The organism is Actinomycetospora lutea (genome assembly GCF_028737205.1).
In the GTDB taxonomy this organism is placed as follows: domain Bacteria; phylum Actinomycetota; class Actinomycetes; order Mycobacteriales; family Pseudonocardiaceae; genus Actinomycetospora; species Actinomycetospora lutea.
This window is the reverse complement of record NZ_JAQZAL010000025.1, coordinates 1-55,157: the sequence shown is the minus strand read 5'-3', so window position 1 is coordinate 55,157 and position 55,157 is coordinate 1. Positions and strand designations below refer to the sequence as shown.

Annotated in this window: 56 protein-coding genes, 1 tRNA gene, 1 pseudogene and 1 riboswitch; of the genes and pseudogenes, 27 read left to right on the top strand and 31 right to left on the bottom strand. The window is 75.7% G+C overall.

Going from position 1 to position 55,157, the window contains the following annotated elements; all coding sequences use genetic code 11:
- Window positions 1–280: 280 nt before the first annotated feature.
- The 4 genes from PHK61_RS24075 to PHK61_RS24060 all read right to left on the bottom strand — a co-directional run bounded on the left by PHK61_RS24075 (window position 281) and on the right by PHK61_RS24060 (window position 4,064).
- Window positions 281–2,029, bottom strand: a complete 1,749-nt coding sequence (locus tag PHK61_RS24075) for an ATP-dependent DNA ligase (protein ID WP_274283556.1) — start codon at window positions 2,027–2,029, stop codon at window positions 281–283.
- Window positions 2,030–2,212: 183 nt separating this feature from the next.
- A complete protein-coding gene (locus PHK61_RS24070) occupies window positions 2,213–3,043 on the bottom strand; it encodes an anti-sigma factor (RefSeq protein WP_274283555.1) in 831 nt (276 codons plus the stop codon).
- Window positions 3,040–3,720 (bottom strand): RNA polymerase sigma factor, encoded by a 681-nt coding sequence (locus tag PHK61_RS24065; RefSeq protein ID WP_337993999.1) that lies wholly within the window; start codon window positions 3,718–3,720, stop codon window positions 3,040–3,042. The genes PHK61_RS24070 and PHK61_RS24065 overlap by 4 nt, the downstream gene beginning before the upstream one ends.
- An 86-nt stretch (window positions 3,721–3,806) precedes the next feature.
- The gene (locus PHK61_RS24060) at window positions 3,807–4,064 is read right to left on the bottom strand and encodes a hypothetical protein (protein WP_274283554.1); all 258 of its coding nucleotides are present in this window, start codon (window positions 4,062–4,064) and stop codon (window positions 3,807–3,809) included.
- Window positions 4,065–4,192: 128 nt separating this feature from the next.
- On the opposite strand from PHK61_RS24060, the gene PHK61_RS24055 reads away from it, so the two are divergent.
- Window positions 4,193–5,263: a LacI family DNA-binding transcriptional regulator gene (locus PHK61_RS24055; protein ID WP_274283553.1), complete on the top strand. Its 1,071-nt coding sequence runs from the start codon at window positions 4,193–4,195 to the stop codon at window positions 5,261–5,263.
- 104 nt (window positions 5,264–5,367) lie between these two features.
- Window positions 5,368–6,540 (top strand): pre-mycofactocin synthase MftD, encoded by a 1,173-nt coding sequence (gene mftD, locus PHK61_RS24050; RefSeq protein WP_274283552.1) that lies wholly within the window; start codon window positions 5,368–5,370, stop codon window positions 6,538–6,540.
- 93 nt (window positions 6,541–6,633) lie between these two features.
- Here mftD and PHK61_RS24045 read toward each other — a convergent pair.
- The 3 genes from PHK61_RS24045 to PHK61_RS24035 all read right to left on the bottom strand — a co-directional run bounded on the left by PHK61_RS24045 (window position 6,634) and on the right by PHK61_RS24035 (window position 7,780).
- Window positions 6,634–6,719 (bottom strand) — tRNA-Ser (locus PHK61_RS24045).
- 10 nt (window positions 6,720–6,729) lie between these two features.
- Complete coding sequence (locus PHK61_RS24040; protein ID WP_274283590.1) at window positions 6,730–7,176, bottom strand: nucleoside deaminase; 447 nt, start codon at window positions 7,174–7,176, stop codon at window positions 6,730–6,732.
- A gap of 64 nt (window positions 7,177–7,240) precedes the next feature.
- Entirely contained in the window at window positions 7,241–7,780 is a 540-nt protein-coding gene (locus tag PHK61_RS24035) for a tRNA adenosine deaminase-associated protein (RefSeq protein ID WP_274283551.1), read from the bottom strand.
- A 165-nt stretch (window positions 7,781–7,945) separates the two neighbouring features.
- On the opposite strand from PHK61_RS24035, the gene PHK61_RS24030 reads away from it, so the two are divergent.
- The 3 genes from PHK61_RS24030 to PHK61_RS24020 all read left to right on the top strand — a co-directional run bounded on the left by PHK61_RS24030 (window position 7,946) and on the right by PHK61_RS24020 (window position 12,152).
- Complete coding sequence (locus PHK61_RS24030) at window positions 7,946–9,199, top strand: M20 metallopeptidase family protein (protein ID WP_420791434.1); 1,254 nt, start codon at window positions 7,946–7,948, stop codon at window positions 9,197–9,199.
- 66 nt (window positions 9,200–9,265) lie between these two features.
- Window positions 9,266–10,288 carry a prephenate dehydrogenase gene (locus PHK61_RS24025; RefSeq protein WP_274283550.1) on the top strand — a complete coding sequence of 341 codons (1,023 nt, stop codon included), beginning with the start codon at window positions 9,266–9,268 and terminating at the stop codon, window positions 10,286–10,288.
- An 82-nt stretch (window positions 10,289–10,370) separates the two neighbouring features.
- Window positions 10,371–12,152 (top strand): HNH endonuclease signature motif containing protein, encoded by a 1,782-nt coding sequence (locus PHK61_RS24020; protein WP_274283549.1) that lies wholly within the window; start codon window positions 10,371–10,373, stop codon window positions 12,150–12,152.
- Between the two features lie 28 nt (window positions 12,153–12,180).
- On the opposite strand, the gene PHK61_RS24015 is transcribed toward PHK61_RS24020, so the two are convergent.
- Window positions 12,181–12,897, bottom strand: coding sequence for an ATP-dependent DNA ligase (locus PHK61_RS24015; protein WP_274283588.1), 717 nt, complete (start codon window positions 12,895–12,897; stop codon window positions 12,181–12,183).
- Between the two features lie 164 nt (window positions 12,898–13,061).
- Here PHK61_RS24015 and ku point away from each other — a divergent pair, with 164 nt between their 5' ends.
- Entirely contained in the window at window positions 13,062–14,132 is a 1,071-nt protein-coding gene (gene ku, locus PHK61_RS24010; RefSeq protein WP_274283548.1) for a non-homologous end joining protein Ku, read from the top strand.
- 8 nt (window positions 14,133–14,140) lie between these two features.
- Here the strand turns inward: ku and PHK61_RS24005 are convergent, their stop codons facing one another.
- Window positions 14,141–14,365: a copper ion binding protein gene (locus PHK61_RS24005; RefSeq protein WP_274283547.1), complete on the bottom strand. Its 225-nt coding sequence runs from the start codon at window positions 14,363–14,365 to the stop codon at window positions 14,141–14,143.
- Between the two features lie 123 nt (window positions 14,366–14,488).
- Between PHK61_RS24005 and PHK61_RS24000 the strand changes: the two genes are divergently transcribed.
- Together PHK61_RS24000 and PHK61_RS23995 are read left to right on the top strand one after the other, a co-directional pair.
- Window positions 14,489–15,079, top strand: coding sequence for a type 1 glutamine amidotransferase domain-containing protein (locus tag PHK61_RS24000; RefSeq protein WP_274283546.1), 591 nt, complete (start codon window positions 14,489–14,491; stop codon window positions 15,077–15,079).
- Between the two features lie 83 nt (window positions 15,080–15,162).
- Window positions 15,163–16,272, top strand: coding sequence for a YncE family protein (locus PHK61_RS23995; RefSeq protein ID WP_274283545.1), 1,110 nt, complete (start codon window positions 15,163–15,165; stop codon window positions 16,270–16,272).
- Here PHK61_RS23995 and PHK61_RS23990 read toward each other — a convergent pair whose 3' ends face one another.
- Together PHK61_RS23990 and PHK61_RS23985 are read right to left on the bottom strand one after the other, a co-directional pair.
- Entirely contained in the window at window positions 16,273–17,487 is a 1,215-nt protein-coding gene (locus tag PHK61_RS23990; protein ID WP_274283544.1) for an LCP family protein, read from the bottom strand. It abuts the gene before it with no gap.
- 348 nt (window positions 17,488–17,835) lie between these two features.
- Window positions 17,836–18,525 carry a TetR/AcrR family transcriptional regulator gene (locus PHK61_RS23985; RefSeq protein WP_274283543.1) on the bottom strand — a complete coding sequence of 230 codons (690 nt, stop codon included), beginning with the start codon at window positions 18,523–18,525 and terminating at the stop codon, window positions 17,836–17,838.
- Window positions 18,526–18,648: 123 nt separating this feature from the next.
- On the opposite strand from PHK61_RS23985, the gene PHK61_RS23980 reads away from it, so the two are divergent.
- From PHK61_RS23980 to PHK61_RS23960, 5 genes are all read left to right on the top strand, one after another.
- Window positions 18,649–20,190 carry a flavin-containing monooxygenase gene (locus tag PHK61_RS23980; protein WP_274283542.1) on the top strand — a complete coding sequence of 514 codons (1,542 nt, stop codon included), beginning with the start codon at window positions 18,649–18,651 and terminating at the stop codon, window positions 20,188–20,190.
- Between the two features lie 26 nt (window positions 20,191–20,216).
- Window positions 20,217–21,113 carry an SDR family oxidoreductase gene (locus PHK61_RS23975; RefSeq protein ID WP_274283541.1) on the top strand — a complete coding sequence of 299 codons (897 nt, stop codon included), beginning with the start codon at window positions 20,217–20,219 and terminating at the stop codon, window positions 21,111–21,113.
- A 133-nt stretch (window positions 21,114–21,246) separates the two neighbouring features.
- Complete coding sequence (locus PHK61_RS23970; protein ID WP_274283540.1) at window positions 21,247–22,476, top strand: cytochrome P450 family protein; 1,230 nt, start codon at window positions 21,247–21,249, stop codon at window positions 22,474–22,476.
- Window positions 22,477–22,506: 30 nt separating this feature from the next.
- Window positions 22,507–23,652, top strand: coding sequence for an Hsp70 family protein (locus PHK61_RS23965; RefSeq protein WP_274283539.1), 1,146 nt, complete (start codon window positions 22,507–22,509; stop codon window positions 23,650–23,652).
- A gap of 12 nt (window positions 23,653–23,664) precedes the next feature.
- Window positions 23,665–24,486: a DNA-formamidopyrimidine glycosylase family protein gene (locus PHK61_RS23960; protein WP_274283538.1), complete on the top strand. Its 822-nt coding sequence runs from the start codon at window positions 23,665–23,667 to the stop codon at window positions 24,484–24,486.
- 21 nt (window positions 24,487–24,507) lie between these two features.
- Here the strand turns inward: PHK61_RS23960 and cobA are convergent, their stop codons facing one another.
- The 8 genes from cobA to PHK61_RS23920 all read right to left on the bottom strand — a co-directional run bounded on the left by cobA (window position 24,508) and on the right by PHK61_RS23920 (window position 33,010).
- Window positions 24,508–25,725, bottom strand: a complete 1,218-nt coding sequence (gene cobA / locus PHK61_RS23955; protein WP_274283537.1) for a uroporphyrinogen-III C-methyltransferase — start codon at window positions 25,723–25,725, stop codon at window positions 24,508–24,510.
- Window positions 25,722–27,464, bottom strand: a complete 1,743-nt coding sequence (cobT, locus tag PHK61_RS23950; protein ID WP_274283536.1) for a nicotinate-nucleotide--dimethylbenzimidazole phosphoribosyltransferase — start codon at window positions 27,462–27,464, stop codon at window positions 25,722–25,724. Before cobT ends, cobA begins: the two co-directional genes overlap by 4 nt.
- On the bottom strand, window positions 27,461–28,483 hold the full coding sequence (gene cobC / locus PHK61_RS23945) for an Rv2231c family histidinol phosphate aminotransferase CobC (RefSeq protein WP_274283535.1): 1,023 nt from the start codon (window positions 28,481–28,483) through the stop codon (window positions 27,461–27,463). The genes cobT and cobC overlap by 4 nt, the downstream gene beginning before the upstream one ends.
- On the bottom strand, window positions 28,480–28,764 hold the full coding sequence (locus PHK61_RS23940) for a hypothetical protein (protein WP_274283534.1): 285 nt from the start codon (window positions 28,762–28,764) through the stop codon (window positions 28,480–28,482). The genes cobC and PHK61_RS23940 overlap by 4 nt, the downstream gene beginning before the upstream one ends.
- Window positions 28,765–28,861: 97 nt before the next feature.
- Window positions 28,862–28,986: riboswitch (cobalamin riboswitch) on the bottom strand.
- A 119-nt stretch (window positions 28,987–29,105) separates the two neighbouring features.
- A complete protein-coding gene (locus PHK61_RS31950) occupies window positions 29,106–29,732 on the bottom strand; it encodes a helix-turn-helix transcriptional regulator (RefSeq protein ID WP_337993998.1) in 627 nt (208 codons plus the stop codon).
- Between the two features lie 10 nt (window positions 29,733–29,742).
- Window positions 29,743–30,750 (bottom strand): asparaginase, encoded by a 1,008-nt coding sequence (locus PHK61_RS23930; RefSeq protein WP_274283533.1) that lies wholly within the window; start codon window positions 30,748–30,750, stop codon window positions 29,743–29,745.
- Window positions 30,747–31,271 carry a cyclodeaminase/cyclohydrolase family protein gene (locus PHK61_RS23925; protein WP_274283587.1) on the bottom strand — a complete coding sequence of 175 codons (525 nt, stop codon included), beginning with the start codon at window positions 31,269–31,271 and terminating at the stop codon, window positions 30,747–30,749. Before PHK61_RS23925 ends, PHK61_RS23930 begins: the two co-directional genes overlap by 4 nt.
- 41 nt (window positions 31,272–31,312) lie before the next feature.
- Window positions 31,313–33,010: a formate--tetrahydrofolate ligase gene (locus PHK61_RS23920; RefSeq protein ID WP_274283532.1), complete on the bottom strand. Its 1,698-nt coding sequence runs from the start codon at window positions 33,008–33,010 to the stop codon at window positions 31,313–31,315.
- 169 nt (window positions 33,011–33,179) lie between these two features.
- Between PHK61_RS23920 and PHK61_RS23915 the strand changes: the two genes are divergently transcribed.
- Both PHK61_RS23915 and PHK61_RS23910 read left to right on the top strand, forming a co-directional pair.
- The gene (locus tag PHK61_RS23915; protein WP_274283531.1) at window positions 33,180–33,965 is read left to right on the top strand and encodes a cutinase family protein; all 786 of its coding nucleotides are present in this window, start codon (window positions 33,180–33,182) and stop codon (window positions 33,963–33,965) included.
- 67 nt (window positions 33,966–34,032) lie between these two features.
- Window positions 34,033–34,980 (top strand): AEC family transporter, encoded by a 948-nt coding sequence (locus PHK61_RS23910; protein ID WP_274283530.1) that lies wholly within the window; start codon window positions 34,033–34,035, stop codon window positions 34,978–34,980.
- 5 nt (window positions 34,981–34,985) lie between these two features.
- Here the strand turns inward: PHK61_RS23910 and PHK61_RS23905 are convergent, their stop codons facing one another.
- On the bottom strand, window positions 34,986–35,219 hold the full coding sequence (locus tag PHK61_RS23905) for a hypothetical protein (protein WP_274283529.1): 234 nt from the start codon (window positions 35,217–35,219) through the stop codon (window positions 34,986–34,988).
- Window positions 35,220–35,317: 98 nt separating this feature from the next.
- Between PHK61_RS23905 and mobA the strand changes: the two genes are divergently transcribed.
- Genes mobA through PHK61_RS23890 form a run of 3 tightly spaced genes read left to right on the top strand, consistent with a single transcriptional unit; the run spans window position 35,318 to window position 36,852 of the window.
- Entirely contained in the window at window positions 35,318–35,974 is a 657-nt protein-coding gene (mobA, locus tag PHK61_RS23900; protein ID WP_274283528.1) for a molybdenum cofactor guanylyltransferase, read from the top strand.
- 9 nt (window positions 35,975–35,983) lie between these two features.
- Window positions 35,984–36,412: a PPOX class F420-dependent oxidoreductase gene (locus PHK61_RS23895; protein WP_274283527.1), complete on the top strand. Its 429-nt coding sequence runs from the start codon at window positions 35,984–35,986 to the stop codon at window positions 36,410–36,412.
- Window positions 36,409–36,852: a cupin domain-containing protein gene (locus PHK61_RS23890; protein WP_274283526.1), complete on the top strand. Its 444-nt coding sequence runs from the start codon at window positions 36,409–36,411 to the stop codon at window positions 36,850–36,852. Before PHK61_RS23895 ends, PHK61_RS23890 begins: the two co-directional genes overlap by 4 nt.
- On the opposite strand, the gene PHK61_RS23885 is transcribed toward PHK61_RS23890, so the two are convergent.
- Window positions 36,849–39,440, bottom strand: coding sequence for a transglycosylase domain-containing protein (locus PHK61_RS23885; RefSeq protein WP_274283525.1), 2,592 nt, complete (start codon window positions 39,438–39,440; stop codon window positions 36,849–36,851). The genes PHK61_RS23890 and PHK61_RS23885 overlap by 4 nt on opposite strands.
- A 7-nt stretch (window positions 39,441–39,447) precedes the next feature.
- Between PHK61_RS23885 and PHK61_RS23880 the strand changes: the two genes are divergently transcribed.
- Window positions 39,448–40,296 carry a hypothetical protein gene (locus PHK61_RS23880; protein WP_274283524.1) on the top strand — a complete coding sequence of 283 codons (849 nt, stop codon included), beginning with the start codon at window positions 39,448–39,450 and terminating at the stop codon, window positions 40,294–40,296.
- Window positions 40,297–40,755: 459 nt separating this feature from the next.
- Window positions 40,756–41,085, top strand: coding sequence for a hypothetical protein (locus PHK61_RS23875; RefSeq protein WP_274283523.1), 330 nt, complete (start codon window positions 40,756–40,758; stop codon window positions 41,083–41,085).
- Window positions 41,086–41,092: 7 nt separating this feature from the next.
- Here PHK61_RS23875 and PHK61_RS23870 read toward each other — a convergent pair whose 3' ends face one another.
- From PHK61_RS23870 to PHK61_RS23850, 5 genes are all read right to left on the bottom strand, one after another.
- Window positions 41,093–41,851: an SDR family NAD(P)-dependent oxidoreductase gene (locus PHK61_RS23870; RefSeq protein WP_274283522.1), complete on the bottom strand. Its 759-nt coding sequence runs from the start codon at window positions 41,849–41,851 to the stop codon at window positions 41,093–41,095.
- A gap of 13 nt (window positions 41,852–41,864) precedes the next feature.
- Window positions 41,865–42,875 carry an acetamidase/formamidase family protein gene (locus PHK61_RS23865; RefSeq protein ID WP_274283521.1) on the bottom strand — a complete coding sequence of 337 codons (1,011 nt, stop codon included), beginning with the start codon at window positions 42,873–42,875 and terminating at the stop codon, window positions 41,865–41,867.
- 10 nt (window positions 42,876–42,885) lie between these two features.
- On the bottom strand, window positions 42,886–43,275 hold the full coding sequence (locus PHK61_RS23860; RefSeq protein ID WP_274283520.1) for a hypothetical protein: 390 nt from the start codon (window positions 43,273–43,275) through the stop codon (window positions 42,886–42,888).
- Between the two features lie 122 nt (window positions 43,276–43,397).
- Window positions 43,398–45,206 (bottom strand): serine/threonine-protein kinase, encoded by a 1,809-nt coding sequence (locus PHK61_RS23855; RefSeq protein ID WP_274283519.1) that lies wholly within the window; start codon window positions 45,204–45,206, stop codon window positions 43,398–43,400.
- Between the two features lie 57 nt (window positions 45,207–45,263).
- Window positions 45,264–45,914, bottom strand: a complete 651-nt coding sequence (locus PHK61_RS23850; RefSeq protein WP_274283518.1) for a DUF1707 SHOCT-like domain-containing protein — start codon at window positions 45,912–45,914, stop codon at window positions 45,264–45,266.
- Between the two features lie 55 nt (window positions 45,915–45,969).
- Between PHK61_RS23850 and PHK61_RS23845 the strand changes: the two genes are divergently transcribed.
- Both PHK61_RS23845 and PHK61_RS23840 read left to right on the top strand, forming a co-directional pair.
- Window positions 45,970–46,902: a DUF3048 domain-containing protein gene (locus tag PHK61_RS23845; RefSeq protein WP_274283517.1), complete on the top strand. Its 933-nt coding sequence runs from the start codon at window positions 45,970–45,972 to the stop codon at window positions 46,900–46,902.
- A gap of 30 nt (window positions 46,903–46,932) precedes the next feature.
- A complete protein-coding gene (locus PHK61_RS23840) occupies window positions 46,933–47,109 on the top strand; it encodes a CsbD family protein (protein WP_274283516.1) in 177 nt (58 codons plus the stop codon).
- A gap of 56 nt (window positions 47,110–47,165) precedes the next feature.
- On the opposite strand, the gene PHK61_RS23835 is transcribed toward PHK61_RS23840, so the two are convergent.
- A complete protein-coding gene (locus PHK61_RS23835; protein ID WP_274283515.1) occupies window positions 47,166–47,411 on the bottom strand; it encodes a hypothetical protein in 246 nt (81 codons plus the stop codon).
- A gap of 262 nt (window positions 47,412–47,673) precedes the next feature.
- Between PHK61_RS23835 and PHK61_RS23830 the strand changes: the two genes are divergently transcribed.
- On the top strand, window positions 47,674–48,024 hold the full coding sequence (locus tag PHK61_RS23830; RefSeq protein ID WP_274283514.1) for a hypothetical protein: 351 nt from the start codon (window positions 47,674–47,676) through the stop codon (window positions 48,022–48,024).
- A gap of 8 nt (window positions 48,025–48,032) precedes the next feature.
- Here the strand turns inward: PHK61_RS23830 and PHK61_RS23825 are convergent, their stop codons facing one another.
- Genes PHK61_RS23825 through PHK61_RS23810 form a run of 4 tightly spaced genes read right to left on the bottom strand, consistent with a single transcriptional unit; the run spans window position 48,033 to window position 50,987 of the window.
- Window positions 48,033–48,818, bottom strand: a complete 786-nt coding sequence (locus tag PHK61_RS23825; RefSeq protein WP_274283513.1) for a glycoside hydrolase family 16 protein — start codon at window positions 48,816–48,818, stop codon at window positions 48,033–48,035.
- Between the two features lie 7 nt (window positions 48,819–48,825).
- The gene (locus PHK61_RS23820) at window positions 48,826–49,608 is read right to left on the bottom strand and encodes a polysaccharide deacetylase family protein (protein WP_274283512.1); all 783 of its coding nucleotides are present in this window, start codon (window positions 49,606–49,608) and stop codon (window positions 48,826–48,828) included.
- Window positions 49,595–49,816, bottom strand: a complete 222-nt coding sequence (locus PHK61_RS23815; RefSeq protein WP_274283511.1) for a hypothetical protein — start codon at window positions 49,814–49,816, stop codon at window positions 49,595–49,597. Before PHK61_RS23815 ends, PHK61_RS23820 begins: the two co-directional genes overlap by 14 nt.
- A 16-nt stretch (window positions 49,817–49,832) precedes the next feature.
- Window positions 49,833–50,987 (bottom strand): glycosyltransferase family 2 protein, encoded by a 1,155-nt coding sequence (locus PHK61_RS23810; protein ID WP_274283510.1) that lies wholly within the window; start codon window positions 50,985–50,987, stop codon window positions 49,833–49,835.
- 1,282 nt (window positions 50,988–52,269) lie between these two features.
- On the opposite strand from PHK61_RS23810, the gene PHK61_RS23805 reads away from it, so the two are divergent.
- The 4 genes and pseudogenes from PHK61_RS23805 to PHK61_RS23790 form a co-directional block, all read left to right on the top strand.
- Window positions 52,270–52,629: a hypothetical protein gene (locus PHK61_RS23805; protein WP_274283509.1), complete on the top strand. Its 360-nt coding sequence runs from the start codon at window positions 52,270–52,272 to the stop codon at window positions 52,627–52,629.
- Between the two features lie 366 nt (window positions 52,630–52,995).
- Window positions 52,996–53,574, top strand: a complete 579-nt coding sequence (locus PHK61_RS23800; protein ID WP_274283508.1) for an RNA polymerase sigma factor — start codon at window positions 52,996–52,998, stop codon at window positions 53,572–53,574.
- Complete coding sequence (locus tag PHK61_RS23795) at window positions 53,571–54,476, top strand: hypothetical protein (RefSeq protein WP_274283507.1); 906 nt, start codon at window positions 53,571–53,573, stop codon at window positions 54,474–54,476. Before PHK61_RS23800 ends, PHK61_RS23795 begins: the two co-directional genes overlap by 4 nt.
- 365 nt (window positions 54,477–54,841) lie before the next feature.
- Window positions 54,842–55,157: pseudogene (locus tag PHK61_RS23790) on the top strand (MFS transporter); the annotation flags it as partial.

Sequence of the window (55,157 nt, the reverse complement as noted above, 5' to 3'; positions counted from 1 at the left end):
CCGCCACGCTTTCCGGTGGCCCTTCGTCGCACCGATTGCCGGCCCCCGGAGAGCGGGGTTCATCGCAGCTGCAGATGTGCCGAACGGTCTCTTTCGTTCACCCATCGCGAGGAGACCCCTCATGTTCCGACGCTCTGCCTCGATCGTCGCGTTCTGCGGCGCCGGGCTGCTCGCCGCCGCGCCGTTCGCGGCGGCCGACCCCGTGGTCGTGGACGACGACGACTGACGGCCCGCGGCGGACCGGGCGGCACGAGCCGTCCGGCCCGGCCCGGGGCGGGTGCTAGCCGACCAGGACCCGGCTCGGCTCGGCCGCCGACGCCGTGATCGCCGGGAGCCGCAGGCGCACCGCCGTGCCGACGCCGGGTCGCGTGTCGACGTGGACGTCGCACTGCGAGCCGAACGTGGCGTGCAGCCGGCGGGACACCTCGGCGATGCCGCCGTGGCGGCGGTCGACCTGCGAGGCGGTGCGCGTCGCCTCCGGGCCCATGCCGGCGCCGTCGTCGGACACCGTGATCACGCAGTCGGACCCGGAGCCGGAGGCGAAGACGCTGACCGAGCCGCCGCCCGGGACCGGCTCGATGCCGTGGCGCACGGCGTTCTCCACCAGCGGGGCCACGACGAACGGCGGCACGAGCACGTGGCGCACCTCGGGCGCCACCGCGACCTCGGCGCGGAGCCGCTGCCCGAAGCGGGCCTGCTCGAGGGTGAGGTAGCGCTCGGCGTTGTGGAGCTCGTCGCCGACGGTGGTGAGCTCGCCGCCCGAGCGGAACGAGTAGCGCGTGAAGTCGGCGAACTCGGTGAGCAGCTCGCGCGCCCGGCCCGGGTCGGTGCGCACGTACGAGGCGATCGCCGTGAGCGTGTTGTGCACGAAGTGCGCCGAGAACCGCGAGCGCAGCGCCGACTCCACGTCCTCGGCGGACGGCACGGCGACGACGTCGGCGGGCGTCGCGGGGGTGCGGCGGGTGGGCACCTCGGCGGTCTCCAGGTCGTCCAGCTCCAGGTCGGTGTCGACCACGGGCGCGGAGAGCACCGGCGCGGCGACGGTGGCGGGATGGGCCGCGCGCAGGCCCTGCCAGGTGGGCCGCTCGAGCAGGCCGGTGGCGGTCCAGCGGCGGTGCTCGACCTGCCCGACCAGGCGGGGCGCGAGCCAGTGCACCGCGCCGCCCTCACCTTCGGGCAGCGCGGTGGCGAACGGGCTGACCTCGCGCTCGAGCGGCGTGAGGATCCCGTCGAGCTCGCGGCGCGCGGCCGCGGTGACGCCGGTGACGACCCGGCCGGAGTAGCTCAGCCCCGACTCGCCGGGCACGCCGACCAGCAGGGCGCCCACGGTGCCGGGGCGGTCACGGGCGGGGATCCAGCCGCCGACGACGACGTCCTGGGTGCGCCGCACGGGCGCCTCGATCCAGCTGCGCGAGCGCCGGCCGACCTGATAGGTCGACTCCAGCCGTTTCGCCACCACACCGTCGAGCCCGTAGCGCCGCGCGGTGCTCACGACCGCGTCGGCGTCGACACCGGTGAAGGACGGCGGGATCACGACACGGCTCCCGGAGAGGTCGAGCTCGGCGAGCAGCTCGCGACGTTGGCGGTAGGGCAGCCGACGGGTCGAGGCGCCGGCCACCTCGAGCACGTCGAAGACGTAGAAGGACACGGGCACCCGGGCCTGCAGGATCTCCGAGGGGTGCGCGACCCGGGCGCGGCGGCGCAGCTTGCCCGCGCTCGGGCGCCCGACCCCGTCGAGGGCCACGACGACCCCGTCGAGCACCAGACCCTCCGTGCTCGTCCAGGGCGCCGACACCCCGAGCTCCGGGAAATGCGAGGTGACGTCGCGGCCCGCCTCGGTGACGAGGACCAGACCGTCGGCGCCCGTGCGGGCCAGGCAGCGCAGCCCGTCCCACACGAACTCGAACGCCCAGCCGGCGCCGCGCGGGATGTCGCCGGCGCTCGCGAGCATGGGTCGCCCGGGCGAGGCCTCGCCGGCGGTCGTGCCGAGGGCGGCGCCCGAGAACCCGAGGGTCGCCACGTCCGTCATCGGCGCCTCCTCCCCGACCCGTCGCGCTGCCCGCCGACGACGTGATCGGCGGCCTGTTCCACGGTAGTCGCGCGGTCCGACGCTGACACCGTCGTCGCGGACGCGGCACGCGCGGACTGCGACCGGGGACCACCGAGCAGCGACGAACGGTGGAACGAGGGGTGGCGTGCGGATGAGGACCCGTCAGCCGGCCACCAGGCCGATCGCGACGACCGTCGACGGCCGCGCGGGCACCGGCCCGGTCGGCTCGATCGACACGGCCCAGCCGCGCGGTCCGGGGTCACCCGGGAAGGCGGGCCCGTCCGGTGCGGCGAGCGGGCGTGTCATCCCGTCGTCCGGGTCCATCACCGCCACCGCCTCGGGCGTGTTGCCGGGCCGCCCGGTCGCCCAGACCACGTAGTCGCGGGCGTTGCCCGTGGGCGGCAGATCCAGGGCGACCAGGCGGACCGGCGTGCTCGCGTCCCCCGGGTCGACGAGGACCGCCGCGGGCGTGCCCGTCTCGGAGCGCAGGATCGTGGTGCGGGCGCCGGGGTCGCGGGAGCGGGCGTCGCCGACCACGCGGTCGGCCTGGTCGGCCAGCGCCGTCACCGGGTCGTCCGCGGGCGTCGACCGAGTCGGCAGGACCCCCTGGGCGACGATCAGGCCGACCCCCAGCACGACGGCGGCGACCAGCCCGCCCACCGCGGTGAGGACCCGGCGCCGGCGGGGCTCCGGGGCCGCGACGGGGTCGGGCGCGGGGGGCGCGGGGGGCACGGGGGGCGCGGGGACCGCGGGCCGCGGACGGCGTCCCGGCTCCGCGCGGGCCGCGTCGAGGACCCGCCGGCGCAGGTCGTCCGGCGGCTCGAGCGGCGGCACCGCCCGGCCGAGCGCGGCCACGACGTCCAGGGCCTCGTCGCGGGCCCGCCGGCAGACCGGGCAGTGCGGCAGGTGGGCCTCGAGCGCGCGGTCCTCGTCGGGCTCGAGGGCGGAGAAGGCGTGGCCGACGGCGTCGTCACGCCGAGCGCAGGTGGTCACGCGAAGTCCCCGAGGGCGTCGGCGGCCGAGGCCCCCAGCACCGGGCCGAGCAGCACCCGCAGGCGCGCGACACCGGCGAACATGCGGGACTTGACGGTGCCGATGGGCACGCCGGTCAGGCTGGCGACCTCGCGCTGCGAGTAGCCGCCGTAGTAGGCGAGCCCGAGGGCCGTGCGCTGCTCGGTGGGCAGCCGGTGCAGCGCGGCGCGCACCTGCTCGCCGATCACCGAGCCGAGCGCCTGGCGCGCCGCCGACGGTCCGGCCGCCGGCACGCCCTCGTCGGGCTCCCCGGTCGTGGGGTGGTGGCGCCGGCGGGTGGCCTCGCGACGCACCGCGTCGACGGCCTTGTGGTGCACGAGGGTCATGAGCCAGCTCGCCACCGTGCCGCGCCCGGGGTCGAACCGGCCCGGGTCACGCCACAGCGCGAGGAAGACCTCCTGCACGACGTCCTCCGCGAGGCCCTCGTCGCCGCAGATCCGGCGCGCGAGCGAGTACGCGGGCCGCCCGTAGCGCTGGTACAGCTCGTCGAGCGCGGCCTTCTCGCGCTCGCCGAGCCGCAGGACGAGCGCGGCGTCGGCCGCCGCCGCGCCACCCTCGGCGACCGGGGTCGCGGCGACCTCGTCCTCGCGGACGGGGGCCAGGGGTGCCGTCACGGGCAGGGCCACCTCGACCACCACGGCCACCTCCTCGTCGGGTTCCTGGGCACCGTTCGCCCAGGGGACGCCGACGGTTCGGCCGTTCGGAGTGTGTCGGTGGGGCGAGGTCACCCGGGGCCGTGGCTCGTGGCGAGCTCGGCGCGCAGGTCGTCCCGCGCCTGCTCCAGCGCCCGGAGCCGGCGGCCACGGGCCGGGACGCGCTCGTCGGCCAGCAGGAACGCGATCTCGCCCTCCACCGCCGCGAGCCGGTCCCGCGCGGCCGCCCGGGCCACCACGCGTTCCGCCTCCCGCGCGACCTCGCGGGCCGCAGCACCGATCCCCAGCACCCGCCGGGCCCGCTCGAACCAGTCACGTCGGAGTCCCATGGGAGATACTAAACCGGTTCAAACGGGAGGCTCGCAAGAGGTTCGCCGATGTCGATCGAGGTGCGGTTGTACCGGTTCACTTCTCCGTCGACTCCCGGACGGCCACCGAGGTCGGGGAGAATCACGACGTGGAGACCGACGGGCGCCGGGGCGGGCGGGTCACGCTCGCGACCGTCGCCGACGCGCTCGGCGTCTCCCGGGCGACGGTCTCCAACGCCTACAACCACCCCGAGCGGCTCAGCGCGGCCCTGCGCGACCGGGTCCTGGGCACCGCCCGCGAGCTCGGGTACGCCGGGCCGCACCCCCTGGCCGCGACGCTCTCGCGGGGCCGGGTGAACGCCCTGGGCCTCATCTACGAGGACCCGATGTCGTTCGCCTTCAGCGACCCCGCCGCGGTGCTCTTCCTCCAGGGCGTCAGCGAGGTCTGCGAGGACGAGGACCTCGCGCTCGTGCTCATCAGCGGCGGGCCGGCCGGGGCGGTCGCGCGCGTGGCCCTCGTCGACGCCGTCATCTGCTACTGCGACGTGCCGATCGACGGCAGGCTCGCCGCGATCGTCGACCGGGGCCTGCCCTTCGTCGTCGTCGACGGGCCGCGTCTCCCGAACGCCGGGCACGTCGGCATCGACGACCGCCGCGGCGCCGCGTCGGCCGCCCGCCACCTGCTCGACCTGGGCCACACCCGGCTCGGTGTCATCGCCATGCCGCTGGTCGACGACGGGTGGGAGGGCACCGCGGACCGGGACCGTCAGGACCGGGCCCGCTACCGCGCCTCCCGCGAGCGGCTCATCGGCTACCGCGAGGCGGTCGAGGCCGCCGCGCAGGACTGGTCGGCCGTCGCGGTCGAGGAGCGCGTCCCCTACGGCCGCGACGCGGGCCGTCGCGCGGCGGCCGCCCTGCTCGCCCGCGACCCGGCGCCCACCGCCCTGCTCGCGATGAGCGACGAGCTCGCCCTGGGCGCGCTGGCGGCGGCCGCCGACGCGGGGCTCTCGGTGCCCGGCGACGTCTCGGTCGTGGGGTTCGACGACGTCCCCGGCGCCGCCGACGCGCACCCCGCGCTGACGACCGTCCGCCAGCCCCACCGCGAGAAGGGGCGCCGCGCCGCGGAGCTGCTCCTGCGCCCGACCGCGACCGCCGACGAGCACCGGCTGCCCGTCGAGCTGGTCGTGCGCGCCTCCAGCGGGCCCCCGCCACACCGGTGAGCGACCCCTCCGAACGGAGGGCCCGCGGACCGTCCGCGCAGACACCGTGCGCGGCGCGACGCGCGGATAGGCTGCGATGAAGCACGTCACGCGGAAGGGTTTCCATGGCTGGTCAGTGGTTCGAGTCCGTCGCCGAGGCACAGCGGCGCGCCCGCAAGAACCTCCCGAAGTCGGTGTACGGCGCCTTGGTCGCCGGCAGCGAGGCCGGGGCGACGCTCGAGGACAACATCAACGCCTTCCGCGAGCTGCAGTTCCTGCCGCACGTCTGCGACCTGCCGTTCGAGAAGGACCTGTCCACCACCGTGATGGGCCAGGAGATCTCGCTGCCGGTGATCATCTCGCCCACGGGCGTGCAGGCGGTCAACCCGGAGGGCGAGGTCGCCGTCGCCCGTGCGGCCAAGCACGCCGGCACCGCCATGGGCCTGTCGTCGTTCGCCAGCCGGTCGGTCGAGGACGTCATCGAGGCCAACCCGACCACGTTCTTCCAGATGTACTGGGTGGGCGACCGCGAGACGCTCGCCGCCCGCGCCGAGCGCGCGAAGAAGGCCGGCGCCAAGGGCCTCATCGTCACCCTCGACTGGTCGTTCTCCCACGGCCGCGACTGGGGCAGCCCGGCCATCCCGGAGAAGATGGACTGGAAGACGATCCTCAAGTACATCCCCGAGGGCGCCACCCGCCCGAAGTGGGGACTCCAGTTCCTGCGCTCGGGCAGGATCCCCGACCTGACAGTGCCGAACATCCCGACCCAGGGCGAGGACGCCCCGACGTTCTTCGGCGCCTACGGCCAGTGGATGTTCACCCCGCCGCCCACCTGGGCCGACGTCGCCTGGCTGCGCGAGCAGTGGGACGGGCCGTTCTGCGTCAAGGGCATCACCCGCATCGACGACGCCAAGCGCGCCGTCGACGCCGGCGCCACCGCGATCCAGGTGTCCAACCACGGCGGCAACAACCTCGACTCCACCCCGGCACCGATCCGCGTGCTGCCCGGGATCGTCGACGCCGTCGGCCGCGACGTCGAGGTCATCCTCGACGGCGGGATCCGCCGCGGCAGCGACGTGGTCAAGGCCCTCGCGCTGGGCGCCCGCGCCGTCGCCATCGGCCGCGCCTACCTGTGGGGCCTCGCCGCCGCGGGGCAGCCGGGCGTCGAGAACGTCCTGGAGATCCTGCGCAGCGGCATCGGCTCGGGACTCATGGGACTGGGCAGGAAGTCGGTGCACGACCTCGTGCCCGAGGACCTGATCATCCCGCCGAACTTCACGCGGCAGGCCGTCCACTAGGACCCGTCCGTGACGAAGGCCCCCTCCCGGAGTCCGGGAGGGGGCCTTCGTCGTCTTTCGGGGGGCTTGGGGGGCCGGAGGCCCTCCACTGTGCGGTAGCGGTGGGATTCGAACCCACGGTGGGCAGAACCCACACGCGCTTTCGAGGCGCGCTCCTTTGGCCGCTCGGACACGCTACCGCCGACAAGGCTACGGGACGGTCTGCCCGCGATCTCGACCGGGCCAGAAGTCGACCATCAGCGCAGCGCACTCCGCTTCCCGGACCCCGGAGAGCACCTCGGGGCGGTGGTTGAGCCGCCGGTCGCGCACGACGTCCCACAGGGAGCCGACGGCGCCGGTGCGCGGCTCCCAGGCCCCGAAGACGATCCGGTCGACCCGCGCGAGGACGGCCGCGCCGGCGCACATGGTGCAGGGCTCGAGGGTGACGACGAGCGTGCAACCGCCCAGCCGCCAGCCGTCGCCGTGGTGCTTCGCCGCCTCCCGCAGCGCGAGGATCTCGGCATGTGCGGTCGGGTCGCCGGCGGCCTCGCGGGCGTTGGCGGCGGCGGCGAGCTCGCGGCCCTGCGCGTCGACCACCACCGCGCCGACGGGCACGTCGTCACCGGAGGTCCGGGCGACCTCGAGCGCCCGGCCCATGAGCTCGTCGTCGACGGGTCGAGCTCCCCTATCGGCGTGCTCCTCCACCTGCTCCGTCTCCCGGTCAGGGAGCAGCGGTCTCCACGACCTTCGCCAGCTCGTCGGCGAACCCGCAGCGGCGGGCGATCGCGGTGAGCTGCTCGTCCGGGTAGAGGTCGATCTCCTCGACCAGCACCGCCAGCTCGTCCTCGGGGACACCGAGATCGGCGAGCATGCCGAGGTCCCCCTCGGGCCACGGGTCGTCGTCGGCCTCGTCCTCGTCGGGCACCTCGAGGCGCAGCAGGTCGAGCACGTCGGCGGCGACGTCGTAGTCGAGCGCGGCGACGGCGTCGGAGAGCAGCAGCGCCACCCCGCCGGGCTTCGGGCGCACGAGGACGAAGAACTCGTCGTCGACGTCGAGCAGCCCCAACACCGCCCCCGTCGAGCGCAGGCCGCGCAGGGCGCTGATGGCCGCGTCGAGGTCGGCCAGGCTGTCGCGGTCCATCGCGACCGCGCGCCAGCGCCCCTCCTCGCGCGTGACGGCCACCGCCCACCCGTCGAGGGGTGCGACGGTCCCCGTGCCGCCGCGTGTCGCGGTGGAGCCTCCAGGGCCCTGGCCTGCCATGGCTCTACGGTAGGGGCGGGTGTGTCCACGTGGAAGTCCGGCGAGGTCACGGGCGCCGGGCGGTCGTCGGCGCACTGCCCGCGGGCGTCCGGACGACCGCGCTCGGGTGAACGGATGGCATCGCGGACGACGCGACCTCACGACAGGGGTGCCAGGATCGGACGGGTGAGTGCTCCGGAGCGACGAGCGGGTGGTCGTCGTGCGGCTCACAGGGCGCCCGAACGGGCGCTGCTGGCCGAGGCCCGGGCCCTGCAGCCACGCACGCTCGCGCTGCGCCGCGCCCTGCACCGCAACCCCGAGATCGGGCTGACGCTGCCGGTCACCCAGGCGGCGGTCCTCACCGCGCTGCGCGAGCTCCCGCTCGAGATCGACACCGGCCGCGACTGCAGCTCCGTCACCGCCGTGCTGCGGGGCGCGCACCCCGGGCCGACCGTGCTCGTGCGCGCCGACATGGACGCGCTGCCGATGGAGGAGGACTCCGGGCTGCCGTTCGCCTCCGAGGTCGAGGGCGCGATGCACGCGTGCGGGCACGACCTGCACACCGCGATGCTCGCGTCGGCGGCCCGGCTGCTCTGCGGACGGCAGGAGCGTCTCGCGGGCACGACGGTGTTCATGTTCCAGCCCGGCGAGGAGAGCGCGCACGGCGCGCGCACGATGATCGACGAGGGCCTGCTGTCCGCCGACGGCCCCGGCGGCGTGCCCGAGTCGGCGATGGCGCTGCACGTCACGTCACGGCTCGCCGCGGGCACGCTCCAGACCCGTCCCGACTCGATCATGGCCTCGTCCGACGACCTGCACGTCCGCGTCACCGGCCGCGGGGGCCACGCCTCGGCACCGCACGACGCGCTCGACCCCGTCCCCGCGGCCGCCGCCATGGTGGGCGCGCTGCACACGATGATCACCCGGCGGATCAGCGCGTTCGACCCCGCCGTCCTCACGGTCTCCCATATCAGCGCCGGCACCACCACCAACGTCATCCCCGAGACCGCCCTGCTCGAGGGCACGGTGCGCACGCTGTCCGAGGAGACCCGCGGGCGCGTGCTCGAGCAGATCGGGCAGGTGTGCGAGGGCGTCGCGGCGGCCTACGGGTGCTCGTGCGACGTGCACATCGAGGCCGGCTACCCGGTCACCGTCAACGACCCCGAGGTCGCCGACCGCGTCGCCGACGTCGGCCGCTCGGTGCTGGGGTCACGGTTCGTCGAGCCGATGCCAGACCCGATCATGGGCTCGGAGGACTTCTCCTACGTCCTCGGGCGCGTGCCCGGCGCGCTGGCGTTCCTCGGCGCCTGCCCGACCGACGTCGATCCCGTCGAGGCGCCGCCCAACCACTCGAACCGCGTGGTGTTCGACGAGGACGCGATGGTCGCCGGGGTGGCCCTGTACTCGGGGTACGTCCTGGACGCGCTCCGGCCGCGCTGATCCGGGGCCGGGACCCCGTTCGGGCGCATGGCCCTCACTCTCGAGGGTCGCCCTATCGTCGGCGCCGTGGATTCCGCAGGTGCCACCCTCGCCGCCGCCCAGCAGCGCCCGGTGTGCGTCATCGGGCTCGGCCTCATCGGCGGGTCGCTGCTGCGCGCCGCCACCGACGCCGGGCGCCACGCCTGGGGCGCGTCCGCCTCGACGACGACCGCCGAGAAGGCCGCCGCCGACGGCTACGACATCGCCGGCTCGGTCGACGAGGCGCTCGCCCGGGCCGCCGCGCAGGACGCCCTCGTCGTGCTGGCGGTGCCGCTGACGGCCATCGACGACGTGGTCGCCGCCGTGGCCCGCGAGGCCCCCGGCTGCCGGCTCACCGACGTCACGAGCGTCAAGGTCCCCGTGGCCGAGGCGGTGGCGCGCCGGGCGCCGGCGACCCGCTTCGTCGGCGGCCACCCGATGACCGGCACGGAGTTCTCCGGCTGGGACGCGGGCTCGCTGCAGCTGTTCCACGAGAAGGTGTGGGTCGTCGCCACCGAGGACGACGCCGACCTCGAGGTGTGGGTCGACGTCGCCGCCCTCGCGCTGGCGTGCGGGGCGGTGGTCGTCCCGGCCGCCGCCGACGAGCACGACCTCGCGGTCGCCCGCATCTCCCACCTGCCGCACCTGTTCGCCGCGGTGCTCGCCGCGGTGGGCGCCGACGGGGGCGAGCTCGCCCTCGCCCTGGCCGCCGGCTCTTTCACCGACGGCACGCGCGTCGCCGGCACCCGCCCCGAGCTCACCGCCGCGATGACCGAGGGCAACCGCTCGGCCCTGCTGTCGTCGCTGGACGACGCCCTCGGCCGGCTCGGCGCCGCGCGCGGGTCGCTGGCCTCGACCGGCGGGCTGCTGGCCACGCTCTCGGCAGGCCACCAGGGGCGCACCCTGCTCGACGAGGCCCGCACCGCCCGCCGCGAGGTCCGGATCGACCTCGAGGGCACGCCGGGCGAGTTCCTGGAGACGATGCGCGAGCTCGGCCGCACCGGCGGACGCGTGATCGGCTGGACCTCGGAGGCCCTGGACGCCGCGGACGAGGCGGCCGGCGGGCTCTGACGCCGCCCGGGGCACGGGAGAGCTGAGACGGTCCCAGCGAATCCGCGCTCGCGTGTCGGACCCGCGCGGTAGACTCGAACACATGTTCGAAGGATTCGTGGACGAGAGCCCGCCGGCCGCGTGGTCCGGCGTCGTCCCCGGTCCTGAGCTGGCCGACGAGCTGATCGCCGCCGAGCTGCTGGCCCCGTGTGCCGACCCGGGCGACCACTCCACGGACGGGGAGTCGGCCTGGCAGGCGGCCACGGGCGACGGTCTCGACCGGGTCGCCGGATGGGCGCGGATGACGGCGTGGGCCCAGGCGCAGGAGATGCTCTCGGTCGAGGCGCTCGTGTCCCGGGCGGTCGAGCGCGCCGAGCGGCGCCCGCCGGGCACCGCGCTCGACGACCACGTCGGCGGGGTCGGCGCCGAGGTCGACTCCGTGGTCGCCGAGCTGGCCCTGACCTGGCAGGTCGCCCAGCGCACCGCGGCCCGGCGCGTCGACGAGGCGGTCAGCCTGGTGAGCGGCCTGCCGCTCATGGTCGAGGCGATGCTCGACGGACGCCTCGGGCTCGCCCACGTCCGCGCGATCGGCGCGGTCCTGCTCGACCTCGAGCCCGACCTGCGCGAGCGCATCTGCCGCGACCTGCTCGAGGGCACCGCGGCGGGCCACCAGGTCGCCCGCACCCCCGCCCAGCTGGCCGGCACCGCCCGCCGTGCCGCGCTGCGTCGCGACCCCACGAGCGCGCGCCGGCGCGAGCGCGCCGCGGCCCGCGAGCGCGGGGTGCACCTCGGCGCCGAGGACCACGGCATGGCCACGGTCACCGCCTACCTGCCGGCCGCCGAGGCCCTGCTGCTCTACCGCACGATCGACGCCCACTCCCGCCGGGTCGCGCCGGCGGACGACGAGGGCGACCGCTCCCCCGACGCCCGGCGGGCCGACGCCCTGACCGACCTCGTCGCCCTCGGCGCCCTCGCGGCCGCGGGCGGGCTGCCGGAGCGGGAGCCGCTCGCCGACCCGGAGACGGCAGACGGTCCGTGCACCTGCCCGCCTCCCTGCGGCAGCGCCCCGGCTCCCTCGGCAGGAGACGCACCGACCGAGGCACCGGTGCCGGCACCGCGGTGCCCCGATGACCATCCACCTGAGACCTCCACGCCGACCGCAGCAGGTCGCGCCCCGGTCCGGTGGCCGCGCAACGTGCAGGTCCGGGTCGTGGTCTCCGCCGACACGCTCCTCGGGCTCGACGAGCGACCCGCCGAGCTCGTCGGCTACGGCCCGATCACCGCCGACGCCGCGCGGGCCCTCGCCGCGGAGGCCGGGGCGACCTGGCGTCGCATCCTCACCGACCCCGTCTCCGGCGCCGTCCTCGACGTCGGGCACCGCCGCTACCGACCACCCGCGGCGGTGGCCGAGCACGTCCGCAACCGCGACCTCACCTGCACCTTCCCGGGCTGCCGCGTGCCCGCGCAGGCCTGCGACCTCGACCACGTCGTGCCGTTCGACCCGCTCGATCCCGACGGGCGCACCGCCGCCGACAACCTCGATCCCGACTGCCGGCACCACCACCGCATCAAGCACCTGCCCGGCTGGGCCGTCGCGCGTGGTCCCGACGGCTCGCTGCTGTGGACCACGCCGTCGGGGCGGCGCTACCGCACCGTCCGCCCCGTCCTGCTGCCGCTCGCCACGGAACCAGCGCGGCCCGCGGATGCTGGTCGCGACCTCTCGGCGCTGGTCGGGCCCGGACCCGAGCCCGACCCGACGGCCGTCGACGTGCGGCCCGCTACCTCGCGGACCGGGACCGACGGACTCGGCCGCCTGATCGAGGAGCCCCGTCGCGCGACCCCGACCGTGCTGATCCGCGGAGACGGCGATGACGCGCCGCGCTGACGACGGCCACCGGCGCGCCGCGACGCCCTCAGAAGAGCGTGTCGTGCTGGGGCGTGCGTTCGCGGCGGGCGTGGCGGGGTCGCCGCGAGGGCGGCGGGGCGACCGGACCGGTCGGTGGCACCGGGGCCGCCTCGGCACCCTGCGGCCGGGACGGCCCGGACAACCCGGACAGCCCGGCCGCGAGCGCGGGGTCGACACGGATCCAGTCGCCGCCGGAGTCGCCCGGGCGGTAGGGCGTCCCGCGGCGTTTGGCGATCACACCGGACAGGTGCTGGGCGATGACCCCCGAGAGCAGGGCCGGGCCGTCGTCGTAGGCCGGGGAGATCTGGATGCGGGTCGAGTGCGAGAGGTCGAGGCGCGAGAGCACGGCCCGCCGCTCCTCGAGCGGCCGCGGGTCGAGGGGCACGCCGTAGAGCCGCACGACGTCGTAGACCATGAACACCGCCGGTCGCTCGCGGGCCATGGCACGGGCCCGGCCGGCGTCGGAGGTCTGGAGGCGCGCGCCGAGGGCCTCGCCCGACGGGCTGCCGCCGTCGAGCATCACGGCCTCGCCGTCGAGCAGGCCGTCGGCGACGGCGTCGACGAGGCCCGCGAATTCGGGGAAGCGGGCGGTGACGTCCTCGCCCTCGGCGGTGAGCAGGGTGAGCTCGCCCTGGTCGACGTCGGCGAGCAGGCGCACGCCCGCCCAGTCGACCTCGTAGCTCCAGCCGCCCTCGACCGGGAGGTCGCCAGGGACGGGGAGCATCGGACGCACGCGGCCATCGTGCCTGCGCCGACCGACAATGACGGGGACCGGGGTCGGCGCGTCATTGACTGGGACGAATGGGGCCGGTGGGGCATGCTGGTGCCGACGCACGGTGAGCGCCGTCCCACCGCGCCGACCGACCTGCCCGCCGAGAGGGGCCCCTGATGCGCGCGATCTGGAACGGCGCGGTGTCGTTCGGGCTCGTGAACGTGCCGGTGCGGCTGTACGCCGCGACCACGAACCACGACATCCGTTTCCACCAGGTGCACGAGCGCGACGGCGGCCGCATCCGCCAGAAGCGCACGTGCTCGGTCTGCGGCGAGGAGGTGCAGTACTCCGAGATCGCCAAGGGCTACGAGACCGACGACGGCCAGCTGATCATGCTGGACGACGACGACCTCGCGACGCTGCCGGTCGCGTCCGGGCACGAGATCGACGTGGTGCAGTTCGTGCCGTCGGACCAGATCGACGCCCTGCTGCTCGACAAGAGCTACTACCTCGAGCCGGAGAGCAAGGCGGTCAAGCCCTACGCCCTGCTGCGCGAGGCCCTTCGCGAGACCGACCGCATGGCCGTGGTCAAGGTGGCGCTGCGCCAGCGCGAGACGCTCGCGCTGCTGCGGGTCCGCGAGGAGGCGATCGTGCTGCAGACCATGCTGTGGCCCGACGAGGTGCGCGAGCCGGAGTTCGAGACCCTGCGCACCGAGGTCGACCTGCGTCCCCAGGAGATGCAGATGGCGTCCTCGCTGGTGGAGAGCCTCTCGGGCGAGTTCGACTCCGACCAGTTCGAGGACGACTACCGCCAGGCGATGGTCGACCTCATCGAGTACAAGCGCGAGCACGGCGGCGGGCGCCCGACCCCCGAGGCGGCCCCCGCCGACGAGGGCGACGACATGACCGACCTGCTCACCGCCCTGCGGCGCAGCGTCGAGGCGGCCGGCGGGAAGGCGCCCGCCGAGGAGCCCGCCACGGCCGAGGCGAGTACCGAGACCACGGCCGCGACCGCGACCGGGACCACCGGCGATCAGGAGACGGTCGAGACGACCGAGGAGTCCGCCGCCGAGGAGAAGCCCAAGCGGTCGCGCTCGCGGACCAAGAAGACCTCGGAGGCCACCGAGGAGAAGGCTGCCGAGGAGGCGCCGAAGAAGTCGACGCGGTCGAAGAGCTCGTCCAAGAAGAAGTCCGAGGACGACGACGAGACCGCGACGGCCAAGGGACGGCGCAGCAAGACCGCCTGACGGCGGGCTCAGCCCGCGAGCGCCTCCTGGTCGGGCACGTCGTAGCCCTGGTCCTCGATGACGTCGACGAGCGCGCGCACGGTGACGGCGTCGTCGTGCTCGACGTGGACGTTGCGGGCGTCGACGTCGACCTCGACGGTCCGCACGCCCTCGAGCGGCCCGACCGCGCCCTCGATCGCCGACTTGCAGTGCCCGCAGTGGATCTCGGGAACCGACAGGGTCGTGCTGGCCATCACGGCCTCCGTTTCGCAGCGGCGGGGCCGGGGGAGCCCCCGGCATCCACAGGCACCGTCCCCCACCCGGGAACCGGTGCATACCCCCCGAGGGTACCCGCGACGCGAGGGAGCGTGCACGAGATGGCCGACGACAGCACGCAGCTGCAGGGGAAGACGATCATGTTCCTCTGCGCCAAGGAGGGCACGGAGCAGGTCGAGCTGACCGAGCCGTGGAAGGCGGTCGAGCAGGCCGGCGGGACGCCGGTGCTGGTCTCCGAGACGCCCGGCTCCATCCAGGCCTTCAATCACCTCGACAAGGGCGACCGCTTCGACGTCGACGCGGTCATCACCCAGGTCAAGATCGAGAACTACGACGCCCTGGTGCTGCCGGGCGGGGTCGCCAACCCCGACCTGCTGCGCACCATCCCCGACGTCGTCCAGGTGGTCGGGCAGTTCTTCGCCAACCGCAAGCCGGTCGCCGCGATCTGCCACGCGCCGTGGACGCTCATCGAGGCCGACGTCGTCAGCGGCCGCCGCATGACCTCGTTCCCGAGCATCGCGACCGACCTGCGCAACGCCGGCGCGGAGTGGGTCGAAGAGGAGGTCGTGGTCGACCAGGGCCTGATCACGAGCCGGAACCCCGACGACCTGCCCGCCTTCTGCCGCACGCTGGTCGAGGAGTTCGCGAACGCCCCGACCCCGGCCCACGCGCTCTCCGCCGACCAGGCCTGATCCCCGTGCCGACGCCGGCCGGCCGCTGCGCCGGTCGGCGTCATCGCGCGGGCCCCACGGGAGCAGCGCCATACTCCCGGGCCATGCGCAGACGCCCCGCCCGCACCGTGGCCGCCCTCGGCCTGATCGCGGGCCTCGCGCTCGCTGCGTGCAGCAACGAGCCGCCCGCGGCCCCGCCGGCCCCGGCCGCTCCTCCCACGTCCACCACCGGCTTCCTCCCGCCCGGCGTCCCCACCGAGGGCACGCGCCCGCCCACGGACCAGCTGCCGCTGGCCGCCGAGCCGCAGGGCGCCCCCGCGCCGACCGCGACGCCGCCGGGACGCCAGGTCCAGATCGGGTCCGCGCCGGAGGGCGTGGTGGTCGACCCGGTGACGCGCACCGTGGCGGTCGCCAAGCGCGACCCCAACGAGCTGGTCCTCCTCGACGCCGACAGCGGCGCGATCCGCGGCCGCACCCCGCTGCCGGGCTTCGTGCGCCACCTGCAGCTCGCCGCGCCCGGCGGCCCGGTGCTGGTGCCGGTCGAGAGCGCCAACGCCGTGGTCCGCGTCGCGCTGCCCGGCGGGCAGGCCGACCCGCCGCTCGTGGTCGGCACGGTGCCCCACGACGTCACCCAGGCCCCGAACGGCACGGTGATCGCCGCCGACGAGCTCGGCGGAACCGTGTCGGCGGTGCGCGGCGACCGGGTCGTCAAGGTCTTCACCGACGCGGTGCAGCCCGCGGGCGTGGCCCCGGTGGGCGACACCGTCGGCATGATCGACGTCCGCGAGAACACGCTGACCACCTACGACGTGGCCGCCCTGCGCATCGTCGGCGAGGTCCCGGCCGGCGCCGGCCCGACCCACCTCGTCGCCGACCGTCACGGCCGCATGATCGCGACCGACACCCGCGGCGACGCGGTGATCGTGTTCGAGCCGACGACCGGGCCGGGCGGCGGGCCCCGCGAGGTCGCCCGCATCGCCCAGCCCGGCGGGCCCTACGGCATCACCTACGACCCGGTGCGCGACCGGGTGTGGGTCGCGTCCTCGGGCACCAACGAGGTCGTCGGGTACGACATGACCGCGCCGCAGCCGCGCGAGGTCGCGCGGGTCGCCACGGTGCAGAACCCCTACACGCTCGGCGTCGACCCGCAGACGGGCCGGCTCTACGTCGCCGGTGTGTCCACCGGGGCCGTGCAGTTCGTGGACCCGGAGTGATCAGCCCCCGCTGATCAGGTCCTGCGGGATGGCCTCGTCCTCGCGGATGGCGTCGAAGAACTGCTTGGACTTGGTGCGGTTCCACACCACGCCGCCCGAGACGCTCGAGGACAGGTCGATGGGCACGGTGGTCGTCACCCCGCTGCCGCCCGAGAGCGAGCGCATCGCGAAGCCGAGGCTCGCGAGGTTCCAGACGTGGGTGCTGTCGTCGACCGTCAGCGTGGCGATCGCGGAGTTCGCGAACGGCACGATCCGGAAGGGGTTGAGCAGCACCGTCGGGCTCGACGCCTCGGAGATCAGCGCGGAGAGGAACTTGCGCTGGTTCTGGATGCGCTGCAGGTCGGCGTTGGGGAACGCGCGGGTCCGCACGAAGCCCAGGGCGTTCGGGCCGTCCAGGTCCTGGCAGCCGGCCGGGAGGTCGATGCCCGCCTTCGGGTCGTCGATCGGCTCGTCGAGGCACATGTTGACCCCGCCGATCGCGTCGACCATGCCGGCGAAGCCCTCGAAGCCGATCTCCGCGTAGTGGTCGATCTCGATGTCGGCGTTCTGCTCGATGGTCTGCACGAGCAGCTTCGGCCCGCCGATCCCGTACGCGGAGTTCAGGCGGCCGCGGCCGTGGCCCGGGATGGACAGGACCGAGTCACGCGGCAGGCTCGTCAGCGACGTCTGGCCGCCGAAGCCGCCGACGTGCACGAGCATCATCGTGTCGGTGCGGCTGCCGTCGACCTCGCCGGTGGAGAGCTGCTGGGCGGCGGTGTCGTCGATGCCGGCGCGGCTGTCCGAACCGATGATCAGCCAGTTGGTGCCGGAGCTCGCGGAGCCCTCGTACTCGGGCAGCGCGTCGATCCGCGTCATCTGCGTGTCGAGGTAGATCCCGAAGCTGACGAGCAGCAACAGCAGGACCGCGAGGACGGCCCCGATGCGCTTGGGCCAGCTCCAGCGGGCGAACGGCCCGCCGCGACCGCCGCCACCGCCCCCTCCGCCGGTGCGCGACCACGCCGGACGCTGGGGCACGCGGTCGCGCCACGAGGGACGGTCCTGCCCCTGGGCGGCGCGGGCGACGTCGGGGTCGAAGCCGACCTGGGGGTCGCGGTTCCAGTCGGGTCCGCCGACGCGCGTCGGCTGCTGGCGCGGACCGCCGGGCGGCGGTCCGGACGGCGAGGCGCCGCCACGGCCGCGCCCCTGACCTCCACCCCGCGCACCGCGCCCCGGCATCTGGAACCCGCCGGGTCGCGGGGGCGGCCCCTGCGGCGCGCCGGGCGGGGGCCCCGCGGGACGGCCGGGCGCAGGTCCGGGAGGGCCGGGCGGCGGGCCGCCACCAGGCCCCGCGGGGGGTCGCCCCCGGCCGGGGGGTCCGCCGGGTCGGTTCATCGCCGTGTCACCTCGCGCCTCGCGTCGACGGGGCGTCGCTGGACGCCCGGCCGGCTCTCGGTCACCGACCGCGGGGCCGTCGTGATCGATGAGGATACGCAGGCCACGGGCCCGCCGAGCGCCCCCCGCTGGTTCCGGCCTCCCGGGCACCATCACACGTCCGGCCGAACGGCACCCGGGACACCGAGTCGATCAGGACGGGCGGGCGGTGCGGTCGACCACCGCGAGGATCAGCTCGGTGACGGTGGGGGTGAGCTCGGCGAGCCGGTCGCCGCGCCCGTCCTCGACGGCGTCGAGGACCAGCTCGTTGATGCCGCCGACGAGCGCGACCGCGGTGGGGTGCGGCAGCCCCCGCACGCCGGCGAGCTCGGGCACGGCCGCGGGGCCCGCCTCGCTCGAGGCCCAGCGGGCGGCGCCGAGGGCGATGAGGACCGAGAGCTGCTCGGCGAAGCGGTTGAGCACCTCGCGGCGCACCCGCCGGCCCTGCGGCCCGAGCCCGCTGATCTCGGTGAGCAGCGTGCGGGTCAGCCCGGGCTGCTCGGCGAGCGCGGCGAGGTAGGCCGATGTGCCCGCCGTCACCTCGTCGGCCAGCGAGGGCGGCTCGGCGCCCGGCGCCGCCTCGACGGCCGGGGCCACGGCCTCGGCGATGCGGGTCAGCGGCTGCTCGGCGGCGGCGACGTAGGCGGCGAGGAAGCAGTCCTCGCGGTCGGAGAAGTGCTGGTAGAAGGTCCGCTTGGACACGCGCGCGGCGGCGACGACGTCGGCGACGGTGACCGCCGCGTAGCCCCGCTCGGCGACGAGCGCGATCATCGCCTGCACGAGGCGGTCACGGTGCGCGGTGCCGGCGGCACCCGGGGGACCGGCGGCGGCGGGAACGGACACTGGACAACGGTACCACCGCGTACCACACTGGGTCCCCACGTCGGTACGATCGCGTACCGCCGGGCGCGCCGAGCCGCGCCCCGGAGCCGAGCCCGGACGAGGTCGTCCACCAGGAGGGACCGCATGAGCACGCCGACCCGAGCCCCCGCCGCGGCCACCGGCCGCGACACCCCGTCGACCGGCGACGGCGACGGGCACGTGCCGCACCTCGCCGTGGCGATCGTCGGCAACGGCTTCTCCGGCCTCGGGACGGCGATCCGGCTGCGCCAGGCGGGCGAGGAGAGCTTCCTGATCTTCGAGCGGCACGAGGACGTCGGCGGCACCTGGCGCGACAACTCCTACCCCGGCTGCGCCTGCGACGTGCCGAGCCACCTGTACTCGTTCTCGTTCGCGCCCAACCCGGACTGGAGCCGCTCCTTCTCGGCCCAGCCGGAGATCCACGCCTACCTGCAGCGCGTGTCGGCGGAGTACGACATCGACCGCTTCACCCGCAACGGTCACGAGATGCTCGACGCGACCTGGAACGACGGCGCGCAGCACTGGGTGGTCACGACGAGCCGGGGCACCTGGACCGCCGACGCGCTCGTCCTCGGCTCCGGAGCGCTGTCGGACCCGTCGTTCCCCGACGTCCCCGGCCTCGACACGTTCGAGGGGCCCGTCTTCCACTCGGCCACCTGGCGCCACGACCTCGACCTCACCGACCGCAAGGTCGCCGTCATCGGCACCGGCGCGTCGGCGATCCAGTTCGTGCCGGAGATCGCGCCGGTCGTGGGCGAGCTGACGGTCTTCCAGCGCACGCCGCCGTGGATCATGCCGCGCGGCGATCGGGCCATCACGCGTGCCGAGAAGCTGCTGTTCCGCTGGTTCCCGCCGGCCCAGCGCCTGGTCCGCGAGGCGATCTACTGGGCGCGGGAGACGTTCGTGTTCGGGTTCAAGGACCCGAAGCGGATGGCGAAGGCCGCGAAGATCGCCGAGGCGCACATGCGCCGGCAGGTGACCGACCCGGAGCTGCGCGAGAAGATCACGCCGAGCTACGCGATGGGCTGCAAGCGCATCCTGCTGTCCAACGACTACCTGCCCGCGCTCGACCGCGACAACGTCGAGGTGGTCACCGAGAAGATCGTCGAGATCCGGCCCCACGCCGTCGTCACCGCGGACGGCACCGAGCACGAGGTCGACACGATCATCGCCGGCACCGGCTTCGCCATCGGCGACCTGCCGATCAGCCACCGCGTCCACGGGCGCGACGGCCGCACCCTCGCCGACCACTGGGCCGGCTCGCCGTACGCCCACAACGGCACGATGATCGCGGGCTTCCCCAACGCGTTCACGCTGCTCGGCCCGAACACCGGGCTCGGGCACAACTCGGTCGTGTTCATGATCGAATCGCAGATCGCGCTCGTCCTCGACACCCTGCGCCACCAGCGGACCCACGGTGTCGGCGCGGTCGAGCCCACCCGGGCGGCGCAGGACGCGTTCGTGGCCGAGATGCAGCGCAGGACCGAGGGCACCGTGTGGGTCGATGGCGGGTGCTCGAGCTGGTACCTCGACAAGAACGGCCAGAACTCCGCGCTCTGGCCAACCTTCACGATGCCGTTCCGCCGGCGCGTGCGCCGCTTCCGGCCGGAGGAACACACGCTCACCCCGTTGTCCGCGCGTCGCTGACACCCCGACCGACCGAGGAGACCCCGATGGCCACCGACCCGACCGGCAGCCTGCGCGACAAGGTCCTGTTCATCACCGGCGCCGCCCGCGGCATCGGCGAGGAGACCGCGCGGCGCGCCGCCGCCCTCGGCGCCCACGTCGCCGCGGTCGGCATGGAGCCCGAGCGCCTGGAGAAGCTCGTCACCGAGCTCGGTCCCGGCCACACCTGGGCCGAGTGCGACGTCACCGACCAGGAGTCGCTCGACGCGGCGGTCGCGACGACGGTCCGCGAGCTCGGCGGGATCGACGTCGTGATCGCCAACGCCGGCATCGCCAACCACGGCACGGTGGCCGAGAGCCCGGCCGACGTGATCGCCCGCGTCATGGAGGTCAACCTCATCGGCGTCTCGCGGACGGTGTCGGCGACGGTCGCCGAGGTCGAGCGCCGCCGGGGCTACATCCTGCTCGTGTCGTCGCTCGCCGCGTTCACCGCGCTGCCGGGCATGGCCGCCTACTGCGGCGCCAAGGCCGGGGTCGAGAACTACGGCAACGCCCTGCGGTTCGAGCTCGCCCACCGGGGCATCGGCGTCGGCACCGCGCACATGGGGTGGATCGACACCGACCTCGTCCGCGACGTCAAGGCGGACTCGTCGACGTTCGAGGAGACGCTCAAGAAGCTCCCCTACCCCCTGGGCGCGCTGACGTCGGTCGAGGACTGCGCCGACGCGTTCCTCGAGGGCATCGCCCGGCGCAAGCGCCGGATCTTCGTGCCGAAGGCGGTCGCGCTGGTCGCCGCAGCCCGCCCGATCACGTTCTCGTGGCTCGGCGACCTGCCGGTCCTCGCGCAGGCCAAGCAGATGGTGCCCCGTCTGGAGGAGCAGTTCCGGAAGACCGGGCGCACCTTCGGTGCGACGAGCGCGGGGATGGGGAAGTCCCGCCGCTAGCGGCCGGGAGACGGAGCATCCAGGGGAGCACGCCGATAGGGGAGCTCGACCCATCAGGACGGCGGGGCTCCCGACCCGCGCGTACCGTCGTCACTGAACCACCACTCAGTGAACCCGGAAGGGGTCCTGCTCCGTGACCGATGTCGCCCCCGCGCCGCTGTTCACCGACGACTACTGGCGCGAGCCCTTCGCCGCGCTGGCCGAGCTGCGCGAGCGGGGCCCGGTCCACGAGGTCGATCTGCCCGAGGGCGGCCGGACGTGGCTGGTCACCCGGTACGCCGACGCCCGCTCGGTGTTGTCGGACCCGCGCTTCGTCAAGGACTTCCGCAACACGCTGCCCGAGGACCAGCGGGCCTCGATCCCCGGCGTCCCCTCGCCGGGCGGCGAGATGATGATCCTCAACGACCCGCCGGTGCACACCCGCCTGCGCAAGCTCGTGGTCAAGGCGTTCACCGTGCGCCGGGTCGCCGCGCTGCGCCCGCGCATCGAGGAGATGGCGGCCTCGCTGCTCACCGGCCTGCCCGGCGACGCGGCCGTCGACCTCGTCGAGGCCTACGCGGTGCCGCTGCCGACGGCCGTGATCTGCGAGCTGCTCGGGGTCCCGGTGGACGACCAGGACGCGTTCGGCGCCTGGTCGCGCACCCTCATCGACGACTCCGGCGAGGCCGCCACCCAGCAGGCCAACGCGAGCCTCGCCGCCTACCTGGGCGGGCTCGTGGAGCGCAAGCGCGCCGAGCCCGACGAGGCGCTGATCTCGGCGCTGATCGAGGTCTCCGAGGAGGGCGAGCAGCTCTCCACCACCGAGATCGTCGCGATGGCGATGCTGCTGCTCATCGCCGGGCACGAGACGACGGCGACGCTGATCACCACGGCCGTCGAGCGGATGCTGCGCGACCCCGCGCTGCGCGACCGGCTCGCCGCCGCGGGGTCCGACGAGCTGCGCGCCGCGATCGAGGAGTTCCTGCGCTGGGGCTCACCGATCGCCCAGGCGCCGCTGCGCTTCGCCGCCGAGGACGTCGACTTCGACGGGGTCGTCGTGCCCCGCGGCGCGATGGTGATGGTGTCGCTGGCGGCGGCCAACCACGACCCGGCGCGCTTCGAGCGTCCGGACGACTACGACGAGGTCCGCGACACCACCGGGCACCTCGCGTTCGGCCACGGCCTGCACTTCTGCCTGGGCGCGTCGCTGGCGCGGCTCGAGGCCGAGGTGGCGCTGCGCACCCTGCTCGACCGCTACCCCGGGTTCGTGAGCGCCGCCGACCTGCCCGTCGAGCGGCGCCGCAGCGTGCTGGTCAACGCGTGGGCGCGGCTGCCGGTGCTGCTGGGCACGGAAGAGGACCGGGGGAACGCGCCGTCGCGGTGACGCTGTGACACCCTGCGGCGGGTGTCCGGCATGACCGCCCCCGACGCCCGGTGGACCCTGGCGATCGACCACGGGACCACGACGACGGTGGGCGCGTGGGCCGACGTCGACCCCCGGGACGGCTGGGTGCGCGTCGGGCCGGTCGGCGTCGACGGCTCCCCGACGATGCCCTCGGCGGTGCTCTCGCGCCCCGACGGCGCCGTCCTGGCCGGGCGCCCGGCCCTCGAGGCCGGCGCGCTCGACCCGGCGGCGGCGCTGCTGCGCACGCGTCCGCACCTGGCGGCGAGCACCGGCGGCCCGCCCGAGCTGCTGACGCAGTACCCCCGCCCGACCACCGCGGTGGACGTCGCCACGGCGCTCGTCGCCAAGGTGGTGCGGGCGGAGGCGGCCCGGCGCGGCACGCTGCCCTCGGCGGTCGTGCTGCTGCACCCGGCGTCGTGGTCGTCGGCGGCCTGCGAAGCCCTGCGGTCGGCGGGGCAGGCGGCGCTCGCGGCGATCCCGTACACCTCGCCCGACCAGCTCCAGCTGCTCGACTCCCCGCGCGCCGCGGCCCACCGCCTCGGGGGCCAGGGACGGTTGCTCGTCGTCGACCTCGGGGGCGCCGCGACCGAGCTCGCGGTGGTCGACCGCGGCGGCGACGGCACCGGCTCGGTCGCCGCCGTGCGGACGGTCGACGTCGGCGGGGAGGTGCTCGACGACGCGCTGGCGCAGCTCGTGCTCGACCGCGCGCCGCAGCCCTTCGCCGCCCGCGTGCGCTTCGGCGGCGACCTCGAGGCCTACCGGGCCTGGTTCCGCCTGCGCACGAGCGTCCGCGAGGGCAAGGAGACGCTCGCGACCAGCGGCGCGCTGGCCGTTCCGCTGCCCCCGCTGCCGCCCGACAGCCCGGGGCCCGGCGTCGTCCAGCTCACCCACGCCGACCTCGCCGCCATGCTCGCCCCGGGGCTCGAGGAGATCGCCCAGGGCATCGCCGCGGTCGTCGACACGCTCTCCGGGCCGAGGCCGGCGATGCTGGTGCGCGGCGGGCTCGCCGAGATGCCCCGCGTGCGGGAGTGGATCGCCGAGCGCACCGGGTTCGGCCTGGCGCACGGCGGGGACCCGGGCGCGGTCTCGGCCTTCGGGCCCGCGTCCGGCGCGGCGGCGTGGGCGGCCGAGCGGCTGGGGTTGGGACGACACTGAAGGAGCCGGTCCGTGGAGGGTGACGCCGTCCACCGCTGCGCGGCCCGCCTCGACGCCCTGAGCAGCGCCACCGTCGTCCGCAGCGACTTCCGGACCCCGTCGCTCGCCACCGCCGACCTCGCCGGCCGGGCCCTCGTGGACACCCGCGCCCACGGCAAGCACCTGCTCACCCGCCTCTCCGGCGGCTGGACCCTGCACAGCCACCTGCGGATGAGCGGCTCGTGGACCGTGGTGCGCAAGCGCCGCGCCGACGGCGGGCCCGCGCTGCCCCGGGGCGTGCGGGCGGCGCTCGACCTCGACGCCGGCGCCGCGCTCGTCGGCGTCGACGTGCCGGTGCTCGAGCTGCTGCGCACCCGCGACGAGCACCGGGTCGTCGGCCACCTCGGCCCGGACGTCCTCGCCGGCGCCCCCACCGCCACCCAGGAGCACTTCGACCACGACGACGCCCTCGCGCGCCTGCGCCGCGACCCGGCGCGCCCCGTCGTCGAGGCCCTGCTCGACCAGCGCGGCGTGTCCGGGCTGGGCAACCTCTGGGCGGTCGAGGTGTGCTTCCTGCGCGGGCTCTGGCCGTGGACCCCGGTCGGTGACGTCGACCTCGAGCCCCTGCTCGCGCTGGCCCGCCGCATGATCCGGCACAGCCTCGAGCACGGCACCGGCATGACGACCACGGGGGTGCGCCGCCGCGGCGAGAACCACTGGGTGACCGGCCGCTCGAACCGGCCGTGCCGACGCTGCGGGACGCTCGTGCGCTTCCGGCCCGCGGTCGGCTCGGGCGCCCCGTACGCCCGCGAGGTCTGGTGGTGCCCCTCGTGCCAGCCCGCGCCCGCCGGATGAGTGGTCCAGCGGAGCGGGCCGTCAGCCGAGGCCCGCGACGTCCCCGATGACGATCACGGCGGGCGGGCGCACCCCGGCCTCGGCGATCGCGTGCGGGAGCTTCGCGAGCGTCGCGCGCGTCGTGACCTCCCCGGGCAGGCCGCCCTCCTGGACGGCGAGCGCCGGGGTCTGCGGGTCGCGGCCCGCGGCGACGAGCGCCTCGGTGATCGCGCCGATGTTCTCGACGGCCATGAGCAGCACGACCGTGCCGCGCAGGCGCCCGAGCGCGTCCCAGTCGACGAGCGACTGGGCGTGCCCGGGCGGGAGGTGCCCGGAGACCACCGTGAACTCGTGGGTGACGCCGCGGTGGGTGACGGGCACGCCGACCAGCGCCGGGACCGCGATGGCGCTGGTGATGCCCGGGACGACCTCGACCTCGACGCCGGCCGCGACGCAGGCCTGGATCTCCTCGAGCCCGCGGCCGAAGACGAACGGGTCGCCGCCCTTGAGCCGCACCACCCGCCGGCCGGCGAGCGCCTCGGAGACGAGCACCTCGTTGATCGTGTCCTGGCTCATGTAGCGCCCGCGCGGCAGCTTCGAGGCGTCGATGATCGTGACGTCGGGCGGCAGCTCGTCGAGCAGCGGCTGCGGGGCCAGCCGGTCGGTGACGACGACGTCGGCCTGGGCCAGCGCCTGGCGCCCGCGCACGGTGATCAGCCCGGGGTCGCCGGGCCCGCCGCCGACCAGCACGACGCCGGGACGCACCGCGCGGTGGCGGCGGTCGAGCAGGGTGCCGCTGCGCAGGGCCTCGACGGCGCCGTCGCGCACGCCGGTGGCCCGCCGCGGGTCGCCGCCGCCGTGCACCGCGACCGTGATGTCGTCGTAGCGCCCGACCGCCGGGGTGACCGCGGTGCCCGCGTCGGCGATGTCGGCGCGCACGCAGAACACGCGCAGGCGCTCGGCCTCGGCGGCCACGGCGGCGTTGACCTGCGCGTCGTCGGTGGCCGCGACCGCGTACCAGGCCTCGGCGAGGTCGCCCTCGGCGTACGCGCGGGCGTGCCAGGTGATCTCGCGCGAGTCGGCGAGGGCCGAGAGCGCGGTGGTCAGGGTGGGGCTGACGACGACGGTGTCCGCGCCGACCTCGTGCAGGCCGGCCACCCGGCGCTGGGCCACCGACCCGCCGCCCACCACGACGACCCGCCGGCCGCGCAGGTGCAGGCCGACCGGGTACACCCGGGCCGGGTTCTCGCCGTCGTTCACTCGTGCTCCCTCTCGGTGCCTTCCTTGTGGGCGACCCCCGCCGCGTCGAACGTCGCGACGTCGGCGAGCGCGCGGGCCGCCGCGGTCACCACCGGCACCGCCAGCAGGGCCCCGGTGCCCTCGCCGACCCGCAGCCCCAGGTCCAGCGTGGGCGCCAGGCCGAGGTGCTCGAGGGCCAGGGTATGGGCCGGTTCGACCGAGCGGTGTCCCGCGATCCAGGCGTGTGACGCGGTCGGGGCCATCGCCGCCGCCGCGAGCGCCGCCGCGCCGGACACGACGCCGTCGAGCACCACGGGCGTGCGCAGCGCCGCCGCGCCCAGCAGGAACCCCGCGATGCCCGCGTGCTCCAGGCCGCCGACTGCCGCGAGCACCCCGAGCGGGTCCGCCGGGTCCGGATGGTGCAGCGCGAGCGCCTCGGCGACGACGGCGACCTTGCGCGCGTGGGTGGCGTCGTCGATGCCGGTGCCGCGGCCGGTGACGGTCCCGGCGCCCGCTCCGGTGAAGGCGGCGACGAGGGCGGCGGACGGCGTCGTGTTGGCGATGCCCATGTCGCCGGTGACGAGCAGGCGGTTGCCGGCGGTGACGAGGTCGCGCGCGGCCTCGATGCCGGCGCGCAGCGCGGCGCGGGCCTCGTCGCGGGTCATCGCGGGCTCGACGGTCATGTCGCGGGTGCCGGCCCGGACCTTGCGCGGGAGCAGGCCGGGCGCGGTCTCGAGCTCGGCGGCCACGCCGACGTCGACGACCTGCACCTCGGCCCCGACGGTCGCGGCGAACGCGTTGACCGCGGCGCCGCCGGCCAGGAAGGTCGCGACCATCTGGGCGGTCACCTCCTGCGGCCAGGGCGTGACCCCGCGGGCGTGCACGCCGTGGTCGCCCGCGAACACCGCGACGACCGCGGGCTCGGGCAGCGGCGGCGGGCAGGCGCCCGCGAGCCCGGACAGGCGGACCCCCAGTTCGGCGACCCCGCCGAGCGCGCCGGGCGGCACGGTCATGCGGGTCAGGTGCTCGCGCGCGGCGGCCGCGCCGGGCGCGACGTCCAGGTCGGCGAGCGCGGCCAGCGTCTCGTCCAGCGGATCCATGCGGTGCTGTCCCCAGCTCTCCTCGTGCACGGCCCACGCCAGGGGTCGACGGCGGGCCCATCCGGCGGTGGCGAGCTCCGGCTCGGCGGCGAACCCCTCGACGTGCCCGACGCACAGGTACGCGACGACCTCGAGGTGCTGCGGCATCCCGACCCGCCGCCCCAACAGCTCGGCGAGCTCCCGCTCGCGGAAGAAGCTCACCCAGCCGACGCCGAGCTCCTCGGCGCGGGCGGCGAGCCAGAGGTTCTGCACGGCGCCGGCCACCGAGTGCGCGGCCATCCGCGGCTGCGTGTGCCGGCCCAGGACGTGCCGGCCGCCGCGCGTCGGGTCGCAGGTGACGACGATGCCCAGCGGCGCCTCGCGGATGGCCTCGACGCGCAGGCCGGCGAACCGTCGTGCTCTCGCGGCCGGCAGCGAGGCGGCGAACTCGTCGCGCTGGGTCGCGGCGAGGGCCGCCAGCTCGGCGCGCAGCTCCGGCGCGCGCAGGACCAGGAAGTCCCAGGGCTGGGAGAACCCGACGCTGGGCGCGGCGTGGGCGGCCTCGAGGACGCGGTGCAGGCGGGCGGCGTCGACGGGGGTGTCGACGAAGCCGGTGCGCACGTCGCGGCGGGCGCGCAGGACGCGGTGCAGGGCGTCGCGGTCGCCGGGGTGCAGGCTCACAGGGTCTCCGCGAGGGCGGCGACGAGCCGGTCGGTGATCTCCGGCGCGCGCACCGCGATCCGGACGTGCTCGGTGTCGAGGCCGGGGAAGGTGTCGCCGCGCCGGACGGCGAGGCCGCGGGCCCGCAGCGCCTCGCGCACGTCGGCGCGGCCCGGTGTGCGGGCGAGGACGAAGCTGGCGGCCGGGGTGGCGCGCACCTCGATGCCCTCGACGCGCGCCAGCGCCGCCACCAGGTGCGCCCGGTCGGCGGCGAGCGCGCGGGCGGCCTCGTCGGCCTCGGCGCGGGCGGCGGGGCTGCTGCAGGCCTCGAGCGCGACGAGCGCCGGCGTCGACACCGACCACTTCGGGGCGGCGGCGCGCAGGCCCTCGGCGAGCCCGGCGGGGGCGAGCGCGTAGCCGACGCGCAGGCCGGCCAGGCCCCAGGTCTTGGTCAGGCTCCGCAGCACGACGAGTCCGGGGAGGTCGCGGCGCCCGGCGAGCGCGTCGGGCTCGCCCGGCGCGGTGTCGATGAACGCCTCGTCGACGACGAGCGTGCGCCCGGGCCGGGCGAGGCGCGCGAGGACGGCCGCGGGGTGGCGCACCGAGGTCGGGTTGGTGGGGTTGCCGACGACGACGAGGTCGGCGCTCTCCGGCACCGCGGCGGGATCGAGGCGGAGGTCGCCGTCGAGCACCACCCGGTCCACCGCGTGCCCGGCCGCGACCAGCGCGGCCTCGGGCTCGGTGAACTGGGGGTGCACGACCACGGCGTGCCGGGGGCGCAGGGCCCGCGCGAGCAGCACGAACGCCTCGGCGCCGCCCGCGGTCGGGACCACCTCGTCGCCCGGCCGGTCGTGGCGTGCCGCCAGCGCCGCGATCGCCCGCGCCGCGTCCGGGTAGGCCGCGACGTCGTCGAGGCTCGCGGCGAGGCGCTCGCGCAGCCAGTGCGGCGGCGTGCCGGTGCGGACGTTGACGGCGAGGTCGACGAGCCCGGGCCCGACCTCCGCGTCGCCGTGGTGGTGGAGGTCGTACTGGACCGTCACCGTCGCGTGCGGGCTGCCCGCAGCAGGACCGTCTCGGCCTCGGGGACGGACGCGGCGAGCACCGAGGTCACCGCCGACGGCACGGCGCCCTCCTGCCAGCCGGCACCGTGCATGCGCTCGACGAGCTCGCGGGCGAGGGCGTCGACCCGCTCGGCGGCCTCGTCCCGGTCGCGGACCGGTCCCTCGCCCAGCAGGTCGAGCGGCAGGTGGCCGGCACCGGCGAGCACCCGGCGCAGCTCGGCGAGCAGGAGATCCTCGCGGCGCCTCCTCCGGGTGACCACGGGGTGCGGACGTGCGTGGGGGGTCGCGGGAGCGTGCATCTCGTCGCCGGCCTTCCTCGGGTTCCTCGCCCGATGTCTGCTGCCACTCGACGGCCGGAGTCTCCTGGCTCCCGGATCGCTGCTCGCCCCGGCCTTCCCGCCGGTGTGTCCGGCCGTGGCCTCGCGTGGGGTCTGCTCCCCGGTGACAGTGGCGGGACCGCGCCGGATTCACACCGGCTTCCTCCGCGTCCGTCGACCGCGGTCAGTTCACCCCGGCCCGGGTCGGCGCGTCAACGCACCCGGGCGCACCGCCGGTGTGGCGTTGCGGACGTCGCGGGTCGCCGCAGGCGTCGGCGCAGTCGTCAGCGCAGCAGGCCCTGGCGGAAGCCGCGGGCGACGGCGTCGGCGCGGTCGCCGGCGCCGAGCTTGCGGAACAGGCGCCGGGCGTGGGTCTTCACCGTGTCCTCGGCGAGGACGAGCTCGGCGGCGATCTCGGCGTTCGACAGGCCCTCGGTCATGCCGAGCAGCACGTCCATCTCGCGGTCGGAGAGATCGGTCGTGGCGGGGCGCGCGCCGGGCAGGACCGAGGGGTCGGCGAGGTCGCCCGCGCGCAGGAAGCCGCGGGCACCGAGGCGCAGGGCGTAGGTGGCGCGCTCGTCCTCGGCGATCCCGGCCGGGTCCGGCGCGGGCCGGTCACCGAGCGGATCCATGACGCCCACCGGGGGTTCCCCCACGACGAGCACCGGGGTCTCGGGGGTGTGGCGGCGCACCTGGCGGACCGCCTCCATCCACGCGCTGCCCTCGTCGGCGCCCACGAGGACGACGTCGGGGGCATGCCCCTCGGTGCCGTCGGCGGAGGTCCGCGTGAGGCGGACGAGCAGGTCGGGGACGTTGTCGACACACGGCAGGTGGTCGAACACCGACGACAGATGGCCGACGAGCCGGTCCCTCGCGGGCGTGGCTCCGGCGAACACCAGGCACGATCCCATCACGCGCTCCTCACCCCGATGAGTGTGCACACACTCGCACACGGTGAACGCCGATCGGGTGACCCCCTCCTCGGACGTGTGGCGCAGCGAGGACGCGCAGCGCGTCGGGGGGAGTGATCCCGCGCCGCTCCAGGATCTCCAGCAGCACCGGGCCGACCGCCCGGGCGCCGCCGTCGACGACCGACAGGGCGAGCGCGGCGCCGTCGGGGAGCACGGCGAGCAGGACCCCCTCCGCGCCGATCTTCGACAGCGCGCCCGGCAGGAGGGTCATGACGGCCGTGTCGAGCCGGTCGGTGCCCGCCACGAGGTCGGGGTGGGCGCGCATGGCGGCGGCCACGCGGTGCTCGGGGCTCCCGGGCGCGGCGGCCGCGAGGGCCCGCCCGAGGCGCGCGACCGCGACGAGGTCGGTGGCGAACGCGGGCGCGCCGCACCCGTCGACGGTGACGGCGTGCACCGGGCCCGCGAGCCGCTCGAGGGTGGCGCGCACGTGGCGCTGGAGAGGGTGGCCCGGGTCGGTGTAGCCGTCCGTCGGCCACCCCTGCGCCCGGCACGCCGCGAGCATCGCCGCGTGCTTGCCCGAGCAGTTCATCGCGAGGCGGTCGGGGTCGCGCGTGCCCCAGGCGCGGTCGGCGGCGAGGCCGAGCGGGCGCCCGGGCGGGCAGCCCAGCGCGTCCGCGGCGAGCCCCCGCCGCGCGAGCAGGCCGGCGGCGACCGCGAGGTGCCCGGGCTCCCCGGAGTGCGAGCCGGTGGCGAGGGCGAGCTCGCGGTCGTCGAGGTCGGCGGCGAGCTCGAGGCACGCGACGGCCTGCGCGGGCTTGAGCGCCGAGCGCGCGAGCATCGGCGCGTCGACGGGGCCGGCGCGCAGTTCCTCGTCGCCGTCGGGCCCGAGCACCACCAGCGTCACGCGGTGCTCGGACTCGACGAGGTCGCCGCGCGTGACCTCGACGACCCATGGCTGACGCAGCGATGAGGGGAGCACGCCGATGGGCGAGCTCGACCCGTCGGGCGGCGGGCTCACACCAGGCGTTCCGCGAGCGTGCGCGCGTGGCCCGCGCGTTCCTCGACGTGCTCGACGCGGGGGTCGGCGAGCTCCCCGGCATCCGCGATGTTCGTCCCGACCAGCATCGCCGCGGACTCGGCGGCCGCCGCGGCGAGGAAGGCCGCGGTCACCGCGTCGCCGGTGAGCGCGTCGGGGCCCTCCTCGGCGAGCAGCGCCGCGAGCTCGGCGATCCGCACGGCGACCGCGACGACGTCCGCGGGCACCTGGACGATCGCCTCCGCCGCGGCCGGGCCGCCGCCCCGGTCGGAGAGACGATCCAGCCGGCGCGCCTCGAGGAAGCCGGCGAAGGCCTCGACGTCGTCGTCGGCGAGGCGCAGGGCCGTGGCGCGCAGCGCGTCGAGCTCGTCCACGGCCTCGCGGTCGGCGGCGGCCTTGGCGACCTTGGTGGCCAGGCCCGCCGCGAGCGACGCCGTCACCGCGGCCGTGGTCCCGGCCGCCGGCCCGGGTCCCTTGCCGGCGAGGACCTCCCCGTAGCGCAGGAGCGACAGCTCCCCCAGCGGCCGGCCTCCCGGCGCGCCCGTCAGAACAGCCCCACGATCGTGCCGTCGGGCTTCACGTCGATGTGGTGGGCGGCCGGGTTCTTGCCCAGGCCCGGCATCGTCCGCATGTCGCCGCAGATCGGGTAGATGAAGCCGGCGCCCACCGACGCGCGGACCTCCCGCACCGGCATCCTCCAGCCCGTCGGGGCGCCGAGGAGCTTCGGGTCCGACGAGATCGACAGGTGCGTCTTGGCCACGCAGACCGGCAGGTTGCCGAAGCCGTTGCGCTCGTAGAGGTCGATCGAGGAGTTCGCGGCCGGGGCGTAGTCGACGCCGTCGGCGCCGTAGACCCGCGTCGCGATGGTCTCGATCTTCTCGCGCAGCGGTGCGTCGTCGGGGTAGAGGAGCTGGAAGTCGCTCGGCTCGTTCGCGGCCTCCGCGACGGCCTCGGCGACCTCCGCGGCCCCGCGCCCGCCGTCGGCGAAGTGCGTCGACACCGCGGCCCGCGCGCCCATCGACTCGGCGATCTCGCGGATCGCCTGGTGCTCGCTGGCGTGGTCGGTCGGGAACGCGTTGATGCAGACCACCGGGGACACGCCGTGGATGCGCATGTTCTCGATCTGCTTGCGCAGGTTGGCCGCGCCGGCGTGCACCTCCTCGGGGTTCTCCTCGAGCAGCGCGGGCGGCAGGTCCTTGCCGGCGACGATCTTGTGGTTGCCGGAGTGGACCTTGAGGGCCCGCACGGTGGCGACGACGACCGCCGCGTCCGGCGACATCCCCGACGTGCGGCACTTGATGTTGAAGAAGCGCTCGGCGCCCATGTCGGCGCCGAAGCCGGCCTCGGTGACCAGGAAGTCGCCGGAGTGGATGCCGATGCGGTCGGCGACGATCGACGAGTTGCCGGTCGCGATGTTGCCGAACGGCCCGGCGTGCACCAGGACCGGCGTGTTCTCCAGCGTCTGCATGAGGTTCGGCTTGAGCGCGTCGCGCATCAGCGCGGCCATCGACCCGGCCGCGTGGATGTCCTCGGCGGTCACCGCGTCCCCGTCGGGGGTGTAGCCGACCACGATGCGCCCGAGGCGGGCGCGCAGCTCGCCGAGGTCGTTGGACAGCGCGAGCACGGCCATCACCTCGGACGCCGAGGTGATGTCGAAGCCGGCCTCGCGCGGGACGCCGTCCATGCGCCCGCCGAGCCCGGTGACGACGTTGCGCAGGGCGCGGTCGTTGACGTCGAGCACGCGGCGCCAGGTCACGCGGTACGGGTCCAGTCCCGCCGCGTTGCCCTGGTAGAGGTGGTTGTCCAGCACCGCCGAGAGCAGGTTGTGGGCGCTGGTGACGGCGTGGAAGTCGCCGGTGAGGTGGAGGTTGAACTTCTCCATCGGCACGACCTGCGAGTAGCCGCCGCCGGCCGCGCCGCCCTTGATGCCGAACGTCGGCCCCATGCTCGGCTGGCGGATCGCGACGACGCCGCGCTTGCCGATGTGGGAGAACGCCTGGCCGAGCCCGACCGTGGTGGTCGTCTTGCCCTCGCCCAGCGGGGTCGGCGTGACCGCGGTGACGACGACGTACTTCGCGCGGGGCCGGTCCTTCATGGCCTCGATCGCCTCGAGCTCGATCTTCGCGACGTCGGTGCCGTGGCGTTCCAGGAACTCGGTCGGCAGATCCATCTGCCGGGCCACGTCGTCCATGGGCTTCAGCGTCGCCGCCTGGGCGATGTCGAGGTCCGACGGGATGCTCACGCGAGTCCTCCTGGGGGTCTGGGCCGATCTCCCGGGGGGTCACCCCGGCTCCGGCGCCACCGCCGGGGGACTCTTGCCGGGGCACGTTGGCAGAGCCGGGGCGATCTGTCAGCCCGGGGTGTGACGGTTCGTGCTGGTTCGGTCGACGGATCTCCGCCACGATGGGCGTGTGACGGGGGGCGTGGTGCGGCGCGCGCTGCTCGCGACCGTGCTCCTGATCACCGCCGGCCTGGTCGCCACGCCCGCCGCCGTCGCCGCGCCCGCCTGCCCCCCGGTCGCCCTGTTCGCGGTGCCGGGCACGGGCGAGACCTCCGAGGCCGCCGACCCCGCCGCGTCCGTCGGGCTGCTCGCGGGGCTGACCGACCCGCTCGCCCGTCGCTGGGGTGACGCGCTGGTGGTGCGCTACGTCCCCTACCCCGCGACGGTCGACCGGCCCTTCTACGTCACCAGCGAGGGCCGCGGCGCCGAGCGCCTGGCGCGCGACGCGGGCGAGGTGGCCGCCCGCTGCGCGGACACCACGATGATGCTGATCGGCTACAGCCAGGGCGGCGACGTGGTCTCCGACGTCGTCCACCGCGCCGCCAACGGCACGATCGGTCTACCGGCCGAGCGCATCGCCGGCGCGATCATGCTCGGCAGCCCGCGGCGCGACCCGCAGGCCCCCAACCTCGTCGACACGCCGGGCCACGGCATCCTCGGGCCGCGTCCCACCCGCGAGCTCGAGGTCTACGACGGGCGGGTCTACGAGGTGTGCGCGCCCGGCGACCCGATCTGCGCCACCGAGAACCTCGACGTCCGCGTGTTCCGCGAGGGCTGGGCGTCGGGGGTGCACCGCAGCTACCCCGACGTCCGCGTCGGACCGGCCGACGCACCGCTGTTCACGGTGCTGGAGCGCGCCGTCGACACCGTGGTGGCGCGGGCCACGATGTCGCCCGCCCTGGCCGCGGGCGGCTGACAGGCGGCACGAAGCGCAGCGGAGCTGCCCCGCCCGGAGGCGGGATGCAGCTCGTACCGTCCCGACCGTGGGTGAACTGCTGAGCCGCATCCTCCCCGTCTTCGCGGTCATCGCGGTCGGGGCGGTGGCCGGGCGCTTCGAGCGGTTCGGCGAGCGCACCGCGGCCGTGCTCAACGACCTCGTCTACTGGGTGGCCCTGCCCGCCCTGATCTTCGTGTCGGTGGCCGGGGCGGACCTCTCCGCCGGCGTCCCGGCCTCGGCGCTGCTCGCCTCGGCGGCCGTCGTGGTCGTCGCCTACGCGCTCGGGTGGGCCGCCGCCCGCGTCGTGCGCCGCCCGCCCCGCGAGGCCCACGCGGTCGGGCTCGTGGCGAGCTGGGGCAACGTCGGCTACCTGGGCATCCCGCTGACGGTGGCCGTGCTCGGTCCGGCGACCGCGTTCGCGGCGTCGCTGACCTCGACGCTGCACACCGCGCTCGCCATCTCGGTGTTCCTCGTCGCGGTGACCCTCGACGGCCGGGGACGCGGCGAGGAGGGCGCGGTCGCCCTGCCCGCGCTGCTCGCGCGCCGGGTGCTCGGCAACCCCGTCGTCGTCGGCATCGTGGCCGGGGTGGCCGTGGCCCTGCTCGGTGTGCGGCTGCCGCCCCCGGTGGCGACGACGATCGGGTTGCTGGGCGACCTCGCCGCACCGGGCGGCCTGTTCGCGCTCGGCATCCTGCTGCGCGGCGCCGTCGGGTCGCTGCGGGGGTCGCGGGCGCCGTGGGGGCCGATCGGGGCCGCGGTGGCGATCAAGCTGCTCGTGATGCCGGCCCTCGCGCTGGGTGCCGCGGTGCTGTTCGGCGTCCCCGCGCCGTGGGGGGCGGTGCTGGTGGTGATGGCGGCGCTGCCGGACGCCGCGACGGTGTTCGTGCTCACCGCGCAGTACCGGGCCTGGTACCGCGAGAGCACCGCGGTGGTCGTCATCACCACGGTGCTCTCGCTGGTCACACTGCCGCTCGTCGTGCTGGTCCTGCCGTGACGACCTCAGTTGTCGTTGCGGAAGGAGGCCCGGCGCTGCTCGTGGGTGCGGGCCTGCCCCATGCGGGCGACGCGGGCCCGCTGGTCGTCGGTGGCGGTGCCCTGCGCGACCGCACGCTCCGCCGCGGCCATGGCGCGGTCGGCGGCGGCCTCGTCGGCGTCGGCGGGGGTCGGCGCGACCCAGCCGCGGTGGGCATCCTCGGGCTCCTCGTGGCGACGCCCCTCGACACTCCCGATCATGGTGGTGACCTCCGATCGTCTGTGGTCGAGTCCCGGCCTGGATTACCGGGTCCGGACGTGCCCAATCGGTCGCGTGGCTCACGTGGGGGTGGTGGCCGGTGAGCGAGGTCGCAGGGGTCGTGCTCGCCGGCGGGCGGTCGCGGCGGATGGGCACGGACAAGGCCGCCCTGCGCCTCGGCGAGACGTCGTTGCTCGCGCACGTCCTCGAGGTGCTCGCGGCGGCGGTCGACGGCCCGCTGGTCGTGGTCGGGGCCGCCGACACGCCCCGCGACCTGCCGGCCGAGACGACGGATCGCCCCTGGCGCCCGCGCGCCACGGTCGTGACCGACGCCGTCGCCGGCCGCGGCCCGCTACAGGGTCTGGCCACGGGGCTGGGGGCCGTGACCGGGGCCACCACCGCGTTCGTCGCCGCCGTCGACCTGCCCCACCTGCACGAGGACCTCGTCCGCGCCGTGCTCGCCCACCGCGTGGCACCGGTCGAGGTGGCGCTGCCGGTGCTCGAGGGGCACCGCCAGCACCTGCTCGCGGCCTACGCCACCGACCTCGCCGCCCGCGCCGCCGACCTGCTCGACCGTGGCGAGCGCAGCGTCGGCGCGCTGATCGCCGCGAGCCGGGTCCGCGAGCTCGACGCCGCGACGCTGCTCGCCGACCCGCGGCTCGCCGCGCGCGACCCGCAGCTCCTCGGCGCCCGGGGCGTCAACACGCCCGAGGAGTGGGATCGCGCGCGAGGGCAGGGCCCCGACGCGCCGACCTAGGCTCGGGGCATGGCCGACCTCAGCGACCCCGACATCCTCGCCTTCCTGTCCCACGGGACCCGCACCGGCAAGGTCGGGTGGACCGCGCAGGACGGCCGCCCGCTGGTCGCCCCGGTCTGGTTCCTCGTCGAGGACGGCACGATCGTCTTCAACACCGGCGCGGACACCGCCAAGGGGCGCGCCTTCGCCCGCGACCCGCGCGTCGTGCTCTGCGTCGACCTCGAGGAGCCGCCGTTCGCGTTCGTGCAGGTCCAGGGCTCGGTGACGCTCTCCGAGGACCCCGACGAGCTGCGGCGCACGGCCACCGCGCTCGGCGCGCGCTACATGGGCGCCGCCCGCGCCGAGGAGTTCGGTGCCCGCAACGGCGTGCCGGGCGAGCTCGTCGTGCGCCTGCACCCGGCGAAGGTGGTCGCGACGCTGGACATGACCGCGTCGTGACGACCCCGCCCCCGCTGGCCCGGGCGCTCGACCTCGCACCCCACCCCGAGGGCGGCTGGTTCCGCCGCACGTGGACCGCCGGCCCCGCGCACCACCCCGCCGGCTACCCCGGCCCGCGGGCCGGCGCCACGGCCATCCACTACGTCCTCGCGCCCGGCGAGCAGTCGCGCTGGCACCGCGTGCGCTCCGACGAGCTGTGGTGCTGGCACCGGGGCCCGGCGCTGACGCTGTGGCTCGGCGGCGGCGGCGAGGCGCCGGACGACGCCACGGCCGAGGAGATCGTCCTCGGCGACCGCGTCGAGGACGGCCAGCGGCCCCACGCCCTCGTGCCCGGCGGGGTGTGGCAGCGCGCCGCACCGCCCTCCGGCGCGGACGCCGAGGTGCTCGTGACCTGCGTCGTCAGCCCGGGTTTCGACGACGCGGACTTCGAGCTCGCCTAGTTGTCCGCCGGGTCCGCGCCGGCGGGGGCGTCCGCCTCGCCGCCCTCGGGCGGCGCCGCCGCGGCCGCGTCGCCGGGCTGCTCGGCCCCGCCCGGGGGGGCCTCCTCGCCCTCCGGCGCGGGCACCTCGGCCGACGGCGCGGTGGTCGTGGGCGCCGCCGACGAGCTCGGCGAGGACGTGCTCGACGGCGACGGTGACGAGGACTCGGTGGACCGGGCGGTGTCACCGGGGTCGGTGCCCGCGACCGGGGTGAACGCGCCGAAGGTCTGCTTCGGCGTGTCGTCCAGCGCCTCGTCCATGAACGTCTTCCAGATCTCGCTGGGCAGCCCGTGCCCGTAGACCGGGCGCCCGTCGGAGGTCCGGATCGGGGTGTTGTCGTCAGTCCCGACCCACACCACCGTCGACGCGGCCGGCGTGTAGCCCGCGAACCAGGCGTCGTTGTTCTCGCTGTCCACGTGGGACTGGACGGTGCCGGTCTTGCCGGCCGACTGGCGCCCGCCCTGCAGCGAGACCCCGTCGTACTCGGGCACGTCGCGCATCGCCTCGGTGACGTTGCGCGCCACCCGCGGGTCGATGCGCTGCTCGCCCTGCGCGGTGGCGTCGTCGTAGAGGACCTCGCCGCTGGCGGTGGTGACGCGCTGCACCAGGTGCGGGCGGTGGTACATGCCCTCGTTCGAGAAGGTCGCGTAGGCCGAGGCGAGGTCGACCGCGGTGGTCTCCTGGTTGCCCAGCGAGATGCCGCTGTTCGGGTCGTCCATCGGCTGCGTGATCCCGGCCTGCCGCGCGGCGGCGGCCACCGCCTGCGGACCGACCCGGTTGCCGAGCGCGGTGAACACCACGTTGTTCGACAGCGTCATCGCGCGCTTGAGGCTGCAGTTCGCGCAGTCGGCGCCGTCGACGTTGCGCACGGTGCGCCCGGGGATCGCCCGCCCGTCGAACTCCGTGGAGATGCCGATCGGCGGGTCCTGCTGCAGCGCGGCCAGCAGCACGAACGGCTTGAACGTCGAACCCGCCTGCTTCTCGACGCGGGCGTAGTCCAGGCCCGCCCCGTTGTCGCCGCCGTAGTAGGCGAGGATGCCGCCGGTGCGCGGGTCGATCGACACCGCCGAGGTGCGCAGGTTCTGCGGCTGTTCGCGCATGTTCCGGCGGACGGCGTCGACGGCCTCGCGCTGCGCCTCGGGCTGGATCGTCGTCCGGATCTGCAGGCCCTGGGTGACGAGCGCGTCCTGGTCGATCCCGAGGCTGCGCAGCTCGTCGCGGACGGCGCTGTAGATGTGGCCACGGTCGTCGTCGGGGACGCCGCCGGTGACGCGGCGCGGGGGCACGGTCGCCGGGAACTGCGCGGCCGCCCGCTCCGGGGCGGCCAGCCAGTTCTGGGCGACCATCCCGTCCATGACGTAGTTCCATCGGCGCAGCGCGTCGTCGGGGTTCTGCGCGGGGTCCCACTTGGACGGCGCCTGGATCACGCCGGCGAGCAGCGCGCCCTCGGCCGGCGTCAGCGTCTCGACGGGCCGGTTGAAGTAGGCCTGGGACGCGGCCTGGATGCCGTAGGCGCCGCGGCCGAAGTAGATGCTGTTGAGGTAGTCGGCGAGGATCTCGTCCTTCGAGCGCTCCTGCGAGATCTTCAAGGAGATGATGAGCTCCTTGTACTTGCGCATCAGCGAGTACTCGTCGCCCACCATCGCGTTCTTGACGTACTGCTGCGTGATCGTCGAACCGCCGCCGGAGCCGCCGGTGAGGTTCTTCCACACGGCGCGGCCGAAGCCGACGACGTCGAAGCCGCTGTTGGAGTAGAAGGTGCGGTCCTCGGCGGAGAGCACCGCGAACCGCACCGGCGGCGGCACCTGCTCGAGGCCGACCTTCTGCCGGTTGCCCTGCTCGCCGGGCGCTATGCGCGCGAGCACCGTGCCGTCGGAGAACGACACCGTGTTGAGCTGGCTCTCCACAGCGTCGTCGGCGTTGGGCACGGGGATGAACAGCAACCCGACCACCATCGCGAGCACCGGCGCCGCGACCATCGCGCCGACGGCGGCGTAGGCGGTGCGGCGCAGGCGGCGCCAGCGCAGGGCGGCGGGTGCCAGCACCTCGGGGTGCGGGCCGTCGAGGTAGAGCACGACCCGCGCGCGCACCCGGCGGCCGAACGCGACCACCGTGTCGCCGTGGGGCAGGCGCACGACGCGCGCGGCCACCACGCTCAGCACCGCCGCGATCGCGGCGGCGACGCGCCCGCGCGGGACGCGGGAGGCGTCGGCGGTCTCCGGCGGGCGCCCCGGCGAGCGGTGGGCGGTGGTGCGGGTGCTCGTGGTGCGGGTGGTCGTGGTGCGGGTGGTCGTGGTGCGGGAGCGGCCGCCGGCGGTGCGCGCGCGGGTCGTGGCCGGCGCGGCCCGGCGCGTCGTCGTGCGCGCCGCACCGGTCCGGGTGGCGCGCGTGGCGCCCGCGCCGTCGTCGTCGCGGTCGTCGTCCCGGTCGTCGTCGCGGTCGTCGTGTGGCGCGTCCGCGACATCGTCGACGTCGTCGGGGTCGTCGGCGCGCTTCGGCAGCGGGCCGGAGCTGTGGGCCCGCGGCGACGGTGCGTCGACGGCGGGCATCTGCGCGGTGCCGGTGGGGCGGCGGCGCGCGGGGCTCTCGGCGTCGCCGTCCGGGCGGGCGGCCGGGAGCGCGGCGGCGGTGGCGGACGTCGTGGACGTCGTGGACGTCGTGGTCGGTGCCGGTGTCGGGGCCGGGATCGGCGCCGGGGTCGCGGGCGGGCGGCCGGGCGGGCGACCGGGAGGACCGGCGGGCGCCGGGGCGCCCGGCGCACCCGGGGCCGGAGCGGTCCCCCGCGGCGGACCGGCGGGGGCGCCGCGGGGCGGGGCCGGGGCGGGCGCGGCGGGCGCGGCCCCGCGCGGGCCGGCCGGACCCGCGGGCGGCGGCGTGGGGCGACCGGCCGGGCCGGCGGGCGGCGGCGCGGGACGGCCGGGTGGCCCCGCGGGCGGCGGGGTCGGGCGCGCGGCGGGAGCGGCCGGGGGGCGGGGCGCGGCGGGACGCGCGGGCGCACCCGGAGGCGGGGAGCCGCCCGGCGGCGGGACGGGCGGGGCGACCGGCCCGGCCGGCGCCGCGGCGGGGGCGGCGTTCCGCGGAGCACCCTGCGGGACCCCGTGCGGCGCGCCGTTCGGGCGCGTGGCGGGGCGGCCGCCCGGGCGGCCCGGTCCCGTCGGGCCGGCGCCGGCGGGCGGCGCGGCCGGGCCCGGGCGGGCGCTCTCGGGCTTCATGTCCGGGCGGTCGTTGCGGCGGGCCGCGGGGCGCGCGGCGGTGGCCGTGCCCGCGGCGGCCGAGGCCCGCGACCCACCACCGTTCGTGCTGGTCGCGGAGCGGAAGGACCCGGTGGAGAACGCCGACGGGAAGCCGACCGGGGGCGACGCGGGCGCGGGCGTCGACCGGATGCGCGCGCTCACGTCGCCGTAGTCGCTGTCGAGGTGCCGCCCGTCGGACCGGTCACGGTCCTCGCCGCCGTGGGCGCCCCGGGCGTCGTCGGCGGGGTCGACATCGACAGCGCGACGCCGTCCCGACGAGCGAGCATGCGTGCCCGCCACCGAGCAACCACCTCCCGTGTCGCTCGTAGTCACCTGTGGTCACGACCGCGCCGAGGTGTCGACGGCGATCGTCGAGCCCGACGGAGCACGTTCGGACCCGCACGAAGGCAACGCGCCCGCGACGCCCGGGTCGCGGTCCGGAGGGGCACCGTCCATGACCGGACAGTCCGATGCGGTGAGTGGTGGTCCGGTGTCACTCCGTCGTGGTGCGGTCCCCACTGGTCCCGGCCCGGTGCGCTCAGTGGCGATCGCCGTCACCGACCGCTAACGGGGGCGCCGTCCCGACCGATGACGGGGGCGACGACGCGCCCCGGCGAGAGGACACACGGGCATGGACGCCCCTCAGGACCCCTGGGTGCCCGCGCCGCGCGACGGCGGCCGGGCGGACATCCGCGCGGGCGGCGGGGCGGGCGGGGATCCGTGGGGCCCGACGGTCCCGTTCCCGCGTGTCGCGCCCGCCCTCGAGCGGATGGACGCGCCGGCTCCCTCCGCCGCGCTCGTCCCGGCGCCCCGGCGCCGCACCGACGCGGCCGTGTGCGACACGCCGCCCCCCGGCATCGTGCGCACGTGCGTCCGGGCCGTCGCCCGGCTCGTGCACGTCGCCGCGGAGCGCGTCCGGTCGCTGGCCGCCCTGCTCGCGGCGGCCCCGGTATCGCGCTGAGGCTCACCTACAGCTGCACGCCGCGGGTCAGCGCGCCGTCGACCAGCAGGTTGGTGCCGCTGATGAACGTCGCCGCCGGGCTGGCCAGGAACACCACGGCCCGGGCGATCTCCTCCGGCCGGGCCATGCGCCCGGTCGGGTTGAGACCGAGGGCGTGCTGGTAGAGGTCCGGGTTGTTCTCCTCGATCGACTCCCACACCCCGCCCGCGAAGTAGACGTTGCCCGGGGACACGGTGTTGGCGCGCACCCGGCCGGCGAGCTGGTGGGCCAGGCCCTGGGTGTAGTGGACGATCGCGCCCTTGAAGGTCCCGTACGGGCCTGCCGCGAAGTCGATCTCCCGGCCGGAAACGCTCGAGATCGTCACGATCGCGCCGGCATCGCTGGCCTCGAGCGATGGCAGCGCCGCCTCGACGAGGCGCACGGTGCCGAGCATGTCGGTGGTGAAGCTCGCGGCCCAGTTCTCCTCGGACGACGGGATCGCCAGCGCCGAGACGTTCGCGACCACTGCGTCGATGCCGCCGTGGGCCGTCGCGCACGCCCGCACCCAGGTGGCGAGGGCGTCGCCGTCGGCGACGTCCACCGCGGTGCCGTGCACGTCCCACCCGGCGCCGCGCATCTCCTCCTCGGCGGTGCGCACGGCGTCGGCGGTGCGGGCGCAGAAGGCGACCGTGGCGCCCTCGGCCGCCAGCCCCTCGACGATCGCCCGCCCGATGCCGCGGCTGCCGCCGGTGACGAGCGCGGTGCGCCCCGCGAGCTGGAGGTCCATGGTGGGGCTCCTGTCAGGTCAGGGACCGTGCGCGCTCACGCAGGTCCGCGTGCAGCCCGTCGAGGGGCCGGAGTCCGGGCACCAGCGCCTTCGACACCTTCGTCACCGCGCTGTAGTTCGTGTCGACGACGTTGGCCAGCGGGGCCAGCGAGACCTGGGTGAGCAGCTGGTAGGCGTCGAGGCGGTCGAGGCCGAGCAGACCGCCGAGCCAGGTGATCATCTCGACCTGGCTGATCCGCCAGGCGTCCTCGAGCGGGCGCGACGAGCCGACCACGAGGATCTCGTCGTCGTTCTCGAGCCGCGGCCACAGCGGCGCGCTCGCCTGCGAGGCCTTGACCAGGTCGACGATCAGCGTGACGTCCATGGCGCCCTCGACCGCGATGCCGCACGACTCGCCCTCGCCCTGGCGGTAGTGCCCGTCACCGACCGAGAAGATCGCTCCCGGCTCGTTGACCGGCAGGTAGCAGGTCGCGCCGGCGCGCATCTCCGGGGTGTCCATGTTGCCGCCGAAGGCGTCCGGGGTGAGCGACGAGCGCACCTCGCCCACCGCGGGCGCGACGCCGACGGTGCCGAGCATCGGCGCGAGCGGCAGGTCGATCGAGAGGTCGGCGCGGCTCGCGGTGAACGTGACCGTGCGCCGGGCGCGGTCGAGCTCGTAGATCCAGGTGCGTTCCTCGAGCGGCTCGTTGAGCAGCGCCGTGCGGTCGGTGCCGGTGAGCCCGCCGAAGAACGGCACGAGCGTCGAGGCGCCCCAGTCGCGCGCCGGGGTGAGGTCGACGAGGTGCAGCACGAGCGTGTCGCCCGGCTCGGCACCGCGGACCGCGAACGGGCCGGTCTGCGGGTTGAGAAAGCCCATCCGCAGGTTCGCGCTGGCCAGGTCGGACGTGGATCGCAGCGTGCCGCCGAAGGCATCGTCGCACCACAGGCGCAGCACGCTGCCGGGCTCGACCTCCCGGATCGGGGCGACGCCACCGAACGTGTAGGCGTACTGCGACGGCTCGGGGCGGAACTCGACGACGTCCACCCCGGTGACCCTAGTAGCGGTCGGTGCCGGTGAGGGCGTGCTCGAGCTGGTCGGCGATGCGCGTGACCAGACGGAACGGGCCGTCGAACTCGGCGAACGACAGGTCCTCGAGCGGCGTGGCGTGGCGGAACACCGCGACACCGCCCACCGCCGCCGCGCCGCCGACCACGGCGTCCTCGGCGAGCTCGAGCAGCCGGCGCGCGTCGATCTCGTCGAGGCGGCCGATCGGCGACTCGATCTGCAGCCAGTCGTGCCCGTCGACGACGCCCTTGTGGTGCACGTAGACCAGTTGCGTGCGGTCCTCCGACGTGGGGAGCCGGAACGTCAGGCTGTGCTGGTCCTGCGCCATCACCTCGTAGCGCACCCGCACCCAGAGCACGAGGTCGTCCCACGACGCCACCGACCAGTCACCGTCCTCACGAGGGCTCGACGAGCCGTTGCCGGGTCGGCCCGGGCGGACCGCCGGGCGGAGCGATCGCACCGTAGCAGCGCGCCGGTGGCGTGCCGGTTCGCCGCGCTCGGTCACCGGACACCCCCGCCGACCAGGCGGTCCCACCCGGTGGGGCTGGCGACGGCGGTGGCGCCGCTGCGGTCGAGCAGGCGCAGCAGGGCGGCCCCGTCGCGCGGGCGGTCGCCGACCTCCTGGGCCGTCGCGCGGCGCAGCACGGGCACCAGGCGGGGCGAGAGCCGGTGCACGGCGGCGAAGGCCTCGGGGCCGGGACCGTCGAGGATCCGGCGGGCGATGTCCAGGATGTTGTCCCCGTCGAAGAGGTGGTCGCCGCGCGCGGCGAAGACGACGCAGCACGCCCAGGCCCAGACGTCGGTGGCGGGGCCGGCGCCGTTGCCGGTGACCTGCTCGGGCGCCATGTAGCCGGGCGTGCCGACCATGTTCCCGGCCGGCGTGTGGTGGGTCTGCCCGACGACGCGGGCGATGCCGAAGTCGACGACCTTGGGGCCGGCCGAGGTCAGCAGCACGTTGCCGGGCTTGAGGTCGCGGTGGGTGATCCCGTCGGCGTGCAGTGCCGCGAGCGCCCGGGCCAGCGCGATCGCCGTGCGCGTGAGCATGTCGCCGTCGGTGACCGCGCCGGAGGCGGCGACGAAGGCGTGCAGCGACGGGCCGTCGAGGCGCTCCATGACGATGTAGGGCATCGAGCCGTCGAAGCCGACGCTGTAGATCCGCGCCGTGTAGTCGCCGGTGACCTTCTGCAGCGTCTGGCCCTCGCGCAGGAAGCGCGTGCGGGCGTCGACGTCGTCGAGCAGGTGCGGCGCGAGCACCTTGATGGCGACCACGCCGTGGGTGCCGGCCCGGTGCCCCAGGTAGACGGTGCCCATGCCGCCGGAGCCCAGCCGGCCGGTGAGCGTGTACTCGCCGACCGAGCGCGGGTCGTGCGGGGTCAGCGGCTGCTCGGGCGCGGCCATGTCGACCAGGCGCGTCGACGGCCCGACCGCCGGCGGCGGGGGCGGGGCCGACCGCGACGGCACCGAGAGCCCGCGACGCGGGGCGGGCGCCGCGGGTACGGCCGCGGGGGCCGAGGGGGGCGCCGCCGGGAGCGCGGGATCGGGCTGCTCCTTCGCGCGGCGCGCGCGCAGCAGACGGCGCTCCTTGACCGCGGGCAGGCGCGCGGCCCGCAGTGCCTCGGGCACCACGGGCGCCTCGCGGCACGCGCGCGGGCGGGCGATGCGGGTGACGACGCCGTGCGCGAGGAGGAACACCGCCGCGCCCAGGCCCACGCCCGGGACCGCGAGCGAGCCGCCTGCGAGGACGAGCGCGAGGCCCAGCAGCAGGCCGAGCGCCAGGACGGCCTTGCCGCGGCTCGTCGGCCACGGGCGCGTCACCGGCATCGCCCGGCGGCGCTCGACGTCCAGGCCGCCGACCCAGAGCCCGGCGACCCCGAGGCACAGCGCCGCGAGCAGCACCAGGCCGACGACGGTGATCGTGGGACCGGAGCCGGTCGGGGCCGGCAGCCCCAGGTCCTCCAGCTGCGCGATGAGCCCGCGGACCGCGAGGCGGCGGTCCTGGCCGAGCTCGTCGGCGACCAGCGAGACGGTGAGCGCGCCGACCGCCGCGGTCACGGTCGCCGTGAGCACCGTCAGCCCGATCGCGCGGGGCACCGGCAGGTCGGCGGCGCGGTGGAGGTGCCGGCGGGCGCGCCGGCGCTCGGCACCGGTGAGGCGCGCGACGCGGTCGGTGACGACCCGGTCGACGAGCATCGCCGCCCGGCGCTGGTGGGTGGCACGACGGTGCAGCGGCCCCATGACGAGGGCCGTCAGGACGCCCGCGACGAGCACCACGAGGACGGGCATGCCCGGGCCCAGCTCCGCCAGCCCCACCTGTCCGCCTCCTCCCGCCGGATCCCGCGTCTGTCGTGACCGTACCGGGGTCCCCGATCAGTCCCCGTTGCGTCGACCCGGCGCGCCGTCACCCTCACGCGTCACGGTGGTCTTCCTGCGTCCCGGGCGCCACCGCGGCTTGCGCGGGTGGCGCAGGACCACGTCCCCCAGGCTGTGGCGGCCGCGCACCACGAGGTGCGGGACGCCGCGCTCGCGCCGGTGCCGGATGTCGTCGCGGACCTTCCCGGCCGAGATCCGCAGGTCGTCGACGTCCGCCGTGGCGTGCTCGGGCAGCACCAGGACCGGCGAGCACATCCCGGTCGCGAGCTCCACGGCGACCACCGGCGTCGTGAACTCCGCCCCGCTGAAGTCGAGGGTCACCCCGCCCACCCAGCTGTGGACGCGCACGAGCGGCGGCACCCGCCAGTAGCCGCGGCGGCTGATCGCGCCGCCGACGCCGGCCCGGAGGTCGAGGACGTCGACCGACCGGGAGACGTGCAGCTCCGCGCCGGGCAGGTCGTCGAGCAGGCCCTCGAGGTCGCGCCGGAACCGGGCGGCGAGGGCCGCGGCGGACCGCTCGCTGTACTCGCCGGCGGTGATCTGCCCGGCCACCATCGCCCGCGCGAGGAACTGCTGCACCTGCTCGCGCTCCACGTCCGAGACACGCAGGGCCGCGGGATCACCGGGCTCCGGGTTCACGGACGTCACACGGTAAGGATAGGGCGCCGCCGGGGTCGGGACGGACGAGAGAGCGAGGTAACCGGTGCCGCGAGGCCTGCTCGTCCTCCTCGCCGCCGCGCTGCTGGTCAGCGGGTGCGCCGGGTCCGACACCCGGGCCTCGCCGCTGACCGGCACGCCCGCCCCCGCCGACGCCCCGGCGCTGGCGGTCAAGGTCGACAACTCGCCCGCCGGCCGCCCCTGGACCGGCGTGGAGGACGCGGACGTCGTCTACGTCGAACCCGTCGAGGGCGGCACGACCCGGCTGCTCGCCGTCTTCTCCTCGCGCCTGCCGGCCTCGGTCGGCCCGGTGCGCAGCGCGCGCGAGTCCGACGTGACGGTGCTCGGCGCCTACGGGCGCCCCGGGCTCGCGTTCTCCGGCTCGGCACCGGAGCTCGCGGGCACGCTGGCCGGCGCCTCGCTCGTGCCGCTGACCCCGCAGACCGCCGGCTCCGCCTTCCGCCGCGACGCCGCCCGGCGCGCGCCGGTCAACCTCTACGCCGACCCCGCCGCCCTGCTCGCCGCCGCCGGCGGGGCGTCGCCGCCGCGCGACATCGGCTTCCGGTTCGGCGCCACCCCGTCCGGCGGCGAGGTCGTGCGGCACCGCGACGTCGTGTTCGGGACCGCGGAGCTGGGGCTGACGTGGAACGCCGTGCGTGGCCGGTGGCTCGTCGAGCCCGGCGGCGGCGACCCGGCGGTCCCCGCGACCGGCGGCGAGCCGATCGGTGTGGCCACGGTCCTGATCCAGCGCGTGACGACCCGCCCGTCGGCGATCCGCGACGCCGCCGGGGCGGTCTCGCCGTACGCGGTCACCACCGGCGAGGGCGAGGCCGAGGTGCTGCGCGACGGCCGCGCCTACCCCGCCCGCTGGTCGCGCCCGACGCCGACCGACCCGACCGCCGTCCTCGGACCGGACCGTCGGCCGGTGGCGTTCGCGCCCGGACCGGTCTGGGTGCTGCTCGTCCCGGCCGGGGGTTGAGGCGCACCCCTGATCGGGTAGCCGCCGTCCATGGCCGCTGACGACAAGATCGACAACCAGTCCGACAAGCTCAAGGGCAAGGTCAAGGAGACCGCCGGCACGCTCAACGGCGACGAGGAACTGCGCCACGAGGGCAAGGCCGACCAGACCAAGGGCGACATCAAGCAGGCCGGCGAGAAGATCAAGGACGCCTTCAAGTCCAACTGACGTCACACCGCACAGAAGCGACCCCGGGGATCACGACGTCCTCGGGGTCGCTGTGTCTAGTACCCGCGCGACTCCCGGCGCCCCGTGAACGCGTAGACCGGGGTGCCGTCGGCGTCGCGGCGCGCGAGCCGGTGGACCGCGAAGACGTTGACCCCGGGGATCGTGCCGCCGAAGATCTCGGTGACCTTCTGGCGCGGGCCGGCCTCCACCAGCACCAGGTACTCCTCGGGCAGGCTGGCGCCGTCGGCGATGCGCAGGTCGTGGTCCCCCCGGCAGGGACCGTCGACGAGTCGTATCCGCACCGGGCCCTCCCCTCGTCTCGTCGGCCGTGCCGGCTCCATGGTGGCACGCTGCGCTCAGACGAGCGGATCGTCCGGGGGCGCTCTTTGCAGCTGTACATGCACATGCAAGGATGATCGCCGCCGGTCATGCCCCCCGTGATCGGCACCGGACCCGGTCGGTGTCCCCCCGCCGGCCGGGTCCTCCCCACTCCTCGACGGTCTATGCTGTCGGGGATTGGTTCGGCGTCTCAACGGACACCCACCACCGGGTTCTCGAGCGACGATGAAGGCGGACGTGCACAAGGACGAGGCGGCGGCCAGGCTCGCGCGGGAGGCATCCGACGCGCTCGCCGAGATGCTGGAGCACAGCCGCGCCCACCCCGCCGGTCCCGACCGCTTCGACTGGTCCAGCGACGCCCTCGACGAGCTCGCCCGCGCGGTCGTCACCATCGGCGAGATCGTCGAGCGCTGCACCGCCCGCTCGGTCGCGGAGGACGACGACCCCGAGGAGATCGTCGCGGCCACCCGCGAGCTCGCCACGGCCATCGTCCGGCGCCGCAACTCCCTGCTCGCCGAGAACGCCTCCGCGCGTCTCCGGCGCTCGCAGCTCGTCCTCGTCCGCCGCGCGGGCTGACGCCGCGCTCACGACCACACCCGCACGTAGTCGACCACCAGGTCGACGGGGAACTCCGTCTCGGGCGGCGGGACCCCGATCGCTCCGCCCACCGCGAGGTTGAGCAGCATCGACATCGGTCGTGCCGGGTCGGTCGGGATCCGGGGGTCGCCGGGTGCCCACGCCAGCGCGGCATAGGGGACGCCGTCGCGGGCGAACGACACGCCCTCGGGGGACCAGTCCATGCGGAACGTGTGGAACCCGGCGTCGTTGCCCGTCCCGCCGGACCAGCTGACGAGCGCCGACGGGCTCGTGCCCGTGTGCACGCTCGACTCCACGGCGGAGAAGCCGTAGTCCTCGACCACGTCGATCTCGCCGCTGAGCGGCCAGCCCTCGGTGGCGTGGTTGTCGCCCAGCATCCACCACGCCGGCCACACCCCGCGCCGGCTCTCGATCCGCAACCGCGCTTCCCAGTGGCCGTAGCGCTGCGCGAACCGGTCCCTGGTCGTGATCCGCGCCGAGCGGAAGGCGACCTCCTCCGGCGATCCCGCCCGCGCGACGACGGTCCTGGTCGCGCGCAGGACGAGGTGGCCCGACCCGTCGAGGAAGGAGTTCTCCCGCGACCCCGTGTACGTCTGGAGCTCGCCGTTGCCCCAGCCGCCGGCACCGAGGTCGAACGTCCACCGGGACCCGTCGGGCGCCGCCCCGGCCGGGCCGTCGAACTCGTCGACGAAGGTGTACGCCGGTGGTGGTGCGGGCTCGACCCCGCACCCGCTCACCGCGGCCACGAGCACGAGGGCCAGCAGGGCGTTCACCGATCCGTCACCACCGGGCGGTCCTGGCGTAGTAGTAGGTGCGGTCGTCACCGGTGTAGTCCACCCAGGCCCGCCGGGGCGAGGTCGACGGCACGATCCGTCCCGAGCACAGCCCCCTCGCCCTCAGGTCGGCGAGGACCTGCGGCAGCGCCTCCACCGTGGTCGCGAGCCCCTCGTGGAGCAGCAGGACGTCGCCGTCACCGGCCCGGCGCGCCGCCGCGACCACCTGCTGGGCGGGGACCCGGTCGTAGTCGTCGGAGTCGTGGGTCCACAGCACCTGGGTCATGCCCAGGCTGCGCGCGACCGCCTCGACCGTGGCGTTGGTGCGGCCGTAGGGCGGCCGGAACAGCACGGGCGCGGGCCCGGCCAGCCCGTCGAGGATCGCGTTGGTCTCCTGGAGCTCGCGACGGACGTCCTCGGCGGGGAGCTGGTCGAGAAAGGGGTGGTCGTAGGTGTGGTTCGCGACGGTCATCCCGTCCACCCGGAGCCGGCGGACGATGTCGGGGTGCGTCGCGGCCAGCGTGCCGATGACGAAGAACGTCGCCCGCGCATCGTGGGCCCGCAGGATCGCGGCGATCTGCGGCGTCGTCACCGGGTCGGGTCCGTCGTCGAAGGTCAGGGCGACGTAGCCGCGCGGGCACGCCCCGCGTTCCTCCTGCGGCCCCGGCGCGACCGACGGGGACGGGTCGGGACCGGCGACGGCCGAGCCGGCGATGAACGGGGTCGCCGCCAGCAGCAGGGCCATCGCGACACGCCACAGCGCCCGCCGGCGGACCTCACCGTCGCGCATGCTTTCCCACGCGCCGGTCCCGCTCGGCCGGAGCAGGGACGGCCGGATCGGCGACGACGATCCGGGGCAGCACCCTCCTGATGGCACTGCCGCACGCGACGAGGGCGAACGTCGCCAGGACGACCCAGAACGGGGACATCTCCAGGAACGGCAGGCTCGCGCCGGCACCCACACCCATCGCGAGCGGCGCCACACCGAAGTTGTACATGCTGCGGTCTCCCGTCTCAGTTCCAGCTGCCGGTCCTGCCGAGCAGGACGTCGCAGTAGGCCTTGATGTGGCAGGCCTGGAGGAAGTAATCGATGATCAATTCGTACATCGAGGCCGCCAGGACCATCTGGCGCCATCCGCGCAGCCGCACCGTGACGATGCGTTCGACGACGAAGATGGCCGTCACCCCGAGCCAGAAGGCGTGGATGTGGATGCCCCCGCCGAACAGTGCCCAGATCAGGGAGCCGATGTAGGCCGCGGAGACGAGACAGCCGAGGAACGTCACGATCTGCCGGCCCCAGTACCGCCACGTGATGCGCGTCAGCCCGTACTGGAGACAGTTCTGGACGGCACCCCGCTTCCACCGCAGGCGCTGCCTCCACAGGGCGCCCCAGGACTCCATCACCTCGGTCACGAGGGTGCACCGTGACGGGGAGATGACCTTGTGGCCGAGGTGGAGGAGCGCGAAGGTCAGCTCGTTGTCCTCGGTGAGCACGGTCGTGTCGTAGACGCCGCCGCGGCCGTCACCCGCCGGGAGCCTGCCGGAGCGCCGCGCCGCCGAGACCTCCCGCAGGGTACGGACCCGGAACAGGGCCGCGGTCCCCGTGATGACCAGGCACTTGCCGTCGAGCCGGTCGACGTCCCGGGCGTACCGGGCGTACTCGTTGCGCTGCAGGTGCCCGACGAAGCCACCGCCCGGGCCACCGCGGAAGATGCCGCCGACCGCGCCGTAGCCGCGGTCGAGGTACGACCGCGCCGCCTCCAGGAAGTGGGCGTCCAGCTTGCTGTCGGCGTCCTGCACGAGGACCACGTCGTCGTCCTCGAGGGTGGGGAGCAGCTGGTCGAGGACCTGGTTGAGCGCGCCGGCCTTCTTGTCCCGGTTGTCGACCGTCTCGAGCACCGCGGCGCCGGCGGACCGGCCGCGCTCGACCGTGGCGTCGGTGCTGTTGTCCGAGGCCACGATGATGCGGTCGGGCGGCGCGGTCTGGTCGCGCAGCGCCTGCACCGCGGTCGCGATGATCTCCTCCTCGTTGTGCGCCGGCAGGATCGCGACCGTGACCGGTCCGGTTCTGGACGCGGACGCGCGGCGGCGAGGCGCCTCCACCTCGCGCAACGACACCGTCCGCCTCGGGGCGACCGCCGGCAGGACCGTGGTCCGGTCGCCGAGCATCTCGCCGTCCGCGGGAAACCGGTACCGACCCCGCGAAAGATCGGGCGAGAGCGCAGGCGCCGCGACGTCCGCTCGATGCGGCGTGGCCACCACGGGTGATCGTCGAACGGGCGGAGTGGCCGCCGGGACGGCATTCGTCCGGACCCCCACCGCGCGATCCCCCGGAAACGGCCTCGCGAATCGATCGGTGTCCGGAGCTGTCCCCGATCCGGCGTCCCCGAGCGATCGTCGATCCCATCGATCGGTCACGGCGTCCCGGATCGGCGGGACCGGACCCGGCACGTCGGGACTGCTCTGGGACGACGTGTGCCGGCCGTCGGCGACGAGATCGGCGACCGTGAGTACGCGCGGCACCGAAGAGATCTGCGCGCGGTGCTCGCCCCTGCTGTGCTTCGGCGTCCGCTCCGCCACTTCTCGCGCACCCTCGGTATTCGCGACCGACTGCACCCGCGCCCCCAGCTCCGTGGTGTCCCTGCTCTGTCGGCACCGTCGTCCGACGACGCCGCTCGGCCGAGACCGCGCCGACACACCGGTATCTGGACATCACCCCTGACCGTTACCTGATCATTCGCTGCTGGCGCGAAATTGGTGCATCCGGCGGTGAGAGGGATGGCTGTTCGGCCGACCACCGCGATATTCTGGACGCGGACTGTTTCCGTCCCCAGAAACAGTGATGATCGCTTGTTCGAGGCCGGTGCGATTGATGGTCAGGCATCATTGCTTTCCGTGTGACCCGACGTGCAGGTCCGCTCCCGCCGCGCGCGCGATCGCCGAAAGCGCCATCGACAGGGGGGCCGAAGAAAGGCATCCGTGCGGCCACCCGGCCCAGCAGACACGGGCTCGGCAGACTGCGCGTTCGTCGAGGCGACCGGCCTCCGGCATCGACGGCCGCGTCGCGAGACGGGGACGCCGGCGAGGGTGTAACGCGCGACCCGCGCCTCGGCGCTGGGGGTGACGTGGGTGCCGACGTCCCGTGTGTCACCGGAGGTTGTCTCAACCGGGTCCACGAGTTGATCCGCGAGGACACCCATCGACAGGAACTGCTGGTCCAGTGCCCGGCCTGCGGGGCGTCGTTCTGGGCGCCCGTGGACCGGTCCCGAGCGCGACGGCGCTCCCCGGGGCTCGGGCCGGGCCCGACCGGCCGGTGAGGGGGCTCGGAGACCTCGCCGGGGGCGACCGACAGCGAACCCGACGCCCGTGAACACGGGCCGTGCTCGGTGTAACACCAACCGCGTCGACGTCGCTCCCACCGCGTGGCCACACGAGAACGGGAGCCGGGGCGATGTCGCGGGCGCTGCGGAGCCGCAGCACCCGCCGACGCGATGGCGCCCACGCCGGTGCTCTCGATCGGCACCAGTCGGCCGTCACGGTCGACCCGTCGCACGAGGTGGCGGTACCGGTCGAACGCAGTGAGGGTGCGGGGCGGCCGGTCGGTGGCGGGGTCGTGAGCGGCGAGACCCCGATCTACGACGCGACCTGTCGTGAGGTGGGGCCGCCCGACGGCCCCGGAACCGATGCGGGGGAGATCGGTGAACGCCCGGCTCGGTTCGTCGAGCCCGTGTCGACGACCGACGACGATCCGGACACCTCGGACCTCTGGCTGCCCGGCTGTCGGCCGTCGAGCGACGCGGGGCGTTCCTGACCGACGCGGGTGTAACGGGTTGCCGCGCCGTGTCGCTGACCGGCAGTGGGCTCGCGCACGACCCGTCGAGGGGTGCGCGGACCGAACCGGCCGGAGGGGGTGTGCTGTCGTGGGGGTGCAGCGCACCTGCGGTCCCGAGGTGCTGCTGCTCGGGCAGGAGCAGCGGCGCCCGGGAGGACGCCCCCGAGCGGGTCCGGGCGCACAGCGCTCGGACCCGCGCCGGGGCTCCCGGCCCGTCCGGCGTCGACGTCGAGGGGGACGGCGCCGGACGGGCGCGGCGAGTGCGTCGTCGTGACCTCGCCGCGCACCCCGCCGGCGGCGGAACGACTCGACGGCCCCCGCGGCGTCGAGCCACGGCCTGACCCGGTGGTCGACGAACCCGACGACCTCGAGCACGCCCTCCGCAGGGCCATGGGCGGCGACCCGGCGGGGTTCGCGACGCTCTACCGCGAGCTCCAGCCACGCCTCTTCCGCTACGCCCGCGCGCTGGTCGGGCAGGACGCGGACGACGTCACCGGCGAGGCGTGGCTCCAGATCGCCCGCGACCTGCCGTCGTTCTTCGGCGACCTCGAGGGCTTCCGCGGGTGGGCGGCGAGCATCACGCGCCACCGCGCGCTGGACCTGATCAAGCTGCGCAACCGACGTCCCGCCGAACCCCAGGGCCTGCAGGTGGTGCCTGACCTCGCCGACCTCACCGCCCGCGGCGACACGGCCGAGGCGGCGATCGCGGCCCTGTCCACCGCGCAGGCGATCGAGATCATCGCCTCGTTGCCGCGGGACCAGGCCGAGGCGGTGCTCCTGCGCGCCGTCGTTGGCCTCAGCGCCGAAGCGGCGGGCAACGTCCTCGGCAAGCGGGCAGGTGCTGTGCGGGTGGCGGCCCACCGCGGCCTGAAGACCCTCGCCCGCCAGGTCGACCGGACACCGGCGCCGGAGGACCCGACATGACTCCACGTCGTCGGCTGTCACGGGCGCAGGCGGAGGACCTGCTCGACGGGGCGGGCAGCGGACCGCTCCGCGACCTGCTCGCGGCCGCTTCCGGAGCCCCGCACCGCGAGGAGCTCGCCGGAGAGGACGCCGCGATCAGCGCGTTCCTGGCCGCCGACGATGCCGACGTCACGGCCGGTCCGGTGCACACCCGCCCCGCCGGCGTGGCAACCGCCCGTCGGGGCAGCTGGTGGCGCACGCCGGCGGGGCTGGCGTCCGCGGTCGCACTCGCCGTGGCCGGTGCCGGCGTGGCCACCGGAACGGCGGCCGTGGTGTGGCACGAGGGGCCCCCGACCGCACCGCCGACGTCGTCGGTCCCCGCCCGGCCGTCGACCGGGGCCGCGGACCCCGACGCCCTCCCCGACCCGACGAGGATCGCGGAGTGTCGGGCCTGGAGCGCCGCCGCACCCACCCGCGACACCGACCCGGCGTTCGCCGCGCTGATCTCCGCGGCCGGTGGCACCGGGAACGTCGACGACCTCTGCGCCCGGACCGGCGCCCCGACCAGGCCGCCGGCTCAGCCGCCGGCGGTCGTGCCGTCCGGCCCGGCGGGGGACACCACGAACGGGTCCCCGGGATCGCCGGGAGCCCCGCGGTCCGGGAGCGTGTCCGAGTCCGATCCCGCCCGACCGTCGGTGCCGTCCGGACCGGCCCGGGAGGAGAGCTCGGGCGACACCGGCGCCAGCGACGGCGACGGCGACGGCGACGGGGCCGGCGGACGGCCCGTGGGCCCGCCGGCCACCCCTCCGGGACAGGGCCGGCAGAGCAACGGCCCCGCCGACGGCCGGGCCGTCGGGTCCGCGGCCGTCCCGCCCGGTCAGGCACGGGAGGACAGCGGCTCCCCCGCGCGCGGCCCGCGCTGAGCTGAGGGAGCAAGCTCCGGTGGTGCCGAGGACGCCCCGCCACGGGACCCGGTCGGACCGCGTGTGCCTGCAACGCACTGTGCGCCCGAGACAACGGGGCCGCAGCGTTGTCCGGGCATGATGTGCCGCCCGGCCCATCAGCGGGCCTTGCCGTTCGGCCTCCGGAAGCCGCACACAGCCCGATCCCCGCGTAGCGGGGTCCGGTGCTGCGCGTCGAGGACAGGCAGGGACGGTGCCGCCCGGACGCACCGTCACGCGTCCCGTCGAGCCTCCCGCGTCCCGGCGTGAAAAGTGTGAGTGATCTCCCTCACGGGTACCTACACCGCCTCGATTGTCCGACCACAGACGAGAGTGGGGTGCTCGCCGTGAGCAACCCGTCCGGGGGTGGCTTCTTCAGCCGCTCCGCCGTAGTCGCACCACCGGGCTGGAGTCGCTGGCTCGTCCCGCCGGCCGCGCTCGCCGTGCATCTCGCGATCGGGCAGGCGTACGCCTGGAGCGTGCTCAAGGCCGGACTGGGCCAGGGGCTAGGGCTCTCGGGCACCGCGACCGCGCTCCCGTTCCAGCTCGCGATCGTCATGCTCGGGCTGTCCGCGGCCTTCTGGGGCACGATGGTCGAGCGGCGCGGCCCGCGCTGGGCGATGTTCGTGTCGACGGTCTGCTTCTCCGCCGGGTTCGTCATCT

What these genes read in the sequence shown, in the direction of transcription:
- PHK61_RS23810 (WP_274283510.1), bottom strand. Translation starts at nt 50,987, where the DNA reads ATGCTCGGCGACCGGACCACGGTCCTGCCGGCGGTCGCCCCGAGGCGG.
- PHK61_RS23805 (WP_274283509.1), top strand. Translation starts at nt 52,270, where the DNA reads ATGTCGCGGGCGCTGCGGAGCCGCAGCACCCGCCGACGCGATGGCGCC.
- PHK61_RS23895 (WP_274283527.1), top strand. Translation starts at nt 35,984, where the DNA reads ATGGCCGACCTCAGCGACCCCGACATCCTCGCCTTCCTGTCCCACGGG.
- PHK61_RS23975 (WP_274283541.1), top strand. Translation starts at nt 20,217, where the DNA reads ATGGCCACCGACCCGACCGGCAGCCTGCGCGACAAGGTCCTGTTCATC.
- PHK61_RS23820 (WP_274283512.1), bottom strand. Translation starts at nt 49,608, where the DNA reads ATGCGCGACGGTGAGGTCCGCCGGCGGGCGCTGTGGCGTGTCGCGATG.
- PHK61_RS23815 (WP_274283511.1), bottom strand. Translation starts at nt 49,816, where the DNA reads ATGTACAACTTCGGTGTGGCGCCGCTCGCGATGGGTGTGGGTGCCGGC.
- PHK61_RS24005 (WP_274283547.1), bottom strand. Translation starts at nt 14,365, where the DNA reads ATGGCCAGCACGACCCTGTCGGTTCCCGAGATCCACTGCGGGCACTGC.
- PHK61_RS23840 (WP_274283516.1), top strand. Translation starts at nt 46,933, where the DNA reads ATGGCCGCTGACGACAAGATCGACAACCAGTCCGACAAGCTCAAGGGC.
- PHK61_RS23870 (WP_274283522.1), bottom strand. Translation starts at nt 41,851, where the DNA reads ATGGACCTCCAGCTCGCGGGGCGCACCGCGCTCGTCACCGGCGGCAGC.
- PHK61_RS24060 (WP_274283554.1), bottom strand. Translation starts at nt 4,064, where the DNA reads ATGGGACTCCGACGTGACTGGTTCGAGCGGGCCCGGCGGGTGCTGGGG.
- PHK61_RS23965 (WP_274283539.1), top strand. Translation starts at nt 22,507, where the DNA reads ATGACCGCCCCCGACGCCCGGTGGACCCTGGCGATCGACCACGGGACC.
- PHK61_RS23875 (WP_274283523.1), top strand. Translation starts at nt 40,756, where the DNA reads ATGGACGCCCCTCAGGACCCCTGGGTGCCCGCGCCGCGCGACGGCGGC.
- PHK61_RS24075 (WP_274283556.1), bottom strand. Translation starts at nt 2,029, where the DNA reads ATGACGGACGTGGCGACCCTCGGGTTCTCGGGCGCCGCCCTCGGCACG.
- PHK61_RS23990 (WP_274283544.1), bottom strand. Translation starts at nt 17,487, where the DNA reads ATGCCGGGGCGCGGTGCGCGGGGTGGAGGTCAGGGGCGCGGCCGTGGC.
- PHK61_RS23980 (WP_274283542.1), top strand. Translation starts at nt 18,649, where the DNA reads ATGAGCACGCCGACCCGAGCCCCCGCCGCGGCCACCGGCCGCGACACC.
- PHK61_RS23995 (WP_274283545.1), top strand. Translation starts at nt 15,163, where the DNA reads ATGCGCAGACGCCCCGCCCGCACCGTGGCCGCCCTCGGCCTGATCGCG.
- PHK61_RS23830 (WP_274283514.1), top strand. Translation starts at nt 47,674, where the DNA reads ATGAAGGCGGACGTGCACAAGGACGAGGCGGCGGCCAGGCTCGCGCGG.
- PHK61_RS31950 (WP_337993998.1), bottom strand. Translation starts at nt 29,732, where the DNA reads ATGGGATCGTGCCTGGTGTTCGCCGGAGCCACGCCCGCGAGGGACCGG.
- PHK61_RS24040 (WP_274283590.1), bottom strand. Translation starts at nt 7,176, where the DNA reads ATGGGCCGGGCGCTCGAGGTCGCCCGGACCTCCGGTGACGACGTGCCC.
- PHK61_RS23905 (WP_274283529.1), bottom strand. Translation starts at nt 35,219, where the DNA reads ATGATCGGGAGTGTCGAGGGGCGTCGCCACGAGGAGCCCGAGGATGCC.
- PHK61_RS23885 (WP_274283525.1), bottom strand. Translation starts at nt 39,440, where the DNA reads ATGCCCGCCGTCGACGCACCGTCGCCGCGGGCCCACAGCTCCGGCCCG.
- ku (WP_274283548.1), top strand. Translation starts at nt 13,062, where the DNA reads ATGCGCGCGATCTGGAACGGCGCGGTGTCGTTCGGGCTCGTGAACGTG.
- PHK61_RS24015 (WP_274283588.1), bottom strand. Translation starts at nt 12,897, where the DNA reads ATGCTCCCCGTCCCTGGCGACCTCCCGGTCGAGGGCGGCTGGAGCTAC.
- PHK61_RS24020 (WP_274283549.1), top strand. Translation starts at nt 10,371, where the DNA reads ATGTTCGAAGGATTCGTGGACGAGAGCCCGCCGGCCGCGTGGTCCGGC.
- PHK61_RS24000 (WP_274283546.1), top strand. Translation starts at nt 14,489, where the DNA reads ATGGCCGACGACAGCACGCAGCTGCAGGGGAAGACGATCATGTTCCTC.
- PHK61_RS24035 (WP_274283551.1), bottom strand. Translation starts at nt 7,780, where the DNA reads ATGGCAGGCCAGGGCCCTGGAGGCTCCACCGCGACACGCGGCGGCACG.
- PHK61_RS23795 (WP_274283507.1), top strand. Translation starts at nt 53,571, where the DNA reads ATGACTCCACGTCGTCGGCTGTCACGGGCGCAGGCGGAGGACCTGCTC.
- mftD (WP_274283552.1), top strand. Translation starts at nt 5,368, where the DNA reads ATGGCTGGTCAGTGGTTCGAGTCCGTCGCCGAGGCACAGCGGCGCGCC.